The 57,671-nt window shown below is 32.9% G+C and carries 52 protein-coding genes, 8 pseudogenes and 1 riboswitch (1 of these 61 running past the window's edge); of the genes and pseudogenes, 28 read left to right on the forward strand and 32 right to left on the reverse strand.

Annotated elements, in window-relative coordinates; genetic code table 11:
• Positions 1 to 254: 254 nt before the first annotated feature.
• Positions 255 to 685 (reverse strand): annotated as a pseudogene (locus AC1M36_RS21955) (cell wall hydrolase).
• A gap of 141 nt (positions 686 to 826) precedes the next feature.
• On the opposite strand from AC1M36_RS21955, the pseudogene AC1M36_RS21960 reads away from it, so the two are divergent.
• Together AC1M36_RS21960 and AC1M36_RS21965 are read left to right on the forward strand one after the other, a co-directional pair.
• Positions 827 to 1,318, forward strand: a pseudogene (locus AC1M36_RS21960) (MFS transporter); the annotation flags it as partial.
• 466 nt (positions 1,319 to 1,784) lie between these two features.
• A complete protein-coding gene (locus AC1M36_RS21965) occupies positions 1,785 to 2,522 on the forward strand; it encodes a YrrS family protein (protein ID WP_479846196.1) in 738 nt (245 codons plus the stop codon).
• 80 nt (positions 2,523 to 2,602) lie between these two features.
• Here AC1M36_RS21965 and AC1M36_RS21970 read toward each other — a convergent pair whose 3' ends face one another.
• The gene (locus AC1M36_RS21970; RefSeq protein ID WP_336451113.1) at positions 2,603 to 3,136 is read right to left on the reverse strand and encodes a GNAT family N-acetyltransferase; all 534 of its coding nucleotides are present in this window, start codon (positions 3,134 to 3,136) and stop codon (positions 2,603 to 2,605) included.
• Positions 3,137 to 3,354: 218 nt separating this feature from the next.
• Between AC1M36_RS21970 and AC1M36_RS21975 the strand changes: the two genes are divergently transcribed.
• The gene (locus tag AC1M36_RS21975) at positions 3,355 to 3,861 is read left to right on the forward strand and encodes a DUF3189 family protein (RefSeq protein WP_479846197.1); all 507 of its coding nucleotides are present in this window, start codon (positions 3,355 to 3,357) and stop codon (positions 3,859 to 3,861) included.
• Between the two features lie 34 nt (positions 3,862 to 3,895).
• On the opposite strand, the gene AC1M36_RS21980 is transcribed toward AC1M36_RS21975, so the two are convergent.
• On the reverse strand, positions 3,896 to 4,606 hold the full coding sequence (locus AC1M36_RS21980; RefSeq protein WP_479846198.1) for a hypothetical protein: 711 nt from the start codon (positions 4,604 to 4,606) through the stop codon (positions 3,896 to 3,898).
• A 572-nt stretch (positions 4,607 to 5,178) separates the two neighbouring features.
• Between AC1M36_RS21980 and AC1M36_RS21985 the strand changes: the two genes are divergently transcribed.
• The 4 genes from AC1M36_RS21985 to AC1M36_RS22000 all read left to right on the forward strand — a co-directional run bounded on the left by AC1M36_RS21985 (position 5,179) and on the right by AC1M36_RS22000 (position 9,262).
• Positions 5,179 to 6,387 (forward strand): MFS transporter, encoded by a 1,209-nt coding sequence (locus tag AC1M36_RS21985; protein ID WP_479846199.1) that lies wholly within the window; start codon positions 5,179 to 5,181, stop codon positions 6,385 to 6,387.
• Positions 6,388 to 6,559: 172 nt separating this feature from the next.
• Positions 6,560 to 7,450, forward strand: coding sequence for a glycerophosphodiester phosphodiesterase (locus AC1M36_RS21990; protein WP_336451109.1), 891 nt, complete (start codon positions 6,560 to 6,562; stop codon positions 7,448 to 7,450).
• 159 nt (positions 7,451 to 7,609) lie between these two features.
• Positions 7,610 to 8,641 carry a serine hydrolase domain-containing protein gene (locus AC1M36_RS21995; RefSeq protein ID WP_479846200.1) on the forward strand — a complete coding sequence of 344 codons (1,032 nt, stop codon included), beginning with the start codon at positions 7,610 to 7,612 and terminating at the stop codon, positions 8,639 to 8,641.
• 96 nt (positions 8,642 to 8,737) lie between these two features.
• Complete coding sequence (locus AC1M36_RS22000; protein ID WP_479846201.1) at positions 8,738 to 9,262, forward strand: GrpB family protein; 525 nt, start codon at positions 8,738 to 8,740, stop codon at positions 9,260 to 9,262.
• A gap of 257 nt (positions 9,263 to 9,519) precedes the next feature.
• Here the strand turns inward: AC1M36_RS22000 and AC1M36_RS22005 are convergent, their stop codons facing one another.
• Positions 9,520 to 10,971, reverse strand: coding sequence for an aminotransferase-like domain-containing protein (locus AC1M36_RS22005; protein ID WP_336451106.1), 1,452 nt, complete (start codon positions 10,969 to 10,971; stop codon positions 9,520 to 9,522).
• A 155-nt stretch (positions 10,972 to 11,126) separates the two neighbouring features.
• On the opposite strand from AC1M36_RS22005, the pseudogene AC1M36_RS22010 reads away from it, so the two are divergent.
• From AC1M36_RS22010 to AC1M36_RS22065, 12 genes and pseudogenes are all read left to right on the forward strand, one after another.
• Positions 11,127 to 11,994: pseudogene (locus AC1M36_RS22010) on the forward strand (DMT family transporter).
• Between the two features lie 155 nt (positions 11,995 to 12,149).
• Positions 12,150 to 12,611 carry a GNAT family N-acetyltransferase gene (locus AC1M36_RS22015; protein ID WP_479846202.1) on the forward strand — a complete coding sequence of 154 codons (462 nt, stop codon included), beginning with the start codon at positions 12,150 to 12,152 and terminating at the stop codon, positions 12,609 to 12,611.
• Positions 12,612 to 12,660: 49 nt separating this feature from the next.
• Positions 12,661 to 12,792, forward strand: a pseudogene (locus AC1M36_RS22020) (cytochrome C biogenesis protein); the annotation flags it as partial.
• Between the two features lie 80 nt (positions 12,793 to 12,872).
• Positions 12,873 to 13,322: an NUDIX domain-containing protein gene (locus tag AC1M36_RS22025; protein WP_479846203.1), complete on the forward strand. Its 450-nt coding sequence runs from the start codon at positions 12,873 to 12,875 to the stop codon at positions 13,320 to 13,322.
• Positions 13,323 to 13,760: 438 nt separating this feature from the next.
• Positions 13,761 to 14,009 (forward strand): heterocycloanthracin/sonorensin family bacteriocin, encoded by a 249-nt coding sequence (locus tag AC1M36_RS22030; protein ID WP_336451103.1) that lies wholly within the window; start codon positions 13,761 to 13,763, stop codon positions 14,007 to 14,009.
• A gap of 160 nt (positions 14,010 to 14,169) precedes the next feature.
• Positions 14,170 to 15,198 (forward strand): serine hydrolase domain-containing protein, encoded by a 1,029-nt coding sequence (locus AC1M36_RS22035; RefSeq protein WP_336451102.1) that lies wholly within the window; start codon positions 14,170 to 14,172, stop codon positions 15,196 to 15,198.
• Positions 15,199 to 15,227: 29 nt separating this feature from the next.
• On the forward strand, positions 15,228 to 15,371 hold the full coding sequence (locus AC1M36_RS22040; RefSeq protein WP_336451101.1) for a hypothetical protein: 144 nt from the start codon (positions 15,228 to 15,230) through the stop codon (positions 15,369 to 15,371).
• 293 nt (positions 15,372 to 15,664) lie between these two features.
• Positions 15,665 to 16,873, forward strand: a complete 1,209-nt coding sequence (locus AC1M36_RS22045) for an L-lactate MFS transporter (RefSeq protein ID WP_336451100.1) — start codon at positions 15,665 to 15,667, stop codon at positions 16,871 to 16,873.
• 224 nt (positions 16,874 to 17,097) lie between these two features.
• Positions 17,098 to 17,537 (forward strand): annotated as a pseudogene (locus tag AC1M36_RS22050) (NUDIX hydrolase).
• Positions 17,538 to 17,711: 174 nt separating this feature from the next.
• Positions 17,712 to 18,170 (forward strand): hypothetical protein, encoded by a 459-nt coding sequence (locus tag AC1M36_RS22055; RefSeq protein ID WP_336451099.1) that lies wholly within the window; start codon positions 17,712 to 17,714, stop codon positions 18,168 to 18,170.
• A gap of 102 nt (positions 18,171 to 18,272) precedes the next feature.
• Complete coding sequence (locus AC1M36_RS22060) at positions 18,273 to 18,977, forward strand: hypothetical protein (RefSeq protein WP_336451098.1); 705 nt, start codon at positions 18,273 to 18,275, stop codon at positions 18,975 to 18,977.
• A gap of 263 nt (positions 18,978 to 19,240) precedes the next feature.
• Positions 19,241 to 19,750 (forward strand): NUDIX hydrolase, encoded by a 510-nt coding sequence (locus AC1M36_RS22065; RefSeq protein WP_479846204.1) that lies wholly within the window; start codon positions 19,241 to 19,243, stop codon positions 19,748 to 19,750.
• A 412-nt stretch (positions 19,751 to 20,162) separates the two neighbouring features.
• On the opposite strand, the gene AC1M36_RS22070 is transcribed toward AC1M36_RS22065, so the two are convergent.
• Positions 20,163 to 21,536, reverse strand: coding sequence for an erythromycin esterase family protein (locus AC1M36_RS22070; RefSeq protein ID WP_336451096.1), 1,374 nt, complete (start codon positions 21,534 to 21,536; stop codon positions 20,163 to 20,165).
• A 398-nt stretch (positions 21,537 to 21,934) separates the two neighbouring features.
• On the opposite strand from AC1M36_RS22070, the gene AC1M36_RS22075 reads away from it, so the two are divergent.
• Together AC1M36_RS22075 and AC1M36_RS22080 are read left to right on the forward strand one after the other, a co-directional pair.
• A complete protein-coding gene (locus AC1M36_RS22075; RefSeq protein ID WP_479846205.1) occupies positions 21,935 to 22,912 on the forward strand; it encodes an LAGLIDADG family homing endonuclease in 978 nt (325 codons plus the stop codon).
• A 271-nt stretch (positions 22,913 to 23,183) separates the two neighbouring features.
• Entirely contained in the window at positions 23,184 to 23,723 is a 540-nt protein-coding gene (locus AC1M36_RS22080; protein WP_336451094.1) for a hypothetical protein, read from the forward strand.
• Between the two features lie 1,036 nt (positions 23,724 to 24,759).
• On the opposite strand, the gene AC1M36_RS22085 is transcribed toward AC1M36_RS22080, so the two are convergent.
• Positions 24,760 to 25,953 (reverse strand): alpha/beta hydrolase, encoded by a 1,194-nt coding sequence (locus tag AC1M36_RS22085; RefSeq protein WP_431612975.1) that lies wholly within the window; start codon positions 25,951 to 25,953, stop codon positions 24,760 to 24,762.
• A 138-nt stretch (positions 25,954 to 26,091) separates the two neighbouring features.
• On the reverse strand, positions 26,092 to 26,943 hold the full coding sequence (locus AC1M36_RS22090) for a patatin-like phospholipase family protein (RefSeq protein ID WP_336451093.1): 852 nt from the start codon (positions 26,941 to 26,943) through the stop codon (positions 26,092 to 26,094).
• Between the two features lie 194 nt (positions 26,944 to 27,137).
• On the opposite strand from AC1M36_RS22090, the gene AC1M36_RS22095 reads away from it, so the two are divergent.
• Positions 27,138 to 27,515 carry a PH domain-containing protein gene (locus AC1M36_RS22095; protein WP_336451092.1) on the forward strand — a complete coding sequence of 126 codons (378 nt, stop codon included), beginning with the start codon at positions 27,138 to 27,140 and terminating at the stop codon, positions 27,513 to 27,515.
• 162 nt (positions 27,516 to 27,677) lie between these two features.
• Here AC1M36_RS22095 and AC1M36_RS22100 read toward each other — a convergent pair whose 3' ends face one another.
• From AC1M36_RS22100 to AC1M36_RS22150, 11 genes are all read right to left on the reverse strand, one after another.
• On the reverse strand, positions 27,678 to 28,151 hold the full coding sequence (locus AC1M36_RS22100) for a GNAT family N-acetyltransferase (RefSeq protein WP_336451091.1): 474 nt from the start codon (positions 28,149 to 28,151) through the stop codon (positions 27,678 to 27,680).
• Between the two features lie 5 nt (positions 28,152 to 28,156).
• A complete protein-coding gene (locus tag AC1M36_RS22105) occupies positions 28,157 to 28,678 on the reverse strand; it encodes a YfiT family bacillithiol transferase (protein ID WP_479846206.1) in 522 nt (173 codons plus the stop codon).
• 20 nt (positions 28,679 to 28,698) lie between these two features.
• Complete coding sequence (locus tag AC1M36_RS22110; RefSeq protein ID WP_479846207.1) at positions 28,699 to 29,232, reverse strand: GNAT family N-acetyltransferase; 534 nt, start codon at positions 29,230 to 29,232, stop codon at positions 28,699 to 28,701.
• A gap of 92 nt (positions 29,233 to 29,324) precedes the next feature.
• Positions 29,325 to 30,647: an NAD(P)/FAD-dependent oxidoreductase gene (locus AC1M36_RS22115; protein WP_336451088.1), complete on the reverse strand. Its 1,323-nt coding sequence runs from the start codon at positions 30,645 to 30,647 to the stop codon at positions 29,325 to 29,327.
• A 248-nt stretch (positions 30,648 to 30,895) separates the two neighbouring features.
• Positions 30,896 to 31,675: an undecaprenyl-diphosphate phosphatase gene (locus AC1M36_RS22120; RefSeq protein ID WP_336451087.1), complete on the reverse strand. Its 780-nt coding sequence runs from the start codon at positions 31,673 to 31,675 to the stop codon at positions 30,896 to 30,898.
• 139 nt (positions 31,676 to 31,814) lie between these two features.
• Positions 31,815 to 32,444 (reverse strand): hypothetical protein, encoded by a 630-nt coding sequence (locus AC1M36_RS22125; RefSeq protein ID WP_336451086.1) that lies wholly within the window; start codon positions 32,442 to 32,444, stop codon positions 31,815 to 31,817.
• Between the two features lie 173 nt (positions 32,445 to 32,617).
• Positions 32,618 to 32,992: a nucleotide excision repair endonuclease gene (locus AC1M36_RS22130; RefSeq protein WP_336451085.1), complete on the reverse strand. Its 375-nt coding sequence runs from the start codon at positions 32,990 to 32,992 to the stop codon at positions 32,618 to 32,620.
• Between the two features lie 91 nt (positions 32,993 to 33,083).
• Positions 33,084 to 33,647, reverse strand: coding sequence for a GNAT family N-acetyltransferase (locus AC1M36_RS22135; RefSeq protein ID WP_336451084.1), 564 nt, complete (start codon positions 33,645 to 33,647; stop codon positions 33,084 to 33,086).
• 160 nt (positions 33,648 to 33,807) lie between these two features.
• Positions 33,808 to 34,923 (reverse strand): NAD(P)/FAD-dependent oxidoreductase, encoded by a 1,116-nt coding sequence (locus AC1M36_RS22140; protein ID WP_336451083.1) that lies wholly within the window; start codon positions 34,921 to 34,923, stop codon positions 33,808 to 33,810.
• Between the two features lie 318 nt (positions 34,924 to 35,241).
• Positions 35,242 to 35,892, reverse strand: coding sequence for a YdeI/OmpD-associated family protein (locus AC1M36_RS22145; protein ID WP_336451082.1), 651 nt, complete (start codon positions 35,890 to 35,892; stop codon positions 35,242 to 35,244).
• A gap of 156 nt (positions 35,893 to 36,048) precedes the next feature.
• Positions 36,049 to 36,840, reverse strand: coding sequence for an arylamine N-acetyltransferase family protein (locus tag AC1M36_RS22150; RefSeq protein ID WP_336451081.1), 792 nt, complete (start codon positions 36,838 to 36,840; stop codon positions 36,049 to 36,051).
• 394 nt (positions 36,841 to 37,234) lie between these two features.
• Positions 37,235 to 37,338, forward strand: a riboswitch (purine riboswitch).
• A gap of 178 nt (positions 37,339 to 37,516) precedes the next feature.
• On the opposite strand from AC1M36_RS22150, the gene AC1M36_RS22155 reads away from it, so the two are divergent.
• Positions 37,517 to 38,398 carry a 5'-methylthioadenosine/S-adenosylhomocysteine nucleosidase gene (locus tag AC1M36_RS22155; RefSeq protein WP_336451080.1) on the forward strand — a complete coding sequence of 294 codons (882 nt, stop codon included), beginning with the start codon at positions 37,517 to 37,519 and terminating at the stop codon, positions 38,396 to 38,398.
• A gap of 218 nt (positions 38,399 to 38,616) precedes the next feature.
• On the opposite strand, the gene AC1M36_RS22160 is transcribed toward AC1M36_RS22155, so the two are convergent.
• Entirely contained in the window at positions 38,617 to 39,615 is a 999-nt protein-coding gene (locus AC1M36_RS22160; protein ID WP_336451079.1) for a phosphotransferase enzyme family protein, read from the reverse strand.
• 511 nt (positions 39,616 to 40,126) lie between these two features.
• On the opposite strand from AC1M36_RS22160, the gene secY reads away from it, so the two are divergent.
• Both secY and AC1M36_RS22170 read left to right on the forward strand, forming a co-directional pair.
• A complete protein-coding gene (gene secY / locus AC1M36_RS22165) occupies positions 40,127 to 41,431 on the forward strand; it encodes a preprotein translocase subunit SecY (protein ID WP_336451078.1) in 1,305 nt (434 codons plus the stop codon).
• 140 nt (positions 41,432 to 41,571) lie between these two features.
• Positions 41,572 to 41,859 carry a hypothetical protein gene (locus AC1M36_RS22170; protein ID WP_336451077.1) on the forward strand — a complete coding sequence of 96 codons (288 nt, stop codon included), beginning with the start codon at positions 41,572 to 41,574 and terminating at the stop codon, positions 41,857 to 41,859.
• Positions 41,860 to 42,060: 201 nt separating this feature from the next.
• Here AC1M36_RS22170 and ycaC read toward each other — a convergent pair whose 3' ends face one another.
• The 5 genes and pseudogenes from ycaC to AC1M36_RS22195 all read right to left on the reverse strand — a co-directional run bounded on the left by ycaC (position 42,061) and on the right by AC1M36_RS22195 (position 44,769).
• Positions 42,061 to 42,696 (reverse strand): isochorismate family cysteine hydrolase YcaC, encoded by a 636-nt coding sequence (gene ycaC, locus AC1M36_RS22175; RefSeq protein ID WP_336451076.1) that lies wholly within the window; start codon positions 42,694 to 42,696, stop codon positions 42,061 to 42,063.
• A gap of 59 nt (positions 42,697 to 42,755) precedes the next feature.
• A pseudogene (locus tag AC1M36_RS22180) lies at positions 42,756 to 42,941 on the reverse strand (hypothetical protein); the annotation flags it as partial.
• Between the two features lie 176 nt (positions 42,942 to 43,117).
• A complete protein-coding gene (locus AC1M36_RS22185) occupies positions 43,118 to 43,750 on the reverse strand; it encodes an FMN-binding negative transcriptional regulator (RefSeq protein WP_336451075.1) in 633 nt (210 codons plus the stop codon).
• A gap of 22 nt (positions 43,751 to 43,772) precedes the next feature.
• Positions 43,773 to 44,291 (reverse strand): spermidine/spermine N(1)-acetyltransferase, encoded by a 519-nt coding sequence (gene paiA / locus AC1M36_RS22190; protein ID WP_336451074.1) that lies wholly within the window; start codon positions 44,289 to 44,291, stop codon positions 43,773 to 43,775.
• Positions 44,292 to 44,316: 25 nt separating this feature from the next.
• The gene (locus tag AC1M36_RS22195) at positions 44,317 to 44,769 is read right to left on the reverse strand and encodes a MarR family winged helix-turn-helix transcriptional regulator (RefSeq protein ID WP_336451073.1); all 453 of its coding nucleotides are present in this window, start codon (positions 44,767 to 44,769) and stop codon (positions 44,317 to 44,319) included.
• 114 nt (positions 44,770 to 44,883) lie between these two features.
• On the opposite strand from AC1M36_RS22195, the gene AC1M36_RS22200 reads away from it, so the two are divergent.
• Together AC1M36_RS22200 and AC1M36_RS22205 are read left to right on the forward strand one after the other, a co-directional pair.
• Positions 44,884 to 45,528 (forward strand): YczE/YyaS/YitT family protein, encoded by a 645-nt coding sequence (locus AC1M36_RS22200; protein ID WP_479846208.1) that lies wholly within the window; start codon positions 44,884 to 44,886, stop codon positions 45,526 to 45,528.
• A 544-nt stretch (positions 45,529 to 46,072) separates the two neighbouring features.
• Positions 46,073 to 47,052 (forward strand): annotated as a pseudogene (locus AC1M36_RS22205) (aldo/keto reductase family protein).
• 57 nt (positions 47,053 to 47,109) lie between these two features.
• Here AC1M36_RS22205 and AC1M36_RS22210 read toward each other — a convergent pair.
• Genes AC1M36_RS22210 through AC1M36_RS22220 form a run of 3 tightly spaced genes read right to left on the reverse strand, consistent with a single transcriptional unit; the run spans position 47,110 to position 50,842 of the window.
• Positions 47,110 to 48,201 (reverse strand): GerAB/ArcD/ProY family transporter, encoded by a 1,092-nt coding sequence (locus AC1M36_RS22210; RefSeq protein ID WP_336451071.1) that lies wholly within the window; start codon positions 48,199 to 48,201, stop codon positions 47,110 to 47,112.
• A gap of 18 nt (positions 48,202 to 48,219) precedes the next feature.
• Positions 48,220 to 49,296 (reverse strand): Ger(x)C family spore germination protein, encoded by a 1,077-nt coding sequence (locus tag AC1M36_RS22215; RefSeq protein WP_479846209.1) that lies wholly within the window; start codon positions 49,294 to 49,296, stop codon positions 48,220 to 48,222.
• 34 nt (positions 49,297 to 49,330) lie between these two features.
• Positions 49,331 to 50,842 carry a spore germination protein gene (locus AC1M36_RS22220; RefSeq protein ID WP_336451069.1) on the reverse strand — a complete coding sequence of 504 codons (1,512 nt, stop codon included), beginning with the start codon at positions 50,840 to 50,842 and terminating at the stop codon, positions 49,331 to 49,333.
• 435 nt (positions 50,843 to 51,277) lie between these two features.
• On the opposite strand from AC1M36_RS22220, the gene AC1M36_RS22225 reads away from it, so the two are divergent.
• Positions 51,278 to 52,225, forward strand: coding sequence for a nucleoside hydrolase (locus AC1M36_RS22225; protein ID WP_336451068.1), 948 nt, complete (start codon positions 51,278 to 51,280; stop codon positions 52,223 to 52,225).
• 184 nt (positions 52,226 to 52,409) lie between these two features.
• Here the strand turns inward: AC1M36_RS22225 and AC1M36_RS22230 are convergent.
• The 5 genes and pseudogenes from AC1M36_RS22230 to fsa all read right to left on the reverse strand — a co-directional run.
• Positions 52,410 to 52,613 (reverse strand): annotated as a pseudogene (locus AC1M36_RS22230) (beta-propeller fold lactonase family protein); the annotation flags it as partial.
• A 136-nt stretch (positions 52,614 to 52,749) separates the two neighbouring features.
• Positions 52,750 to 54,273: a gluconokinase gene (gene gntK / locus AC1M36_RS22235; RefSeq protein ID WP_336451400.1), complete on the reverse strand. Its 1,524-nt coding sequence runs from the start codon at positions 54,271 to 54,273 to the stop codon at positions 52,750 to 52,752.
• Between the two features lie 166 nt (positions 54,274 to 54,439).
• Positions 54,440 to 55,765 (reverse strand): gluconate permease GntP, encoded by a 1,326-nt coding sequence (gene gntP, locus AC1M36_RS22240; protein ID WP_336451067.1) that lies wholly within the window; start codon positions 55,763 to 55,765, stop codon positions 54,440 to 54,442.
• Between the two features lie 266 nt (positions 55,766 to 56,031).
• On the reverse strand, positions 56,032 to 57,369 hold the full coding sequence (locus tag AC1M36_RS22245) for a glucose-6-phosphate isomerase (protein ID WP_336451066.1): 1,338 nt from the start codon (positions 57,367 to 57,369) through the stop codon (positions 56,032 to 56,034).
• 219 nt (positions 57,370 to 57,588) lie between these two features.
• Positions 57,589 to 57,671, reverse strand: partial view of a fructose-6-phosphate aldolase gene (gene fsa, locus AC1M36_RS22250; RefSeq protein ID WP_479846210.1) — the final stretch only. It continues 586 nt past the right edge of the window; 83 of the gene's 669 nt are visible here — the last part of the coding sequence; its start codon lies beyond the right edge, outside the window; the stop codon is at positions 57,589 to 57,591.

Consider the following 57,671-nt stretch of genomic DNA (forward strand, 5'->3'; position numbering starts at 1 on the left):
TCCATCTGAATACGTATTGAATGTTGTACCTTTTTTAACCACGAAAAATCCCCTCCAAGTAATAGTGTAACATCCATGTATGTACATGGTCTTTTTACACTGTCTACTTAAAGGGGATAATACCACTAGCAAGGCTTTTTCTTTTGGCTAACTTTTGAAAGAGAAGAGGAAGTTAAAAATGTTTTAAAGTTATATTCATTTCTATAAGCCTCATTATTTGTAGTAAATCTTTGAAACACTAATAAAATAAACACTTATTTTCCAGCATATACTTTTGGACAATCTGCTTGCGTTGGTTGATAGAAACAATGCTCCTTGTATTGTCCTGCTAATGTCTGATTCCACCAAACGGGCGGACAATTTCCTGCGGGATTAAAAAACCAAAGGGAATTGGTTGCGGGATGCCCTCTCCAATATTCCAGACATTTTCTTGCTAGCTCTTTGTCAATTTCTCTTGCACGTTGATAAAAATATCCTTTTGTCACGGCTTCGAATGAATAACTTCCACCTTGTTGTTGATACACCATTTGCTCAATATTTGTAATTCCTTTAAAGTCTAAGCAATTGCACATTACTCTGTTCACACCGACATTTCCAACATCCCTTGTTGTCCTTCGCCTTCTGCTTCTGCTCTCATTAGACGAGCTAACAAGTTCACATCAGTTTCTGTGTACGCAATTCTCATTCATATCCCTCCATTCTCTTCATAAATATATGTAAAGAGAATAAAAAACACGAATTAAAGTTTGTGCAAAACAGGCAATTTCACGCACCGTATTTATATAAAAAATAAAATAATCCAAATTAACAAACCTATATAAACAGTTTTTTATTTCATGGAATGACGGTATTAACTGCAGCGATGGATTTACTTGAATTATCTTTTTCTAAAGAAATTCTTTCATTATCAGATAGTCACTATGGATTTCTAGTAAGTATTGCTGGTATTGGCTTTGTCGCCGGAGCTCTAGTAAACACCGTTTTTACAAAGAAATTAGCTATTTCATTTTTAATTGGTATCGGATCATTATGCATCTCGATTGGATATATCGTGTATGCTTTCTCAAATCATTTCTTAATAGCAGCTATCGGTTTCTTTATCCTTTCCTTTTCTATGGCCTTTGCTAATACGGGATTTTATACATTTTATCAAAACAATATACCTGTAGATATGATGGGGAGGGGCGGAAGTATGTATGAATTACTTATTGCGATTCTAACCATTCTTACAACTATAGTTTTTGGAGTTGCTACTCACTTCATTTCCATACAAGTAGTGGTTATTGTAGGAGCATTTGTAATGTTATTAATAACCATCGAAGACGAAATTATATTCAGGACGGTCATTGGATGCTAAAGAAATTTAATTTAATTTAATTTTCATATTGAAGTTAGTAAGAGTGTAAAAATATAAAAAGATGTGCGTACTAAAATGCACGTCTTTTTATATTCAATTGTTAAATGTTTTTATAAAAATAGATGAATTGTTGAAAAGATTGATACTTGTATTAAAAATAGTAAAAACATTCTAGCTTAACATTAATTTATTATTGAAATTCTGAATATTAAAATGTAATATAGAAAAGCATGTTTAATAATGTACTAATTAAAAAACGTATTTACAATAGAGGTTTATGTAAGTGATAAGGGGGAAAGAGGAACGACTATACATATGGAATTTTAAAGTTTATCGGCATCAAAAATATGAAAATAAACTTACTAGAGTCTAAAGTAAAGAAAACAACATACAGTTTCACTGTAACAGTTATATGGAGGTTTCAGGAATGGGAAATGAAAGTAGGTTTCGAGAAAAACAACAAAATCGTCGACAGCGAGGCGTTGTGAATATTGGATTAAGTTTAGTATTATTGGCGGTTAGCATGGTATCTTATCAGTTATTTTTTACTGATCAAACAAAAGGAAAAGAGCGTCCAGAAGAAAAGAAAGTAGCCCAACAAGCATCTGAAGAGGCGAAAAACAAAAAAATAGAGGAACAAAAAACAAAACAATCCGAAAAAGATGCATCAAAAGAACAAATAAACAAAGAAGTTGAAAAACAAAAATTAACAGAGCAACAAAATCAAGAAACAGAAAGCTTAAAAATAAAGGAAACAGAAAAACAGAACAATGAAAATCAAGTAAAAAAACAAGAAGAACAAAAGAATTATAGAATGGAAGAACAGAAGGCCAATAAAGAAGTAACAAATAAAAATCAACTGGACAAAAATACAGATCAAACAGAACAAAATAAGCAATGGGAACCAATTGGTACAGAACAAGGGACAAAGCCTGCCATGCAATTTAAAGAGGGAACGACAGATTGGAATGAGATGAAAAAGGCAATTTCTTACGCTGTCGATGTTCCTGAATCACAACTCATTTATGATTTTATTGGAAATAATGGAACGAATAAAGCATATGGAAATGTGCGAGATAAGCAAAACAATAAAAAATATAAAGTATATATTGATTGGGTGGAAAACAAGGGGTGGAAACCAGTATCAGTTCAGGCTATAAAATGATCATACCGATAGGTAGTCTACATAAGATTAGCAAATAAGAAAAAGACTCTCCCGAATGGAGGGTCTTTTTACATGAGTTACTATTTATTTATGTGGCTTTCTTGTCGTTTATCAAATACAAACAAATTAAGTTCTTCAGTATCATTAGGCAATCGAATCAATCGTTCAAACTGCAATCCTACTTTTTTAAGAAGCTTAGCTGAAGCATGATTATCTGGAGTAGTAATCCCTACAATACGATTTAGCCCCAGCTTATCTTTTCCATATGTCATCACCTCAGAAGCTGCTTCATAGGCATACCCTTTATCCCAATACTTTGGAAGAAAGGCAAACCCAATATCCACATCCTCTAAGGAATCTCTTTTTACTAGACCACAGATTCCAATTGGAACATGATCTTCCTTTCGTTCCACTAAAAAAAGACAAAAACCAAATTGTTCATACATACGAATCGGTCCATTCAAAATATAAGCCTTTGCGTCTTCCAGCGTTTTCACACCACGATCGCCTATAAACTGCAACCAAGAGGGATCATTCAAAAGTTCAAGGATAAACGCCGCATCATCAGTTGTTTGTAGACGAAGGGTAAGACGCTCTGTTTCAAGAATATTCAAAGGAAATACACCATCCTTTCAGTAATATATAATTATATCCTATCTAGATTGAGTGGGGAATAAGAATATCATCATCGTTATTCTTATCGTAGTTTTAGCACAAGGGAAAATTACGAATTAAAACAAGTAAGTTATAAAATCAAAGTGCCTATTGATTAGTAAATGATGAAATGGTGATACTAATAATTATTGAACGTAAATGACAAAGGAATGAGATTATGATTTTTATTTACACTGATTTTGGCGGGACACATACAACTTCACTTGCTGCAGCATACCATTTAAATAAACTTCCAACCGATCGAAAATTGACAAAAGAGGAAATTTTAAATGTGGATTATTTCAATAAACTCAAGACTTCAGACATGGGAAAAATCATTTTTCGCGGGCGAGACGAGGGGGGAAACCCAGTCTATACAATAGGGCATGGAACAGAAAAGTTGGTCGTTCCAGCGATGAAGAACTTAGGAGAGATCCTTCAACAACAATATCAAAACAATGAAAAAATTATCTTTTCAAACACATCGCCAACAGTTCCACTTCCGATGACATTTGGAGGCTTGTTTTCAAGAAGGTTACATATTGATTTTATCGGTGTACCATTACTCGTATGGGGAGCAAAATTGTGTTGCGATAATATACAACGACTTGTTAGTTATACAAAAGAAGCTGGTAGAATGACTAACGATTCCGTTGTTATTTTAGAAAACGAGACTTTCAAATAAAAAATGCAGGATTGTAATGGATCCTGCATTTCTTCTATATCAATTCAACTTTTTTTCGAATAACAATCTTATCAATATCGTCTTCTTCATCGCCAATGTATAAGCCACGTTCTTTTAAATATGTTTCAAAATATAAATCTGCTTCTGCACGTTCATCATAAGGTTTTACAGATAAAACAAACCCTAATTTATTTTGGTCCTCTAAATGTGAGGTAGAGATATAAGCAGGAGTATTATGGCGTAAAAAGAGTTCTTTAACAGGAATGATCATATCTTTCATTAATTTTGATAGCATGCTCATTTCAAACTCAAAGTTAAATCGATCAATGCTTGATAGATCAGCAAATACAACACCGATAAAGCCTGTATTAAATACCTCTTGAAATTCAGCATCTTCATTATCATAAAAATTCTTTTCAATTAAGTAATTTTTAAAATAAGCAACACCATCAGCTTGTTCAAAAGGTTTTGTTGAAAGCACGAAACCAATTTTCTTTTGTTTATGTAAATACACACAAGACATATAGGCGGAAATATTATGTTCTTTAAATAGAGAGCTTGTTGCTCCTGCAAGACCATCTAATACATGATGTACGATTTGTAATTTTTTACGAGCAAAATAATAGGATTTCTTTTGTAGTTCCAATGTATCAATAAACACAGAACCGATAAAGCCTGTATTTGAGATAGTAGGTGTATGCTTTTTTCTTCCTCTGCGCTTGTTTTGAGCCATTGTAAAAATCATCCCTTCAAGTACGATTGAAATAAAAAAGAACGTTTGTTCGTATATTTATATTTTACTATTTAATCGCTATAAAGTAAAGAGATTTTCATCAGAAAACAATAAAAAAGACACCTTTTAAAAGGTGTCTTGAACGTGATAGGGAAGATGTTTCAACCCACTTTATTCGTAATTTATATTATGAAACAGAGACAAGTTCTTCTGCATCGTCTACATCTAAATGACAATCCATTGTACGTACATCTTGATCTTCATGACTTCCGAAATAAATAGTAATTTTCATATGTATCGCTCCTTTATTCTAGGAATACCTAAAATAATTACTAGTAATGTTACTGCTTATTATATACCACTTTTTCCATTTCGACAATCCTATCCAGTTTATAAAATATCTTTGTGAATATTAAGAATTTTTGTTACGATACACTTAATTAAACGTAAGGGGGAATTAGCATGTTAAAAACTTTAAAAACATTCTCAAATGAAGGAAGAGGAGTGAATAGCATTTAAGCTAACTTAACACTCCTACTTCCGATTAAAAAGCAAATAACTAAATACGGAAAGTAGGAGAACGTTTGAAGAAATATACGCTAGCAAAACATAATATTTATATTTTATTTTGGGTTCATTTTTTTGGAACAATTAGCTTTTTACAAGCAGTTATGACATTATTTTATGTAGAAAGAGGATTAACTCCTTCCAATATTTTTATTGTATTAATGTGCTGGAGTGGAGCTGTTCTAATTGGAGAAGTACCCGCAGGGGTGTTTGCAGATCGATTTGGTTTAAAACTCTCTTTTATAACGGGGGCTTTTATAAAAATTGCAAGCATTTCAATTTTAATCTTTGCTGATAACATATGGTTATTTTGTTTATATAGCTTATTAAATGGTTTATCAGTCACTTTCTTCTCAGGTGCTGATGAAGCCTTAATCTATGAATCTTTAAAAGAAACAAATGAACAACATCTTATGGATAAAGCAATGGGTAAGATTCAATCAGCGAGCTTTATTTCAATGTTGATCGCTGTTGTTTTCGGATCTTATTTTGCGAGAGATTTGAAGGAAGAGCAATTTCTAATTTTAATTATACTTGGGCTACTGTTCCATTTCGTAGAATTGATTTTACTTTTATTTATAAAAAATCCAAAGGCAGGATTTAAATATAGTGGGTCATCGTATTCACAAGTACTCGAAGGAATACAAGTGATTCGAAAAGCACCTCAATTACTCATCATGTTCTTAAATATATCACTTGTATTTATTCCAGCGAGTGCAGTGTTTGACAACTATGATCAACTACTATTGAAAAATGCAGGAGTTCCTGTATTTGCAATTGGTATATTATATGCAATTGCTGCAATAGGCGGATATTTTGCATCCATTTCTATAGGATGGTTAACCCGAAAATTCTCTCGTATATTTTTATTGAATTTTTCAAGTGCATTAGCTGTCGGAGGTTTACTATTAGCAGCATGTTTTGGAAATACATTATGGATTGTTTTAGGAGCGTTTATTATCTTACGATTTGTAAGAGCAATAAGATATCCAATTTATTCACAGATAAGTAATGATATAATCCCATCACATGTACGTGCAACAACAATTTCATTGTTATCAGTACTTGATTCTATACTGGATCTAATTATTTTTGGTACGTTATCTTTACTTGCTGTATACGGATTACCTATTATGTTTATTGGATGTGCTATAATCGCACTAATAGGTGCTTGCTTACCGATTAAAAAAGGTATAAAGGACGTACCTACAAATATTGAATCGTAAATCATAGTAAAGTGACCATGCTTTCAGGTATATTCAATCCTTAGGGCATGGTTATTTATTATGTAGACCAGATGCTTTTATTACAAAGCTTTAATAACATGTTTATACGTGCTTAAAATTTATCGTGTAATATATATAAATAGAGTCCAAGGTTAGGAGTTAAAATATCACAATGAAAAAAGCACTTATTACCACAACTATTTGCATCTTGATAGGAATAAGCATTGCTGTTTTACAGCAAACAAACGAGAACAAGTATATAAAAGCTAAAAACCAACCAGATAAAGTAATAACAATTGCTCATAGAGGAGCATCCGCATATGCTCCAGAACATACAATACCATCCTACAAATTAGGTCAACAATTAAAAGGTGATTATATAGAAATAGATCTTCAAATGACAAAGGACGGGCACTTAATTGCTATGCATGATGAAACATTAAATCGAACAACAAATGGATCAGGATTCGTTAAAGATCATACATTAGAAGAAATAAAAAGACTTGATGCGGGTAGCTCTTTTAATACAGAACATCCCAATCTAGCAAAAGAAGAATTTAACGGTATAAAAGTACCAACGCTTGAAGAGATTATTGAAACGTTTGGCCATGACGCTCGTTATTATATCGAAACAAAATCACCAGAGGACTATCCCAGAATGGAAGAAAGGCTGTTAGAAACACTTAGCCAATCCCAACTAATTGATCCGACTGTTGTAAAGGAAAAGGTAATCATCCAATCATTTAGTAAAGAAAGTTTAAAAAAGATTCATAGTCTAAATCCTAGCATTCCTCTAGTGCAATTATTAACACACAAAACAGCAACGAGATTAACCAATGAAGACTTGAAGAAGTACAAAACTTATTGTGTGGGCTTGGGGATGAATTTTACATCTATGGATGCTACCGTTGTTCAAAAAATACAAGCACAAGGCTTAAAAGTTCACCCATTTACAGTGGATAAGAAGGAAGATATGAAAAAATTACTTGAATGGGGTGTAGATGGCATGTTTACCAATTATCCGGATCGTTTGCAGAATCTAATTTCAAAAAATTCATTTTGACGATTAAAATAGGTTACGTTAAATCATGCTTAGTTTGGAACCGAAGATTTACGAAAGAAGTAATATTAATTCATTTCTGCGAATAAAACTTGTTAATGATGGAAACTAGTAACAAAAAGATAAAATCAACGGCAAAAATACAATGACGGAAGGGTGCGTATGGAAAGAAAAATCGAAAAAGTTTTCAGGAGAACGAAAAGTTCAAAACAAATACATGAGTGTGTTCTACTTGTCGAAAACACAAGTGGAGATTTTTTATATAGTACCGGGTATGGAGGGAAAAATATAGATACACCATTTCTTATGGCAAGCATCACAAAATTATTTACAACCACTTGTATATTTATTTTAAGAGAGAAAGGCAAGCTGTCACTTGATGACGAAGTAACGAAATATTTTAAAAAGGAGACTTTGAATAATCTCCATATTTATAAAGGTCACGAATATTCTTCAAATCTTACACTCTTTAATTTATTATTTCAAACAAGCGGATTACCGGATGCATTTGAAGAAAGCAGTAATAGTGTTAAAAAAAGTGTCATCCATAAAGATATGTACATTGATTTTGATAAAATGATAACATTGACTAAGAAGTTGAAACCACACTTTGCACCTGGCACGATAAAAAGAGCTTATTATGCAGATATAAACTTCGACATGCTTGGAAAAGTAATTGAAACAATTACGAATTCAACATTAGAAGATGTATATAACAAGTTGATTTTTGTCCCCTTAGAGCTCAAAAATACTCATCTATTAGAAAATGAACACGATTTCGTTCCTAATTTTTTTTATAAAGATACTGCTCTTTCCCGTCCGAAATTCATTAAAAGCAGTCGCGCTAGCGGTGGTGGTATTTCTACAACTCGTGAATTAATGATATTTATCAAAGCTTTCTTTGGAGGAAAGCTTTTTAATAAAAGTATTTTTCATGAACTAAAAATATATAACAAATTACAAAGTTCAATGTTTCCAATTCAATATAGTAGTGGATATATGCGAATCCCATTAAATGGTCTTACAACACTTTTTATGGGAAAAGGTGAGTTGATAGGACACTCCGGCACAACAGGATCATTTGCGTTTTATTATCCTTTGAAGGATTTATTTTTTGTTGGAGACCTAAATCAAATGTCAAACCCTTCACTTCCTATACGCCTGGTGATGCGGCTTGCTATGTCGCTAAAATGATAATGCTAGAATCCATTTTGAGCGGTCTTTTATCCCGATGGATTCTTTTTACTGTATTAGGGAAAGAAATGAAAGGATGATAAGGAGGAAACGGTAGTGACTGAAAAAACGAGAACGATAGAAATCATGCCGTATAATACTAAATGGAAAACGGAATTCAAGAAAATTAAAATGATGATTGAAAGTTATATAGGTGATTTAATTTTACGAATTGAGCATGTAGGAAGTACCTCTGTTGAAGGCTTAGCAGCAAAGCCAATTATTGATATTGACGTAGTTATAGATAGTTATGATATTTTGCCTAATATTATACAAAGGTTAGAGAAGATAGGCTTTCAACATCAAGGTAATTTAGGAATTGAAGGACGTGAAGCTTTCCAAAGAACCTATAAAGATGATTTCATGAGGTATCATCTCTATGTTTGTCCAAAGGATAGTAAAGGCTATTTAGAGCATATCGCTCTACGGGATTATTTATCAACTAATGAGAACGCGCGGAAAAAATATGAAGAATTGAAATATAGATTAGCTGAAAACTATCGATATGATATTGATCGTTATTGTGAGGGGAAAACAGATTTTATAAAAGGGGGTTTGGATAAAATAATTTATAGCAAATAAGATAGTGTAACTTAAAAATCTTTCAAAGAAAATACGTTAATAATTGACTCTTTAACTGAAACAGTTCAAGCTGGAAAACATGTTAAAGGAAAAGGTGCATTCGTTGTAACTGGAAATGCTCCATATGAAATTTATTATACTGATTTCGCATCTGGCACAAAGGCCAAATGAATTCTTGAAGTTCAATAATAGATTACTGATATGAAAAACGATATTTATGCATCCGAAATCCTCTTCCTATAAGGAAGAGGATTTTCCTATGATTCCATTAATTCTCGAATAATTTCACTTAATTGATAGATTCCTTTTGTAAGATCTTCCACAGATGCATAGCCATACGAAAGTCGAATGTGCTGATCAGACTCTTCTCCATAAATACGTCCTGGGTTAAGGAGTATTCCTTTAGATAACGCCTTTGTGTATAGTTTTTTCATTGAGATTTTCGGTTTTATTTTTAACCATATAAAAAATCCACCACTAGGAACATTCCATTCTGCAATATTCTTACAGTATATATTCAATGCTTGAAGCATCACGTGTCTGCGCTCCTGTAGCTGTTTTCTCACAGATTCTACATGTCTCTCATATAAGCCGCTAGATAACCATTCAGCAGCAACTCTTTGTGATAAAGAACTAGAGCCATAATCCGTTTGCATTTTTATATCTGATAATCGTTCAATTACAGGTTCTGGACCGATAATCCATCCAATCCTTAAACCTGGACTTAGTGTCTTAGATAAACTACCGATGTATAATACATGTCCGTGTTTATCCATTGCTTTTAACGGGAAAGGAGGTGGTTCATCAATCCATAATTCTCGGTAAATATCATCTTCAATAACAGGAAGTCGTTCTTTCTCACACACTTTCAAAAGTTCTTTTCGCCGCATTTCTGACATTAAAGTTCCTGTTGGATTATGAAAACTAGGAATAGAATATAAAATTGTTTTTTCACTAGTAAATTTATTCCTTCTAAATAATTCACTTGGTATAGCTTTTGGGCAATCCAAGGACACTCCTGATAACCGCATTCCTGCTGATTGGAATACATGAAGCGAATAGAGGTAAGAAGGCTGTTCGAGTATAACTGTGGATCCCTTATATAGAAGACCAACAGATATTAACTGTAATGCTTGTAAGGCTCCAGAGACGATTAATATTGAAGGTGGCGAAACATGAATGCCAAATGAACTTACATAATTACTGATGGCTTCACGTAGAGGTAGAAAACCCTTTGGTTCTTCATATCCAAAAACAGTGAGATTTTTAGATACTTCTTGCATGACTGATTGCATTGTTTCTAATGGGAAAATATCAGAAGCAAGTTCACCTTTACTAAGATGAATGAATTTTTCATTTGATTCCGCTTTATTAATTTCTTGAACCATTCCTTTACTTGGTTTATGTAAACCTGCTTTTACATACTCATCCCAATTAGGCGGTGGGTCAGTAGCTAATAGGGTCCATGTATTATTGACCACAATTGTACCCATACCCATCTTTCCTTTGATTAAACCATCTGCCGTTAATTCTTCTAATGCAGTAATTACCGTACTTCGATTTACATCAAATATCTGTGCCAATTTTCGTTGGCTTGGGATTTTGCTACCTATGGGCCATTCGCCATTTGTAATCTTTTCTTTCATATAATCCATAATCTGTTGGTACTTAGGAGGTTGTTTTTTCAACTTTTGATCATACGTACTCATAAAAAGCTCCCTTTTTTCCACTAATGAACTGTAAAGTGGTTGGTTTTTTATTAAAGAAGTGGTTGAAGACATTTTATCAACGATTGAATATTATGAAAAGAAATAATTGGAAAGAGAAAAGTGGTTGGCTTTTCTATATGAAAGGAATGAATGATATGAAAAATAGTAAATGGAATTTCCGTATTTTATTCGCGCACTGCATTACGATTGTTCTTTGGGGTTCTGCATTTCCTGGAATTCGTGTTGGTCTTGAAGCGTATACACCGGAACACCTTACACTACTACGTTTACTAATCGCTTCATTCGCTTTATTTATTTTGGCAATCATAAGTAAAATGCGTCTACCAGAATTAAAAGACATACCAGTAATATTCATACTAGGCGGCTTAGGTTTTACTGTTTATCATATCGCCTTAAATTATGGAGAGCAAAGTGTGAGCGCTGGCCCCGCAAGTTTGATTGTATCAGTTACTACCCCTATCTTTACTGCAATTCTTGCTTGTATATTTTTTCGTGAAAAATTCAAATTATAGGGATGGATAGACTGGCATACTACTTATACTGCTTGCTGCATTTTCAGAAAGTCTATTCTTTGTCTTTCAAAAACCATTCCTCAAAAAGTATGGAAGCTTACCGTTTACTGTATATACGATATGGGCAGGGACTTTATTCATGCTAATCTTTTTACCAGGGCTCGGCTCTGAAATAGTAAAAGCTCCTATAGAAGTTACTTTTAGTGCTGTGTATTTAGGTCTTTTTCCAACGGTACTTCCTTATATCGCTTTAGCTTATATAACTTCTCATGCTGGGGCCTCTGAAGCAACGAGCTCACTTTATTTAACGCCAGCGTTTGCATGCTTTCTTAGTTGGATATGGTTAGGGGAAGTTCCAACTGTGTTATCTATACTTGGTGGTGGCATAACATTATTTGGCGTTATACTCGCACATATAAAAAGTGAAAAAGATCAAAACATATGTATTAAAAGAACAAACAATGTAAATAAATCACATTCGATGTTTTAAAATCTATATGAGAAAAAGGAGATTAATGGAATGAAACGAATATAAAAAAAGAATAAAAATGAATGAGGTTTTTTCGTACCAATTATTTTTGTAAATTCAATTCACATAAGTACTTTTCAACGATTTCATAATCTGTTATTCCAAAGGAGCTACATATGGCAAACATACAATTAAAAATCGTAACAAGAGAAAACTGGGAAGAAGCACTAAATTTGCAAGTATCCAACAAGCAAAAACAGTTTGTGCCACCTGTGGCTGTATCGCTTGCGAAAATATATGTAAAACCAGATGGCGATAACGTAGAATATATACCATTTGCTATATATGATAATGAAATTATGGTTGGGTTTATTGTGCATGCCTTTGATAGAAATACAGAAGATATGTATTGGATTAATGGTTTTTTGATTGATGAAAAATATCAAGGAAAAGGATACGGAAAATCTACTTTAATAGAAATGATTAAATGGATTACCCATCATTTCTCTCAGTGTAAAGAAGTTCGTCTAACTGTTCACAAAGAAAACACCCGAGCAAAAAAATTATATGAAAGCTATGGTTTTGTAGATCTTGGTCATGTTTATGATGGAGAAGAAGTTTATCGTTTACTTATTTAATTTTAATGAAGAAAAGGTGTGGAAACAAAGTATGCAATTTAGATAAATATGTAAAGTGGAAATAAGGTGTAAACGAGAAATAGTAAAAGAGGCACTGGCAGTTATTAAACGCATTCATCCCTACGAAACACCGATGATTTACATTATTCCACTACTAAATGGGTATTTCGGACAAATGTAATCAAAATCTATTCACGATCGTTATAGAAGAACAAAAAATAAATACTATAAAGCAGTTACTACATAAAGAGGAGGAACCTAATGAAAACAAAATTCCATTATATTGTAAGAGGGATTATTATAAAAAATAACAAACTTTTAATAGCAAATTACAAAGGGCATCATTCTTTTCTACCAGGTGGCCATGTAGAATTAGGAGAACCTGCAGAATACGCATTAATTCGCGAACTGAAAGAAGAAATAGGTATAGATTGTGAAGTTAAGCGCTTTCTAGGAGTGATTGAAAACGAGTGGCAAGATAGTGAGAATCTTCATTATGAAATTAACCATGTTTTCGAAGTTTATAGTAAAGACTTGTACAGTGATATAACACCGATTTCTAAAGAACCTCATTATTTGGAATTTCATTGGATTATCCCTAATAATGAAAATCTAATTACATATAAAATAATGCCCGAACCCTCTGTTCAAAGATTAATAGAAAAGGTACAAAAAGGAGATTTATCAAATTGTTGGATTAGCAATTTATAAAGCATTGATGAAGGGTACTGGGTACTTAAGTGTTAATAATACTGCATAGTACCCAACTTATTCTTAATAACCATTAAAGAGAGTCGTCATCCTCAAATAAAATAATTGATTCACCTTGATTGGACAAAAGAAGTACACTTCTGATCATGCTCCTACAAAGAATATAAGATCCTCATCTTAATTTCATATTTGTAAAATTTCTTTCATCATTTCATTTATAAAGACGAACCCAATATATAAGCTATCTAAAAATAGGCAACCGAACAAGGTACATCACCCAGTAAAAGCTCATATTTTGTTGTTGTACGTATTGCAATTAGTCTATATTTCTATATTTAGCGCTGTTTATTACGTAGCTTAAACAAGCAAAAGAATATTGAAAAACATCGATGAATTATGCTGGATAGAAGCTTTAACTTATAAACGGAGGTCATACAAATGAATGAATTTCAACAAGAACTGCAATCCTTGAACTTAAATGATTATCAAGCTGGAAATGTTGTGTATTGGGATCAACAAAATCAATATCCATATTATTATGTTCAAGAAGATGCTCGTCAACAATTCGGCGGTTGTGGACGCTGCGGTGGTTGCGGGCGTTGTGGCGGATGCGGACGTTGCGGTGGATGTTTCAGATGTTTCGGCTGCTTTGGTTGCTTTGGTTGCTGGAGCTGGTGGTTCATTTAAGTTTGAAACATGGGTGAATTTTGGATGAAAGAAAAGTGCATATACATGATTGGACTACAAAAGCACTTTTCTTTCGTTTTATAGAATAGAAAAATTAAAGGGTAATTTCTGTTTCCAATTTAATATTCGATATAGAGTTCATATCGAGGTGAATCATACATTGGATACATATCAGAAATTAGTTTCATGGGTAGAAGATATAAAAGAACGGAATGATAGTTCTGCAGCAGCACTTTGTATTATGAAAGATAATAGAATAGTACTAGAATACTATAGCGGCAACCATTCGAACTCTCCGAATAGCCAAAAGGTAACTGCCTCTTCACAATTTAATGTTGCTTCAGCTAGAAAGAGTTATTTAGGTTTAGCAGTTGCTTATGCACTATATGAAGGGAAAATAAAGCACTTGGATGATTATGCAGCAGATTATTTTAAAAACTATGATAAAAATTTGCTTGGTAAGACAACCTTAAGACATCTAGTAACTCATTCACATGGTTTAAATGAAAAAGAAGACGGGACCATTTATCGAGAATTCGAGCCTGGAAAAGGGTGGGCATATAGAGATATTAACGTACGTATGATGACACACCTTATTTATCAGCTATACAATAAAAGCTTTCCTGCATTATTAAAAGAACGTATCTTTATACCTGCAGGCTTTAAAGAAACCGGATGGAGAAAAAAGCATGATGAGAATTTGGTAAAAGTAATAGTAAATCCCTACGAAGAAGCAATTTGTAGTACTGGGATGTTAGATGATGGAACAGAAAAAAATCTTTTTGTTTCTGCCAGAGAATTCGTCTATTGGGGGAGTTTGCATTTAAATGAAGGGTATATAAACGGAAAACAAATTGTACCGAAAGAGGTCATTAAAATTGCAACAAGCCTTCAAAGTCCAAAATACGAAAACACAGACTTACCACAAAACGGGTGCTTTTGGTTTGTACAAAACATACCAGCTTTACAAAGCGAACTTGGCGAAAGAGTTCCTAAAGGTTCGTATCAAATATTAGGGAATACAGGACCCACGATTTTAGTTATTCCCGAGTATAATATTGTCGTTGCCAAAATGTATAACAAAAAATATAACTATGGAGGAGACAATTATCTGTATTATTTACGAGAATTTAGCAATTTAGTCGCTGATACATTTTGTGTCAGTAAAAATGACTCAATTAGGGCATAACTACTTTTATAAAAAAGGAGTGAGCCTGAATGAAAAAGCAGCCGAACAAAAATAATAAACAAAATGTAAAAGATATGAGTACCGAACAAAATGCTATATATAGTGATCCAAAAGATGCGGCAAATATGCAAACTGTTCCCCAGCCAAAAGATTATGAGGAAATCGAATATTAATTATACGACTTTCTTATGAAAGAAAAATACATCTCAAGCCCCATAAAAATAAAGATAGCATTTGGTACCATATGTATATAAGCATCTGAAAATGTCTTATCTTAACACAGCTTTTTTACAATAAACCCGTATATACTCTAGTCGACAAAAAGGCGTTTCTTAATGAAGCGTCTTTTTGTTTATTTTATACAAGATACAAATTTAATTTCCATTTTTAAATTCGTATCTTGTATTTCACCATGGACATACTAAATTGTGATAAATCATGTCATGATAAGAGAGGGACAGTTCGCATGAAACAAGCATCTGTAAATCCATGGCTTATTGTCCTAGGCACAATCATTGTGCAAATTGGTCTTGGAACGATTTATACATGGAGTTTGTTTAATCAACCTTTAGTAAGTAAATTTGGCTGGGAACTTCATGCTGTGGCGATAACTTTCTCAATTACGAGCTTTTCTTTATCATTTTCAACTTTATTTGCAGGTAAATTACAACAAAAAATGGGACTTCGTAAACTTATCGCAACGTCAGGAATTATTCTTGGGATTGGATTAATACTTAGCTCACAAGTTTCCTCATTACCACTACTTTATTTACTAGCTGGTGTCGTGGTAGGGTATGCAGATGGTACAGCATATATCACATCATTATCAAATTTAATTAAGTGGTTTCCAAATCGGAAAGGCTTAATTTCTGGTATATCAGTCTCAGCATATGGAATGGGCAGCTTAATTTTTAAATACGTGAATGGAAGGTTCATTGATACAGTTGGTGTTTCGGAAGCTTTTTTATATTGGGGCATCATTGTATTAATTTTAGTCCTTGCGGGATCTTACTTCTTGCGCGAAGCTGTGACAAATGAAACAGTATCTGAAACATTAAGTAATAACTACTCACCGAAAGAAATGTTGCGCACAAAACAAGTTTATTTATTGTTTTTTATGCTATTTACATCATGCATGAGTGGTCTATATTTAATCGGTATGGTGAAAGATATCGGAGTTCAACTCGTAGGGCTTAGTGCAGCAACTGCAGCTAATGCCGTTGCAATGATTGCAATTTTTAATACTGCAGGCCGAATTGTTCTCGGAACATTATCAGATAAAATAGGTCGATTAAAGATTGTCTCAGCAACCTTTATTATAATTGGCTTATCTGTTTTCACACTCAGCTTTATGAGTTTAAACTATGCTATTTATTTTACTTGTGTTGCAAGTGTTGCATTTTGTTTCGGAGGCAACATTACCATATTTCCAGCAATCGTGGGTGATTTCTTTGGTTTAAAGAATCATAGTACAAATTACGGGATCGTATATCAGGGATTTGGCTTCGGGGCACTTGCTGGTTCGTTCATTGGAGCGCTATTAGGTGGATTTCAGCCAACTTTCATTACAATCGGTATACTATGTATTGTATCCTTTATTATCGCTATTTTCATTCGACCACCGAGCAAAGAGAAAAAGAAAGCAACACAAAAGCTATATCGAAAAGTAGCTTAATCCATCTAAAAAGAGCCCCAAACATGAAGGCTCTTTTTAGATGGATTTAAATTTTTCATTCCCGGTTATTTTATGAGTTATAATTTACACGTAGAATACGTCTCACTAAATACTAATAAAGATATATTCGTTATTATTCTTGATAATAGTATTTTAAATTTAATAACAAGGGATACCTCATTTTATAGAGAACTGTATATTAGAAATCAACAAAAGAGGTTCCTATGAAAAAAGTAGCTGTAACATACGTATTATTTTATGATGAGTTTCGAGAAAAAGTATTGATGGTTAAAAATATAGGAGAAAATGGTTCTTATTTTACTTTACCGGGTGGTGCAGTCGAGGCTGGAGAAACACTCTAGAAGAAGCAGCAATTCACGAAGTAAAAGAAGAAACAGGGTTAGATATAGAGGTAAAGGGGATTTTCGCAATAAGTGAAGCGTTTTTTGAAGAAAAAGGGCACCACGCTATATTTATCAACTTTGTAGGGAAAATTGTTGGTGGAGAAATACATATATCAAGACCCGAAGAAATCGAGGAAGTTAAATGGATGGAATTACAAACTGCAGAAACATATTTACGACTGCCGGAACATGTAAAAGGTCTATTGCAAAGAAAAGAAACTGTACCATATATTTTTAATGGAACAATTATTCACAAGTAATAAGGCTATAATTTCAAGATGAAATCAGTATAAGATGAAAGATACTTGATAACCAAGAATACCTCACTGAAAATAAATTAGAGCAATCGACTCAACATAGTGATGAAATAAAAAAGCAAATCGTAACCTTTTAATTATTTTGTACAGGAAAATAGGGGATTAGAGAGGAGAACTATGCAAGTATATAGCGAAATATTTACAGACGAAAGACTAGAGGAACTTATCCTGAATGAAAGTGGAGAAATACTAGAAAATTTGAATAACAAAGAAATGTTTATTAGTAGTTTCATTGACTATTTTAAAAAAGAATACGGGAAATCGGCATGTAATTACGTTGAATTATCCGATATTGATAGTCCAGACTATACTAAAATTGAATTAATAGAGAATAAAGTGATTGTTACTGCTTCTTTGTTCGCAGGATTGTCTATTTGGTTGGATAAAAAAGCGTTAGGAAAGGTAACAGCTACTCTAGAGGGTGTTTATTCGTTTATATTGATCGATAAAGACGACAACATTATTACATTAGATGAAAAGTTACATCTAGAAGAGAGTTCTTTTGCTATTATAAATTTTAAAGTAGAAAAGCTACAAAGTATCGATCAATATTTTGATGACTATACGATTATATAAGTAATGATTGCTTTGCATTAATATTAAAAACGTCTTATATATTTTCTTGTCGTTATTACAAACAAATAGTACATAAAAACAAATGGAAAAAGGGGTAAAACCATGGATTATAACACATTTCTTAAACAAGTCATTAATGGAGATTGGGAGTCAACTCAAAAAGGTTTTATTGTTTATACTCCTGAAAAAACTATTGAATATTTTGAAGATATCTCAAATGAAAAAGATATATTTTTAGCTGATTTTAAGTATGTTGAAGATTTATTTTTTGAGACATGTTCTAATGTCATAGAAAAATTTTCTCATTCCGAAAATAATAAAGATGTATTTGTACTCGCATTGTATGTCGATACTGAGGGAGGCTATTTTGGTATATCAATAAATACCGAACAGGCATACCGAAAGATAGTTGACAAATGGTATTCTGATGAATCAGAAAAAGAGCTTAATAGCTTATATGGAATTCGGTACCATGATTCATCATTTCCGTTTACCTTTTTCAATGAATTAACCACCCCACAATTAGAAGAAATCTCAAATGCATACTATTGTATAAATACGGAGCATCCAATACTTAATGTTGAAAGAAAGATAGCATTTCATAAATCGTTTTTTGAAGAGCAGCTGGTTTTAATAGGAATCAATGTAATGAATAGACTTAAAAACACATTTTCGTTGTTGGATACAACAGAAGATTTCTTTGCCTATGTAACTCTACATGATGTTGGTGCTGAAGTTTACGAATTGTTAATTAAAAAAACGGTTCCTCATTCATTGTTCAATAAGCTATTTCCAGAAAACAAATGAAACTAACATAAAAATAAAAAGTATTTCTATTTGAGATACTCTTTATTTTTATGTTATAGACAATAAAAGAAGTGGTTTGGATAAATTCGAAAAAGAAGTAAGAAGCTAGCAAATTAAAACGCGGGGAAGAATCGACGGAAACGTTAGGATAATTACTAAAAATATAGAAATGTAGATGTTAAAATTTATCTTTAAATGAAAATAAAAAAATATAGTTTTATTTGTTAGAATTAAATTTAGATTTATAAAGGAGAGGGGAAAACTTGTACAAACACACTTTATGTTTTATTAGAAGAAATGAAGAGATACTCATGTTAAACAGAGAATACGATCCTGTTAAGGGATTATGGAATGGTGTGGGTGGTAAAATAGAGAGCGGAGAAACGCCATTAGAAAGCGCAATTCGCGAAATAAAAGAAGAAACGGATATTGACGTTAAAAACAATCAAATTCATTTCAAAGGTATCATTACATGGGAAGTAGATCATACATATTCAGGTGGCATGTATGCGTATGTAGTAGATGTGTCTAATAATTTTTACTATGAGACTCCTAAAAAGACAACCGAAGGAATTTTAGACTGGAAAGACGTATCATGGATACTTAGTGAATACAATTATGGGGTAGGGAAGATGATACCTCACTTTCTACCTAAAATGCTCAATGAACCTCATGTATTAGAACATAAATGTGTCATTATAAATAATACATTAGTAGAATATGACTGCAAAGAATTTAACAGGTTAGACAACTCACGTATAAACAATATATAGTACACGCCACTTTAATTCGAAAGAGAATTAAAAAGCAGCAGAATGAAACGAAACATTACAAATTTGTAATGTTCATGTCACCTTCTCCAATAGCACTTAAAAACATCCTGCTTATATACTTAAGATAGATTTACAAAAAGAGGGGTGTGGGAAAATGCACGAAGTAATTGGGGAAGTAGTTGTTGGTCTATGTGAATTCGTTTTTGAGGTATTTGCTTACGGAAATACAAATGAGGAGAAAAAGGAATAATCCCATCTGATTTGTATAATACATAAGATTCTTAAACACCTATATAAAGGGTCTTTCCTTAGACATTAAAGGAGAGAAGAGCTTTATAGAAAATCACTATATCTTTTATAAAGAGGTATACATAAAAAGCGCACCAATGAAATATATGGTGCGCTTTTCGTTTTATTTAATCTGAGAAGGCGTGATATGCTCTAACCAGAGAATCCCATCATATTGTTGATTAGGTATCATAATTTCATCTGTTGCTCCCCAATACTGTCCTATAATCGGCGTATACATCCAAGAAGTTTCAGGGCGATTTTCCTCACCTTTTAAATTTACAAATACTTGCGGATGGTGCGCAGCTTTTAAAATTTGCTCAATGCTATTGGCTTCATGTTTTTCCTTTACATAGATAATAGTTTTATTATCTGTAGAGTCTAGGCTACTTCCGCTATATGCAAACAAACCTATAGTATACATTTGGTCTTTTATACGCTTTGGCAGATAATCCATCATGTTTGGTCCTACGAATCCATATTTGTAGGTTTCAGTCCAATCTTGAATCATTTTAGAATTTTGATTTCGAATATGATAATTATGCCCCCAAACTATTGTTTTTTCACCTTTAAATTGCAGCTCACTAAGCCACGCTAAATTTTGCGCCATTTTTTGATCACGTGAGTATAACGAATAATTATTATAGTTAGCGTAATCAAATGGGATTCCAAATCTCGGTTTTACTTCATTTGGAATATGCGTTTTCAGCGTATCAATTCGAATACTGACTGATTTTTCTAGAAGTTTTACATCATAGGATGCTTTAGGCGCTACTTGTTTTAAATCATTTGAATGCTGTTGAATGAATTCTTTTACTTTTTCGTATTTAAGCAAAAGAGAAGACTGCATCGTTTGGAATTCTTCATAAGAAGAAACGGAACGGTATTTTACTATTTCATCTTCCGCTTCTACGAGAAGTTTCCCTATTTCAGGATTCAATTTACTAATCCATTCATTTGCAGTTGTTGTAAATGTAGCAGTAGAGGCATTCCACGGTATTTGTATATCGAATCCCGTTAAAATAAGGGGCGTTCCTTTTTCTTTTTGTTCTTTTATGTATTGAAATAATTCTTCCACATCTTCTGTATGCCATACTCCAGAAATAGCTTTCTTCATAGCTTGTTCAGCTGTTAAATCATCTATATTTTGATACACAGCATTTGCTTCTGCAAAGCCTGATTCAAATGCAATCACATCATAACCCATTTCTTCATGCAAATACTTAATCATCCGAACCTTAGATTGATTCATTTCGGTTGAACCATGAGTAGATTCACCTAATAAGACAATACGTTTGTCTTGTAAGTTTTTCTTTAAAAAAGATAAATCCTCATTAGAACTAGCAGTAGTTGGTTCCTGTAATTTAGCTGCATGTTCACTAACCCATTTCTGCCATTTTTGTTGATCAGCAGGTAATTCTTCAGCAGATGCCATTGTCGAAAACGTTGTTAATGCGAATAAAGTAGTTACGAAACCTTTTTTCCATTTCGAAAACACACATACCCCTCCTAAATTTTTATAACCTTTATTATATAAATCTAATCATCTAGGATTCATGTAAACAAAATAGATACAATTAGATTTATACATCTATACTAAAGGATATATTTTATACAAATCAAGAAGAAAAAGGGGATATTTCTGTTTAATTTAAAAATTCTATAAATTAAATGATCTAAAAATAATTCTCAGAAGAGAACTCGAGGAAATACGCTATATAGTTACTACAAAAATAGAGCAGATAGCAGCAGAAAAGAGGGAGGGTATGAAGATCTACAGTGAATAAAAATGTTACTCCAATTCCACTAGTTAAAATAGACAGAACATCAGTTCTTTTATATGATATAGAAGAAGGTGCACACCTAATTTAAATCTATTGAAAAGAGAGAATCAAAATGGTTGACAGGAGCAAAAAGAAGTCTAAATGTACACTGGAAAAAGATGAAATGATTAAGCTTTATTTAAAAGGGGAGAGCACGTCAAATATCGCAAAATTAGCTAATGTCTCACCTAGATATGTTCGGATGGTTTTAACAGATAACAATGTTGAAAAGCGAGCAAGAGGGAGCTGGAAACGCAAATATAATGTAAAGGAAGATTACTTTAAGTATTGGTCTAACAACATGGCGTACATTTTAGGTTTCTTCATTGCAGATGGTGTCATTTTAAAGGATAACCAAACTGTAAGTATTTCTCAAAAAGAATCCAGTATCTTAGAAGATATAAAAATAGAACTCAATTCAGACCAGCCACTGTATCAAAACAAAAAAACTGGTGTTTACATGTTAAATTTAAATAGCAAAATAATGAAAAGCGATTTAATGAACTTACATGGAATCACGCCTTGTAAATCAAACAACGTACAATTCCCATTTGTCCCACAAGAGTATCTACATCATTTCGTTAGAGGATATTTTGATGGAGATGGCTATGTAAATTACCCAACGTATACAGTAAGTTTTGTCGGGGGATCATATAGCTTTATGCATTCCTTAATCCAAATCTTACAAGAGCGAAACTTCAAACCAAACTTCATAAATAAAAAAACTCATTATCGTGTAATTCTCAGCGGGCGAAAAACAATTAAACTTTTCTCTGATTGGATCTATAAAGATAAAGAATTATTTTTGCAAAGAAAATATGATATATTTCAAATGGAAACCTCAGATTCGGAACAATTACATGATAGAAAATTAAAGAGAACAAAATCGGCTGTCGCTCAAAGAAAAAATGATTTTCTTATACAATATCAGAAGTACAAATCTATAAATAAGTCTTGCGAATACCTCAGCATTAGCAAATCGACATTTAAAAGTTGGTTAAAAAACGATTTAGAATTCAAAAATCAATTTGAACAAATTCATTCAAATTAAAATCCTTTCAAAGATTAGTGTGTTGCGTTCTGACACTAATCTTTTTTATTAGGTAACGATCAAAAGATGTTTGGCGACACAAAACTACCAATCAATGAATCATTGATATTGCAACAATCGTAGCAATTTAGTTGGGACTTATATGAAAAAGACGGTTCATGTTGAGAAAAAACAATCGATTTGCATCATTAAGCAACAGTGGAATTTATTCTAGAATATTATGTAATCATTTATTTCAATCATTGTATAATATTCAATAGGGAGTGATTGAATGATAGTACAAATGAAAAGACAGGAGTTCGATTCCTTAGCTGATGAAGCCTTGCTTAATGCTTGTTTTAAACCGTTGATTCTGGAGTATAAAAAAAGAATGGCTAAACAACCAGAAAATAGTTACATTTCAAAAGAACTTTTTTATAAAGAGCTAACCGCTGGACAGAAAGCGTTGTTTGTATTTCATGTATATTATGATCATGCAATTGAATCAAAGTGTGAGTTCTATTGGTGGAGTGCCTATTTTAGGGCCCAACCTAAAATTTGGTCAGCAATCAAAACTGGATTACAGTATTTTGGGGAAGAGCCCATGTATCTGCTCCTAGAAGAAACTGAATTAGTTCTTAAAAAATATAATTGTCCCAATACTTTAGAAAAGTTTGCTGTTACACGTGAGAATCTTGACAGTACTAGGGAACTCTCTGAATCAATTAATCCTTTGCATATCAAGTTTAATGAAACAGCTCGTCTTACTATTAAGAGAATAAGTGATTTTATACGATACAACCATGAGAATTTTCTAAAAATCGAAGACTAAAATGATCAATCTTTTTTATAGAAATTAATCGTGTGTAAAAAGTTAACCCACTCATTTTGATCAACCTTTTTTCAAAATGAGTGGGTTTCTACTATTGTAAAATCAACGTTTGTAGCTCACTTTTGATCAATCTTTCTTTCAAAGCTACATCAGGTGGTTTATTTGTTTTTCTCGCTGAATTATCTGATACATATTTATATAATAATCCTAAAAAAAACAGAAGAAGGTATTCTAGACTGGAAAAAGATTTCTTGGACTATAGATAATAAGAACTTAGGGGTTGGTGAAATGATACCGGCATACTTACCAATAACAAATTATAGGACAGCACAAACTTGGGTACTAATTTAGTTGAAGTATCATATACATAAAAGTCCCCAAGTTTGTGTCGCCAGACAAAAAGAGGGGTAAATACAATAAAGATAAGTTACTTTCATTTTTACAGTTAACATAATATATATTATAGGTAGTTATAGAAAAATAGTATTTCTCTGTCTCTAAATGCAAGTAAACTATACAAATTGAGATGAAACGGAGATTTTTAATGAAATTCGCTTTAAATATTTTTCTTTTAAAATTCCTCAGTTTTCATTGCTAATTTACGATGAAATTTCTCACAGCAATTTTCAAGTTAAAAATCAGTTGAATTATAAATGTTCCAGATGGCCATAAAATTACGACACGATCAATTAAATAATTTTCATTTTGTTATTAAAACTATTTAAAATTCGTACATGTAAGTTTTTCTCCAGTATTTCTACAGTTTTTCATATTTATATCCCGTTTATTAAATATGGTTAAATTTAGGGTTTTCTATACAATCTTATTTGTTTGCTTTGATTCTTAATCTTAGTAATCTATGATTACTTATAATTATTTTTTGTATTTTTACATGTACATTGCATTGATAAATATAGCGCCTCTTCTCTATTTTCCACCTATATTAAGACTATATATTCATTTAATACATTCAAAAGCGATTTTTAGACATTAGCAACAATCCCAATTCATTCATATTTTCCCTCTCCCTTTCTTTTTAAGATAACGTCCTTGAATGTTTTAACGATACTATCCCCTCAGCAAGTTGCTCTCGCCACCAGATTTCGTCGTGACCGCCTTGAAACTCACTATAGATAATTTGGTATTCTTTTTCTCTAAGTGTCTTAGATAGGCTTCTATTAGCTTTTAAAAGCGGTTCGTTCTCAAGTGTTCCAGCCGCCATATACATACGTAATCTCAGCGTATTACTAATTGATAAAAATTGTTTCTCCATCCAAGGGATTTCTTCTTCGTGACCATCCTTTTTCCAATATACAGAACCTGACAATGATAGTACATTCCCGAAAATATGAGGATTCTTAAGTGCTGCATAAAATGCCGCTAGGCCACCGAGGCTTAATCCTGCAATTGTTATGTGCGAAGGATCCTTATACACATAATATTTCGCTTGAATCCAAGGAAGTAGCTCTTCTATTAAAAACGTGTTCATTTTATCGTTATAAGTAAGTTCCTGCAATCGATCTACGTGCTCAATTCCAACAATAATACACGAAGGTATTTCTTGATTATGAATGAAATGATCAAGTGTTGCTGGCGCTGAAAGATTTTGCATAAATGAGTTTCCATCAAATGTGATGATAAGATCTTGAAGGCTTGATGTAAGAGAATAACGATGAGGTGTGTAAATATGGATTTTTTGTGTATTGCCTAAAATAAAACTGTAAAAAGAATATGTTTCAACTTTTCCCTGAGGATAATAATTTTTAGGGAATCTTTTATCGTACTGCGTTTCCATTCCTATTTCTAAAATAGCTGCTTTATCTGTTCCTCCTCCGAATATATGACTGTTAAATGGATCTAATTGATACTGTTTACTACGCGCTACCCAATTGTTTTCAAAATAATCATTAACTGAAAAGTGATAGGTAGAAATAAACTTTTTATTCGTTCTAAATGTTTTGTACCAAACATTCGTATCTAAAAGCTGTTCGAGTTGATTGGCATCAAGGTCCCAACCAGGATAACTACCAAATACATAAACATTTTCTGTGTCTTGATCGCCTAGCCATATGTAAGTAATAAGATGATACTGACTATTCATTGGACAAGTTTCTATAAATGGCGTCCTATTTGTTTTGAGTTCATTTAAAAATGTGTGATAAGCTCGTATATCTCCGTTAATCAATTGATCTGTAAGTTCTGCTATCTTAGAACTTAGTATTGACTTCATTCCTCTTCCCTCCAATATCGCATTATATAATTAATACTTCTTTCTTTATAAATAAATCCCTATATAGACATGGTACTAATGTTGTATAATTTATGAACAAAAAAACACACAAACAATATAGTCTGTGTGTTTTTTTGTTCATTTCTCTATCCATTCTAATAACCGCTCATACTGATCCTTTGCATCCTGATATCCAAGATTATATAAATTAACAAGCTTATCCTTATTTCTTTCAATCCCACTAACAGGAAGTTGTACACTTGGTTGAATGACAAAGAAATTCTCGTTTTGTGGATCTGAAGACATATAGGAAATGGTTTCATTATAGAACCGATAATGTTCTACTAACAGTTCAGAGACTTTCGGGTATCGTCTATATAAATATTTCGCCATAGATGAAAACTTATTACGCTTTTTCACATACCCTTCCGGTTTCGTCATAATAACAACATTCTTTTGATATCCGTCTATTTGCGCCTTTCGAACAGGAATAGGATCAATAATTCCCCCATCCAAAAGCTTTTTACCATCATAGTCTACAGCTGGAGCAATAAATGGTACAGAACTTGATGCACGAATAATTTTTAATATATCATTCCCGTGCTCTTGCTTATTATAATAGACAGCTCCTCCTGTCTCACAATCCGTTGTTCCGATAACAAATTGCTCATTTGTATGTAAAAAAGTTTGAAAATCAAACGGTACAATTTTAGTAGGCACTTCATCAAAAAGAAAATCCATCCCAAACAATTCTCGTTTTCGTATGAAATTTCGATAAGATATGTAACGATGATCAGAAACTAACTCTGTATTTACTTTTTTATTTCTTCCCTTTTGGCGAGATACATAAGTTGCCCCCATGCATGCTCCTGCTGATACTCCAACTACATATGGGAAAAATAAATCATTTTCCATAAAGTACTCGAGTACACCAGCTGTATATAATCCTTTCATGCCTCCGCCTTCTAATACTAAACCGATATTTTTCATGTATACTCCCTCTGCGTTTGTTTCTTAATTTTATAAACACTTATATTTTAGCACAAGATATTATGATGAAATACCAATAAATTCGTTGTATTCACTTAAAAAAACTATTGCTGCATTGTAAGAATCTCTTAGTCTATAACGTGCTACAATAAAAGAAACTCATTCCAAAGATCATAAAGAAGGAGGAATTTCAAATGGGTTTATTTAGCGGTATTTTAGGAAATGCATCTGATACGAGTACAGAAAATGTAGAGCGTGACTTACAAAAGATTATGCTTGATGATGAACAAGTTGAGTATGCGTATAAATTGATTCGAGATTTAATTGTGTTTACAAATCGACGAATGATTTTAGTAGATAAACAAGGAGTAACTGGTAAGAAAACAGAATATCATTCTATTCCATATAAAAGTATCACACAGTTTAGTATCGAAACAGCAGGTCATTTTGATTTAGATGCAGAACTTAAAATTTGGCTATCTAGTATGCATGAACCAATCACAAAAGAATTTAAAAGTGATGACAGTATTTTAAGCGTTCAAAAAGCATTAGTAAAATACACAACGAAATAAACTTTTGTATTTTTATGCATAAATAAAAGTATTAACCCCGTATATTTTGGAACAACATGCACTGATTCCTTTTAAAAATACAAAAACGTTTATATAAGGCCAAAATAAAAGGATAGATAAAACAGATATACTCTGCTTTATCTATCCTTTTAAAATCTATTTTTATAATATCTTTTTATAGTAAACAAGTGTTGTATGATCATTCAATTTCTTTCTTAACCCTGTCTGAATGTAACCTACTTTTTCATATAGATAACAATTACGTTCTTCTTCTAAGATTGTAGCTAATTCCCAACTCGTTGCTTGTGGAAACATCTTCTCTATTAAAGTGAGTGTTTTCTGAGCGATCCCTTTCCCTTGATAATTAGGCAGAATAAACATAGGGCTAATCCAAAACTGTGTCGTCTTCTCTTTCCAAAATACACAAATAGCTCCGACAAGAGTATGATTAGCTAATATTTTATAAAATCTACCATTAGGATGATTTATTCTTGTAATTACTTTATCAATCGTTTCATTAGCAGGATTCGTTTTATAGTCCTTATATTTTTCTAATAACGGTTTAAATGCTTGTACTTGAATATTAAAAATAGATTCTGCATCAAACTCGATTGCTCTTTCTAATATGACTTCCATGGTACTTACCACCCTGATTTTTCCCGTAAAGAAGTAATATGTGCAGTGTGATGATGCCCGTGCCAAGCATATAATCCAATTGCAACCTCTAGTTTTGTTTCACCTGATTCTGGATGATTAAAAGTTTTTTCAAGATCTTCCTGTTCTAAAGAATTTAATAAATTTACCCATCTTTTATGTAAGGAATCTAATAATACAAGAGAAACATCTACAGGTAATTTTGAATCAGGGAGTTCTGCCCATTTCTCTTCCATATATGGCTTAATTGTTGGGTTATTTTCTGTAAGAGCTAACTTAAAACGAATATAGCTATTCATATGACTATCAACCACATGATGAACAACTTGCCGTACTGTCCACCCACCCTTTCGATACGGTGTATCTAGCTGATCTTTATCTAAATCTTTAATTGCTTTTGTCAGTTCTTTAGGGAGATTTTCAATTTCTTGAATCCACTTTTCTATCATTTCCTCCGTAATATTTCCTTCATAAGTAAACTTCCCAATTGGATAACGTAAGTCCTTCATTGCATTGATCCCCTTTTGTTTTAAAATTTCTTTTGTAATATTTTAGTATGTTTCCAAACGTAATGAATGAAATTAACCTTTTGATCATTTAATTCTATAACTTTTTTATCAATTGCGGTTTGTGAAAAGCCGCTTTTTTTCAATACTATTTGTGAAGCAATGTTATTATTTGTTGTCTTTGCATGAATTTCAGTAATTTGATTTTTTGCTGCTTGAATTAGGAGTAATTGGACGGCCTTAGTTGCGATTCCTTTTCCAACAAAATTTTTTCCTACACGATAACCAAGATATCCTAACCGTCTATCTTTCTCTATATCTACTAAATTTATTCGACCTACAATTGTTTTTTCCATATTCCTGATGAGATAAAAGTAGGAAATGCCCTCTTTCTGTTCTTTTAACAATTCATCATGTTTGTGCTGAAATGTTTCATAAACATAGTAGTCCTCTCCACGATTTGGTACCATCTTTTCAAAAAAGGCTCTATTATAACACTCAAAAGCAAACAATTCTTCTGCATCTTGTTCCTTTAATTTTTCTATGTATATTTCCATTCATAATTCATTCCTTTTTTATTCAATTAACTATTATAAATTCGCCATTTAGTAGTTAATTCCCTACTATAAAGTAATAGCATTAACCTTCTTTATTTTTGTCGAGTTGTAAGAATAGCAAACCATACCTTAGGGTGAAAAAGATGTAGAGGACTACGCATAAGATTCATTACCTTGACTAAACGAATATAAATGTCTGGATTATTCGCAGAAAGCTGGTATATTTTCTTCGTATACCATTGTTGAAGTGGTTGTATAAAAGACTTCTCTCCTTTTATCTTAGGATGACGAAATGCTTCTGTAGTAACCATTTCCCACGGCGTTGCAATAATTTTCGAAATCCGTTTATAAAAGTTACGAGTAAACCCTTTTTCTAACCTTTTTCGATTCTTTAAACACATGTGTAATTCTTCAGCCTCCATAGCAGCAACAGAAATCCCTTGTCCAAAAACCGGATCAAAACGACAATGAGCATCTCCCATTACTAAGAACCCTTCTGGCATATTTTTCACTAAATCGAATCGGCGACGTACTTGATATGGAATTTTATGTATTTTTATATCTGTAATCGGTTCTGCTTGTTCAAAGAAATGAATGACATCTGGTGCAGGTAACTTATGAGCAAATGCAAGGAACTCTTCATCTGTTTTTGGTGCATTCTCATTGGCGTATCCGCTAAAAGTTACGAAATATCGATTGTCTTCAATTGTTTGAATAAAGGCACCATAAGGATTTTCAGGAAAGCTAGGAGAAATAAGTAAATTACACCAATCAGGACGTTCATTCTGTTTTAGACGGAATACCCTAGTTGCGTAAAACAATTGAATCCATACTTTTTCTTCTTTTACTTCTATGCCATGTGTTTTTAACCACTCTATATTTTTTGAACCAAATCCGCTCGTATCAACAACTAGGTCTGCGTGAAGATCTTTTTTCATTCCTGTTTTTAAACACTTTGTTTTCACACCAGAGATTTTGTTACGGTGCGTATCAATTAACAATTGTTCCACCATTGTTTCATATTTCGTTGTAATATTATTTACTTGACGCATTCTTTTTTGTATATGCCACTCAAGCATAGGACGACTCTGTTGAATCGCATTCAATTCTCCAATAAATGGTTGTTTCCATAAACCAAAATGATGCCATCTCAAATCTCCAGTAAAATTATTTACGATACCCCCATCTTCTTTTAATTGGGTCATAATTGCAGGGAATAATTTCTCAATTGCTACTTCACCACCTTTTAATAACACATGAGGATGATAACTTTGTGGCACTTTTTTTCGAGGACTTTTTTCATTCCACTCTTCGCCTGCTTCTAAAATAACTACTTCTTGAAAAAAATCTGATAGAGCTTTTGCTGCTAGTTTCCCAGCTATACTTCCGCCAATAACGATTGCTTTTCCTAACATTTTTTACCTCCCAAAAGATATTTCCGCTACTTTCATGACACTAAAATATAATTTTTCATTTTCTTTTGTATTCCCCTGGCATATTAATAGAATCATAAAATAAAAAATCCTGCTATAACATTGCGCAACAGGATTTTTTTATCAACATGTATTCATCTTCTCCTTTCATTATAAGTACTTCGTGAACAAATAATTCGCATGCAATTTCGATAAAAATGCTAATAATGTTCCATCAAACAAGACCTAACTTAAAATACGTCAGTGAACTGTAAAGTTAAAATTAAAACACCTAAAGCCCATACATAATACGCGAACACTTTAAGAGAATGCTGTTTTAAGTATTGAATCATCCAAGATACTGCAATATATCCGAAAAATGCTGCGGATAAAGTACCAACGATTAACGACGTGCTTGAAATCGTTTCAGCTTTCCCTTGAAACACGTCCACAGATTGTAAAACGATAGCGCCTACGATAGCAGGTGTAGATAACAAAAATGAAAAATATGCTGCTGTTTCACGATCTAATTTTCTCCAAAGCGCAGCGACAATTGTCATACCAGAACGAGAGATTGCTGGAAAAATAGCAAATGCTTGAAACGAACCAATAATGAAAGCATCTTGATATGTAATGTCATCCATTTTCTTACGTCCATTTTTTTGCTTCTCTGCCATATATAAAAACAAACCTGTCACTAAAAACTCCCATCCGATTGTGACACCTGTCTTTGAAATCTCTTCAAAGAAATCTTTAAATAATAGACCGATTATAACAGCGGGGATTGTTCCAACAATGAGTAAAAACGTAAGCTTTGAAAATGGATTTTTAATTAAATAAATAAACTCTTTTTTATAATAAATAAACACTGCTAGCAGGGTACCGATATGAAGCATCGTGTCCAAGAAAAGACCTGCTTCATCTAAGTTAAATAAATGTCTTCCTAAATACAAATGACCCGTGCTGCTTATAGGTAAAAATTCGGTTAGCCCTTGGATAATTCCTAATATAAAAGCTTCTAACCAGTTCATGGTGATCTCCTTTCTTGTTTGCTTGTACCAGTATATGTTTGTTTTTAGTTGTTATGAAGGAAAGAGCTAGGAATTCAAAGGTTAAAAGATTTTTTAGACACAAAAAAAAGAGGAGACATCTCCTCTTAACATATAAACACTATTTAATTTGTTCTTTATACTCATGATTCACAAGTACATACCATTTTCCTGTATCAAATTTTTCTTTATTAATCACATAAACTTTATTTTCTCTCTTGACATCCCCAGGTTTTAATTCCTTAGTAATAGTAGAGGTCTCACCTTTTTCAACCTCATAACTACTAGTTGCCCAAACATCACTTTGGTAAGCATTATCATTTTCATCCACTAAATCAACTGATGGTAAAACGGCTAATTTCATCGGTTCGTTTGTAATGTTTTTTCCTTCCGCTTCTAAAACAATAAAGACATGTCCATTTTCAGGTTCTTGGATCCCTATACTTTCTTTACCAACCTTATCTCTTTCTACAACTCTTTTTACAGTTACATCAAATTTAGGTGTTTGAAAATTCTTGTTTAAAGTATACTCTTTTTCTTTTATTTTTGATTTCTCTTTTGTTTGCTCTGTATTTTTCGGCTTTGTATTCTCTTTCGTTTTCGTCTCTTCAGTTGTTTGCACTTTCTTTTCTTCTTGTTTAGAAGTAGTTTCTTTAGATTCTGAAGAAGTTTTGTCAGATGTACTTCCGCAACCAGATAAATTGAATACTAAAGCGCCACCTAAAATACATGTAGTAAATTTTTTCAACATCCTTTTCATCCCCCAATAACACAATATATAAATTTTTTACTTATCATAGCAAAAAACAATCTTTTGTATTGTTATATTTTGTCGAATAGTCTAAGGGGATCCGATATTTTTTATTAAATAAAAAAACATGACCTTAATATAGTACTAAGATCATGTTTTAAATTGCTCTTATTTTATTTATAAAATACCTTATCCACATTGTACTTCGCTTGAAACTCGTTAATAATATATGTTTCGTAAATTTCTCTTTCCATTGCATCTTCTACAATACATACATCAATGCGGTATACTTCATCACGATGTGCTTTAATTGGTGAAACGTTGTCTTCAAAATGCTTTTTAATACGCTGTCTTATTTTACGTGCTTTCCCAACAAAAAGAAGTTCGTCATTAATGTTATAAAACATAAAAATGCCGCTTTTATCTCTTGGGAACAGGTGGAAATCAATGAATCCATGAATTGGAGTGATTCTTGGCTCATCGCCTTTTATTACTTGTTTTCTTTCTGTGATTGAAACATCAACTGTAGGTAAATCAATTTTAATCAAGTTGCTTCACGTCCTCTTTTATTGTAAAGGTAAATAATAGCACATGTATGTAAGAAAAGCTATTCGTGCTGAGTGAAAATACCGTTTTTTGCTATCTACTAAATATTATAGGTATATCATTGATACGTTTTTTCCAAATCATATGATCACACGCCTCGCCCCAATAATCCTGTAGCAAAAAGTTAGGCTCTCCAAATTTGTTCTTCCATATCTTCTGTGCGTTCGTATACCCACTATCCAAACAGAATTCTGTAATCCCTCTCCCTAATAAGGTAAGGAGTACCACATTTAAAAGCAAATTTCCTATGCCGCGTCTTTGATAATTCGGCAGTACAAATACAGTCCCCACCTCATACAAGTCTTTTAATACGCCATCTGTACACTCATGAATCAGTTTGCTAGATGGCCCAAACTCAATTGTACCGATAATTTTATTACAACGTTTATCTACAGCGATTAAAAAATATCGATTTTCCCCATCGCTATCAAAGTCACATTTTAAGTACTGCTTTTTAGCTTCAATTTCATTTTCTATGTCATCAGCCCAATCTGATAAACCTTCTCTAGCAAACGTATCGATAATAACTGTATGAAAAAGTTGTTTTAACTCTTCATAATCACTGAGAATGGGTCTTCTTATTTCAATATTATCCACCTAAGGCAACTCCTTAATCTCCTAAATTTCAAACTTACAATTCATATAGCTTTTCTCTAAAATACTCAAAATTCCCTCTGCACACATAAAATTTACTTCGGGTAATGAAAAAAGAAACAAAAAAGATTAGGTAATTGCTCCTAATCTTTTTTTGTAATAACTATTCAATTGCACCGGCTACATCATAATGACTTAAATCTAATTCTATTGGCTGTCCTAAAGCAAGTTTCGCAAGTTCAGAACCTAAGTATGGACCTGCTGTTAATCCAGAAGCACCTAAACCATTCGCAACGAGTATACCTTTAAAATTAGGTAGTGGACCGATAACTGGAAGGAAACCTGGTGTGAATGGTCTAAAACCAACTCTTGTTTCTAACATCGTACTATTTTCTAACCCTGGTGCCACAAACAATGCTTTATCAAAGACTTCATGTAAACCACCGGCTGTAACACGATAATCAAGACCAGTATCATTTTCATGCGTTGCTCCTACAACTATACGGCCATCTTCAAAAGTTAAAATGTACTGATCATTTGGCGGCATTACAACTGGCCAATTTTCAGTATCCGTGTTTGGCATATGTAAATGAACAATCTGTGCTTTTTGGAAAGTCACAAGAAAGTTAACACCAAGTGGTTTTAACAATTCATTTGCCCACGCTCCTGCAGTGACAATTACTTGATCTGCCGTTAATATTTCACCATTCACATGAACACCTTTAACATAATTGTTTTCATGAATTAAAACAGCATCTCCTTTTATATAAGTAGCACCATGTTTTTTTGCAGCATTTACAAGAGATTGACGCAGTGCTCTTCCATTTACACGAGCGGCACCACTTATATGTACAGCTCCATATTTCTCCGATAACGGCGGGAATAATTCTTTTGTTTCCTCTGGCGATAGACGAGTAATTTCACCAATTTCTGGTGCATCCTCGCGCCTTTTATATGCTCGCTGCTCCATTTGATCTAACTTTTTATCATCTGTATGTAAGCTAATAGCACCTACTCGGTTATAACCTGTATCTGTTTCGCCATCTTCTTCTAATTGCTTAATTAAAGAAGCGTAATAGCGGGCTCCACCTTTTGCGATTTTATACCAAGCTTGATTACGTCGTTGCGAAAGCCATGGACATACAATGCCTGCTGCTGCATCCGTTGCTTGCCCTAAATCCTGGCGATCAACTATAGTAACATTAGCTCCCTCTTTAGCGAGATGATAAGCAGTAGACGCTCCTAAAATTCCAGCTCCAACTACAATATACGATTTCATTTCAAACACCTTTTCTTATTCATTCTTTTAAATTCTATTTACTGCACAAGAGCTCTACACATTTTATGTGCTATAAAAAGCAACTCTTATAAATCTTGAACCATATTCAGTATACTGGAAGGAGATGTTTTTTCAACTTTTTCATTCTATTAATTGTGTCATCATTATGTACTTTGATATAAAAAACTGAAGTTCACAAAAAAACACATTCTTGATTCCCTATTTATAGCATGAAATCAAGAATGTGTTTTTTATATCTTAGTATTTAACATTCAGTCCCTAATTTTAAACTGTCCACGTTCTACTATTAAGTTTTCTTTATTTCTTCTTTCTACGGAATAAATCAATTGATTTATAACCTTGTGAAAGGATTTCAATCATTTGCTGTACACGCTTGTCACGTGTCTGTTGCTGTTTTGCTGAGAATATGTGGCGTGCCCAATCTTTTTGATATCCTGGTGTTAAACTTTGATAAAACTGAAGTTCATTTGGATGATTGGTTAATAATGCTTCTACATCTTTAATATTCTCTACATAATCAGCAACACATTGACTAGCCGCAGATGTTTTCTTAACTTTCTTTTTTTCACGTTTCAAACCAACGACAGTAAAGATATCATCCATACTTACCATCCGTGCAAATTTGATATCACTATTACCCACATATCCATCTTCTCCAACGTTCATTGCTGGAAATATTTCATCTCTGTGAACAAAAGTTTCATAACGAGTATTTCCTTTTTTCGGATAAGCAAAAAATAAATAGCCTTTTTCAAGTAATAGTTGTTTAGTAAGAATAAGTTGTGTGTGCTTAATCATCTCATCAATTGTTTCTACAAAAATGAAAATAGCATCATGATCTTTAGAAAGCGTAGTTGCTTGTTCAGTAAAAACGTCGTAATCTTCTGGTTGGTTGACTACCACCATATTTGTATACTTATTAAGGTTTAATTTAGCGATAATTGTCATTGATAGCTCCTTCTTTTTTAATTCATTGTTGTTTTTATAGTACAATATTACTATAAGCGATATCGGCGGTAAATCGAAAAACTACGCTTTAATAGCGTCATACCATCAACTTAAGCATTTCTTTGTTCTCAAAATGAAATATAAATTACATTGTTTTTACATTTTAATATTAAATTTATCCTCTAATATCTCTGTATATTGTTGTTCTGTAAGTAACTTTTTATCTTTTTGACCATTTATTGTTTGAGTTAGGCTTTCTTTCGTTAAAGAAACGTACCCAGAATCCATAAGTTTCACAACAATTGGTCCTTTATTAAAGCGGGAATTTTCATCTTCTATCACTTTCTTTTGCACTCGATTTAAGATTATTTCATCAATAACATCTGTATGAAAAGCATGACATAATTTCCATTCTATCTGCTCTTTTGATTTAGGTAATAGATTAACATCTCGCCTCTCTAAAACGTAAGACCCTTTATCTGAATTTTCTCTTCTAATACGATATTCACCATTTATCGACTTAACAACCTCACCAGTAAATGGAACAAGCATCAAAGGCACCACTGAAGCAAGCCCTACCTCAATTAGATATACTGCATGATTATAATTTAAAATGATTGTAACGTGTCCTTCCTCAAGGGCCCAAACTTCTGTTTCTCTATCATAAACAGTACCTAATACTAATTGAACATCGAAACCACAATCTTTTAAAAAATAATACATAATTGAATTCAACTCATAACAAAGTCCACCACGTGAACTCATTAATATTTTTTCTTGTAGATTTCCTTTAGAAATTTCTTTTGTAGTCCCAGTCACAATATCCAAATTTTCAAAAGGTATTTCATAAGCCATCGTTCTAATTATTTTATTTAAGTCTTCAAATGCGATAGTGTTTTGTTTTTCAAGGTTCAATCTTGAAAAGAACATTTTTTGAAATTCTGTCATATAAAACACTTCCTCTACTATTTTCTTGTAATATAAATATATCTTTTTAAAACTTGATAATTATCTAGAAACAGCGAGAGTATCCTTTAAAAGGTGCATTGATTAAAATAGAATTATTACTAATAGCCTTCTTCACTATATGCTCATTCTAAAGGTCAAGTGGCTTACAAACAATGTGAATTAAATCAAACTGTACCGGTACAAAATTCCCAGATATATACTTTAATGGTACTGTATTAAAAATTTGATACCGCTATTTTAGTTTTGAATCCCTAAAAATCAGGCCTATCTTTCATTCTCACCTCGATAAAACCGAACATTAAAACAAATTATAAAAAACAAAGTTCACTTTTCTGTTGGATATCCATTATAAGTTTGCTATATTATCAATATAATCATCTTAAATACCATCACTCGTATATACTCGGTAATATGGTCCGAGCGTTTCTACCTAGTTCCCAATAAAAGAACTGGACTACGGGTTAAAGTGCTCGGTTGTTCGGCGTATTTAGCCGCTTCCGTTTGATAATTTAGCATTAGTCTATTTTTGCTGAATTAACTATACTTTGACTTCCGTAGTTCTAGAAAGTAGAAATCATTCTACATTTTCTAGAACTTTTTTCTTTGATTAAAACGCCGAGTATACAACACAACAAGAAAAAGGGAGAGATTATTTATGAAGAACAAAATCGTTAAAAAATGTGCTGTCTTAATGACTACTAGTGTACTAGCCTTATCTGCACTTGCAGGATGTAGTTCATCTTCACAAAACGAAGCGAAATCGAAAACAATTCAAAAGCCTATTTTAATCCAAGGGCCAATGCCAATAGAGGCTGAAAAATTTGCAAAAAGGTTAAAAGATGTGAAAGAAGAAAAATCAGGAACTTTTGTATTTTATAAAGGAACAGTAGATAACTATCCTGTAATCGTTGCGAAAACAGGTAAAGGAATGGAAAATACAGCAGCAGCTACAGCAATTGCAATCGAAAAATATAAACCTATCGCAATCATCAATCAAGGGACATCAGGTGGACATGATCCGAATTTAAACGTATTTGATATTGTATTAGGAAAAAGAGTTACAAACATAGGTTCATTAAAAACAGCAAATATGGATGAAAATCAAGGAATGGATCCAACAAAATGGATATCTATGGACTTAATGGCTTCTGAAGGAAGTGCAGGAGAAGACCCGAATGCCGAAAAGGCCCGCTACTACGAAGGCGATAAAGATTTGCTTGAAGCTGCTAATGCAGTAAAAGATAAGTACACGAAGGGTAAAGTAGTTGAAGGTACTATAGGCTCAGCAGATCTTTGGAATAATGAAGTTGATCGCATTAAATGGTTCCATACTAAGTACGGTACATCTGTAGAAGAAATGGAAGGTGCTGCCGCAGCACAAATCGCAAAAGCTTATGACGTACCATTCTTAGGCATTCGAGTACTATCTAATAATAAAACAAATAATGGTAAATACAATCCAAATACAGCATCGGCAAATCAAGAATATGTTTATGAAGTAGTTAAAAAATATATATCTGCAATGCCAAACAAATAATATAGGAAAACTACATTTACATCAGTTTTATTTTTAGTCACAAAAACGAAGGGATACTAGTATTTTTTGATACTAATCTCCCTTCGTTTTTTGATTTTTATTTCGCCTCCATAACCATAAAGGATTGATTGTCCATATCTTCCCTATAATAAAAAACACTTATAAATCAATACAAAGCAAAAGCATACTAACAGATGCAGTATGCTTTTTACTACAGTTTAGGAATGTAGTTTTTCCAACCTTTCACGAGTGTCTTCAATGAACTGCTTCATAAGTTTTTTTCGTAAATTCTGTAACCATTCTGGATGATTCTTTGATTCTGGAATATCAACCGTTCGTAGCATTTTCGCAAATATAATTAATTGATGCATCCTCATAAACAATGGTAAATCCCTTAAAATATCTTTATCAACTGTTGTTTCAAGTGTATACCCTTTGAGAAATACTTGATAGAATGGATGATCCATATCTACTCCCTCATGAAATATGTCTCGTAAAGCATATGCAATATCCGCAACGTACCAATAGTTAGCACAATCATCAAAATCAATAATTCCAACTTCGTCTTTATTTATACAGAGATTATCTAATTCAAAATCATAATGTACGATTCCAAAGTTATCACTGGTAATAGATAAATTACTCGCCCAAGTAGAAATTTTCTCTAATTCTTTATAGGCAGCCCACTCACTTTCAGGCAATGTTTTTGTTACAAAATTAAGATGATCTTTCCAGGTTGCACGATTTTGATGAAAATCTTTGGGCATTTTTTTCAAAACTTGATGAAGCTTACCTAAAGTTCTTCCCCATAATAAAAATTGCTCTTCTCTTAATTGCTCAACCTCGTATTGCTTACCGTCAAGTCCTTTAAAAACAACTGCATAAAAAATTCCTAATTCAGTCTCAACCGCTTCAATATAACGTTTATTTTTTGATTGAACTGGTTCTGCAACACGTATGGAATGGCGAGATAAATAAAACAAAATATCTATTTCATCTTTAAGTGCATCTATATTTCTTTCCTGTTTTTCTATAAATCTAAGAAAATGCCATTCTCCATCCTTTTTGAATACAAATATGAAATTTGCACTTGAACGAAAATAATATAATGACTTCTTGTCATATTCCCAACTTTCGAGAATTTGCTCTGCTAACGAACTTCTCCATTTATCATCAACAGTTTCTACTATCTTCAGCATAGAACTCAATTTCATCATACGATCCACCTCATTTTATTTTTTACATAAACGATGTGGAAATATATGAATCTCAGGATTATATTTTAGAAAACAAACTATTACAGCATCCATATGAGTGAGAACGATTCAGATGTATTTCCACACATTTACTTATTACATATATCATGGAATCTACTCACCTCCTTTTCATTATTAAAAAAATTATAGCAATTAAAATTTCGTATAAGCAATATTTATGAAAAACAGGCAAATCCTAATCCTTCTCATGTGTTTTTTCATTCTTTTCAGTCTTATCTATGTACATTCTTTTATTTATTAGGTATATTATGGTTATTGAATGATTGCGATTATCCATCTATCGCTCATATACATACTTGTATTTCTTATATCCGTGACAAAACTACAAAATGTATGAAAATCCATTTGTCAAATGAATTCTACACGGAAGGAGGTTTGTGGTTTATTCATCAGGATATAATATTCAGTTTTTCCTTTTAGGTAGCTGATAAAAAATACAGGAGGCGACATGATGTTTCGTACGATTTCAAATTTTATGAGAGCAGCTGAGATAAGAAGGAAAATCCTTTTTACACTTGCGATGTTAATTGTTTTTCGAATTGGTACGTTTATACCAGTTCCTCATACTAATGCAGAGGTATTAAAAGTACAAGATCAAGCCAATGTTTTAGGTATGCTTAATGTATTTGGCGGAGGAGCATTGCAAAACTTCTCAATCTTTGCTGTAGGTATTACACCATACATTACGGCTTCCATCATTGTACAGTTGTTACAGATGGATGTTGTACCAAAATTTACAGAGTGGGCAAAGCAAGGAGAAATGGGCCGCAAAAAGTCAGCTCAATTTACCCGATACTTTACAATCATTCTCGCATTCATTCAAGCCATAGGGATGTCTATCGGCTTTAACAATATAGCAGGCGGGCAATTAATTTCTAATCCAGGATGGACTACTTATTTATTTATCGCTACAGTACTAACTGCTGGTACTGCATTTTTACTTTGGTTAGGTGAACAAATTACTGCAAATGGCGTAGGGAATGGAATTTCAATGCTTATCTTTGCAGGGCTTGTTGCGGCAATTCCGAATGTCGTAAATCAAATTTATTTACAACAATTCCAAAATGCTGGAGATCAACTCTTTATGCATATCGTAAAAATCATCTTGATTGGATTAGTTATTTTAGCAATCGTTATCGGTGTTATTTATATCCAACAAGCGGTTCGAAAAATACCGATTCAATATGCAAAAGCTGCAACAGGAAACAATCAATACCAAGGAGCAAAAAATACTCATTTACCACTTAAAGTAAATAGTGCGGGTGTAATTCCGGTAATCTTTGCTTCCGCATTTCTTATGACGCCGCGGACAATTGCACAGCTTTTCCCGAACTCAAGTGTTTCTAAATGGTTAAGTACAAATCTAGATTTTGCACATCCAGTCGGTATGACACTTTATGTAGGTCTTATTATTGCTTTCACATATTTCTATTCATTTATCCAAGTAAATCCTGAACAAATGGCAGAAAACTTAAAAAAGCAAAACGGATATGTTCCAGGTATCCGACCAGGGAAATTAACGGAACAATATGTAACAAAAATTTTGTATCGCTTAACATTTATCGGTGCCATCTTCTTAGGTGCTATCTCAATTTTACCACTTGTATTCACGAAGGTTGCTACTTTACCGCCTTCCGCTCAAATTGGTGGCACAAGCTTACTCATCATTGTAGGGGTAGCATTAGAAACAATGAAAACGTTAGAAAGTCAGCTTGTAAAACGTCATTACAAAGGATTTATAAAAAAAGTAAATTAATATTCACACATACAAAGTGGACACTATGAAAAACCCTCTCGTATATAAAACGAGGGGGTTTTTCATAGTACTTAAAAAATAGTTAAATTTTCAATTATATATTTGAGCCAGAACTTCTTGCTCCTCATGTGATTGATCCTTTGGTAGGTGCCGATCCTAGTGGTGCTCTTCAGATAGTTTCGAAAGAAGATTATCTAGCAGGGTCTGAAAAAAGTCAAGAATACTTGCATTCCCTGGGTTTTCAATTCGTCAAAACGCTCCCAGTTGAAGAAATTCCCCTCAATCCTTACTATACGATGGTGAAAACAAAAGGTGCGATGCGCATTGAAAAAATCCCGGGTCAGCCAATAGATCTCACTCATGATCCTATTTACATTTTGTACATGAAAGATGAGAAACCTAAAATGGTAGAAAGATATACTTCATAAATAATTGACAATCATTTATGTAAAATATTAATTCCTATACAGTAATCACATAAAACAAATAAGACATCACCAAACGTTTGTTGTGATGTCTTATATTATAGAACTTTATCTCAAAGCCACAGTTAGACGGAATCACATAAAAAAATAAGTATAGAAATACAAAAGAAAAAATGAAACAGTACTACTATTAATTAAGTAATTTTACTTGCTAAGCTCTCTTTGAGCTCTCATATAGCTTTCCATGATATTTTGATAACTAGGAAGATGTTTAGCAAGTAAAGATCCAAAGCCTTCAACATCATTTCGCCAGTCACGCTGTAATTCTGCTGCAACGCTAAACCAGTTCATTAGTTGGACCCCTCCATGAGCCATACGCATAAGAGCAGCATCTGCAACTTGTTTACTAAAAGTCCCTGATGCATCAGTTACAACAAATACCTCATATCCTGCGTTTACAGCAGATAGTGCTGGGAACGTAACACAAACATCAGTAACAACCCCTGCAATTATTAGTTGCTTTTTACCTGTTTCTTCAATGGCTTTAACAAATTCTTCATTGTCCCATGCATTAATTTGTCCAGGACGAGCTATTTTGGGCGCACCAGGAAAGAGCTCAACCAATTCATGCATTAGTGGGCCGTTCGGTCCGTTTTCAAAGCTTGTTGTTAAAATAACTGGTAAATCAAAAAAATTAGCGGTATTAGCCAGAGCCATAACATTGTTCTTGAATTCATCAATACCATAGTCACGCACTAGGCTGGAAATAAGACCTGTTTGGTGGTCCACTAAAAGAACAGCGGCATCATTTTTGGAAAGACGAGAATACAAATCAGACATTTTATAATCCCCCTTTAATGAATGTAATAGAAGAAAGCTCATATATCAGCAAGCTCACCTTAAACTTCTTCGTTTCTTACGATTATTTTCCTTTTATTATTAGGATGTTTAGCGTTTTCGTATGCGGCATCAATCACATCTTGATGATCTGTAAAGTAATCTGAATAAGGAGCATTTCCAACGGCATTGTTAACCACAGTAGGATCTCCATTGTACATACCGTGTGCATTTCCAATCGCAACTGCTTTTTCACTACATAATCGCTGGGTACAATTATTCCCTCTTCTTGCATGACATCTTTAAAGGCGCTTAAACGAAGCTGATTACTTTTGGCATCTTCTGTAATAATAGCGACTTTTCATAAAAAATTTGTGAAGAAATGTACTTAAGTTAACGAGTGCTTTAGTTGAAGAACATAGGCTTATATGTGATTCTTAAATCTCCTTCTCATCAGTTCTGCCATTTGATTAGAATTTGGATTTCCTTCGTTTTGTAATTTATTAATGATGTTAATATAATCCGTTTCATTGCGGTTCTGACTCAATTTATATGCAGCCTGAATTTCTCCCACCTTAATCTTAAATCCAACTATACCTTTCAATTCTCTTTCTAAAAGATTAGGAGAAAGTTTATCCCATAAAACTGGATTTTTTCGATTTCTTTCATATTTTTCCAGTACTATTGTTAATTCTTCTATTAATTCATCTTTCTCTAAAATGCTTCCTTTACCATATATATGGACGGCTTGATAATTCCATGTTGGAACTTCTTCATGCCCATACCAAGAAGAAGAAATGTAAGCGTGCGGCCCCTGAAACATAACAAGCATATCTTCACAGGTTTCACAGTTTTCAAATGTTCTCCACTGGGGGTTTCCGTAAGCCATATGTCCAGTAATATAATAATCATCACCTTTTTTATTTAACCCCAAAGGCAAATGAGTGGCAATTGGTTTCCCTTGTTCTGTTGTAATAATCGTGCCAAAAGAGTTTTTTTGAACAAAATCCCAAATTTCTTCAACGTTTGTGATCTTAAAATATTTTGGAATATACATAATAACCCACCTTTCAAAAAAGTTATATGAGTGTTTTAGTCATGATAAAGTCCATTTGTTCTTCATCACCCATATAAAAAGAGTGAGCTCCAGTTTGGATAAACCCCATTTTCTTATAAAAAGCAATAGCATTTTTATTTTTTTCCCATACGCCTAACCAGATTTTCTTTTTATTACGTTCCATCGCAATTTCCACAGCTTTATTTAGCAGATATTTGCCAAGCCCATGTTTTTGGAATTTGTTCTTTATATAAATCCTCTCGACTTCAAGTGATTCATCACCCATTTCTTCAGACTGAGCATTATTGGTATTGACCTTTAAATATCCAGCGACTTCATTATTAAAACAAATAAAAAAGAATTGTGATGAAATATTAGATAATTCTTTTTCTAATTGTTTTAGGTTGAACGCCCTTTCCAAATATGCTTTCATATTTTCGAGTGAATTCTGATGTTTAAATGTCTCATTGAATGTTTCATAACTAATTTCTTGAAGTTTGCGTAAATCTTCAAGAGTACACTTTTTTATATTTATAGTCATTTAAATATGTCGCTCCTTTATATAATCAATAATTTCTCTTGTTTCCCTTTTTTACAAATTCCCAGTCTTTTTCTATATTTTTCCTTACTCTTTGAAGAAGGTTGAAAATGGCTTCTACCTCTCTTTCAGAAAATCCCTCTAATGCAACGATATTAGAATAATCATTTTCTCTTTTTATAAAAGGATAAACATTTTTCCCTTTCTCTGTTGGAAAGAGCTTTTTAATTTTTTTGTTATATTCATCTTCTCTCTTTTCAATAAATCCATTAATTTCAAGTTTTTTTATAGCACGAGCTGCCGTTGTTCGATCTACTTTTATCAGCTCTGATAACTTTTCTTGAATGATTCCCGGTTTTTCACATATTCGCACAAGGTACAAATACTGTCCTTTTGTAAGGTCATATTCTTTAAATTCTATATTACTTATAGAATCTAATGCCCTTGCTATCATTCCAATTTCACGAAGAATTTCCTTCATAATTAACTCCTTAGTATATATTTTTATTGCAAATGCAACAAAGTTGAGTTAAGTTCAATATATATTATTTTTGTTGCAAATGCAATAAAAACAGTGGTAAAGGGGGTGAGTAAAGTGAAATATGTTTTTTATGTATTAGGAATTTTAATATTAACCCTTGGTATTTCTTTCACTATACAATCAGATCTTGGAACTTCACCTTTTGATGCACTTTTGGTAGGACTGTCCATAAATGTGGGGCTTACTGTAGGAAGTTGGGAAATAATAATAGCTTTAATATTGATATGTTGTAATTCATTTTTAAAAAGACAAAGACCAGAATTTTTAGGGTTGTTAACAGCATTTATAACGGGTATTGGTATTGATATTTGGCTTTTTTTATTGCATGATTTGATAGCACCTGAACTATGGTACAGCAAAGTTGTTTGTTTTGGAATTGGATTAGTTGTTATAGGATTAGGAACTGCAACATATTTATACACAAATTTTGCACCGATTCCAGTTGACCGATTAACGTTAATCGTACAAGAATTAACTAGAACAAATATATTTTTTTCGAGAACATTCATTTACCTCGTATTCTTGATAATGGCAATGATTATAAATGGACCAATTGGTGTTGGAACTTTACTAATCATTTGTTTAGGGGGGCTAATTCTTAATTACTTTATGCCATTTACTGAAAAAGTATTAGGCAGCATATTAACACACTCTAGTACATCACCAAATGATGATAAAGATAAAAAGCATTTATTATAGAATGATTTTTATTTTTCTTGTTCAACTAGCCTGTCGACCTTATATTAAAGAAAAAAACTGTAAAAACAGGATTGTTAATCAAACTTTATTATAAGTTGTCAATTTTTTTATAAAATTACATTTCATATATTTTCTTTTAAAAATTGATCTATTCTCATTCATATTGTTTTATTATTGGCTAAGTAGTTTAGAGTTTCTTGTCTCACTGTCAAAAAGTTTAGACTTTCATATCCTTTTGCTGAGACATGAAAGTACCTACTAAAATTTTGACACTGACTATTTATCAACGTTAGTTCATAATTTTTTAGTTTAGAGATTCCTGTCTTTCTACAATTATAGAAAGACAAGAAAGCGGAAACTTCATGAATTACTTTTGTAAGGTAACAGGAATGATTCTTATTGGTATGGGGTTAAAGTTGCTTCAAACGAAAGCCCCTCAATAAACTTAAATAACATAACAATGCTCCCCTTTTAAGAAAAGTTATTTTGAAGGAGCTTTTTGCTTATTATGATCAAGCCTAATACTTCATTTTAATCAATTGTCATGTATCTTCATACCCTCTATTGGCAAGTCTGCAAGATTGCATACGGAAACTGGATAAATCATGGGAGTAAAGTAGATGAGGATACTGCAAAAGAGTGTGTTAAAGCAGCACTAGATGTCGGTATAACAACATTCGATACTGCTGATGTTTATTCAGACACTAAGGCTGAATAAGTACTCGGCCGGTCTTTACAAGGTATACGAAGGGAGAGCATTGAACTATGTACAAAGGTGTGCCATCCGACTGGGAATGGGCAAAACGATAAAGGTTTATCACGAAAGCATATTCTAGAAAGTTGTAATGCATCTTTGCATCGTTTACAGACCGACTATATTGATGTCTATTATACACACAGATTTGACCCAACTACTCCTCTTGAAGAAACGATGTTAGCTTTCGCAGATCTTGTAAGACAAGGTAAAGTGCTTTATATCGGTGTAAGTGAGTGGACAGCAGAACAAATCACCCGTGGTGCAGTACTTTCACGGGAATTGAATATTCCACTCATCGCTAGCCAACCCCAGTATTCAATGTTGTGGAGAGTTATCGAAACCGATGTGATACCAACCTGTCAACGTGAGGGACTTGGGCAAGTAGTATGGTCGCCTCTCGCACAAGGTGTTGTCACTGGAAAATATCCACCCCAAAAACCAGTACCAACTCAATCACGTGCTAATTTTCCTGCTGGTAAACCATTTTTTATAATCTTGCACAACGTTGGATGAACGACAATGTGCTCACTGCTATCCAGAAACTCAAACCCATCGCTCAAGAGATTAATCTTACCCTCGCTCAACTCGCAGTAGCTTGGGTACTACAAAACCAGAATGTTTCCTCAGCAATTATCGGTGCCTCGAGCCCGGAACAGGTAAGAGAGAATGCGTTCGCTTCTGGTGTCAAACTGGAACCTGAAATAATGAATCAGATTGACAAAGTACTAGAAGGTTTTGTTGAGTACGATCCTAGTAAAACAGGTTAAGTTTTTGCACGTGACTTAACCAGAAATTCAGACTTACCTATATAAAACATAGATATATTATTTTTGAAAAGCTTGCTTAATTTTCATCATTATATACATCAAAGGAATATAAGCATATAAAATATAAAATCCAATATTAGACGTAATATCACTTAGTTTTTCTATCTTAATTCGCTTATCAATAAATATTGCAAATACAAATATTACTATACAAATACAAACCAATGATATTTTTGGTTTAACATTAAACATTCTTTTAATTCCTCTCGTACTCCCCCAGATTGCACAACAAATTGGAGGCAAAATGATAAAAAACCAAATAAAGATAATAATGTACTCAATTCTCTCAACAAATGGAAGTTCAAACACCTTTGTAAGTATTAATGTAGCCCAGACTGTATGCTTAATTTCTCCTTGAGTGAAATATCCAAAAGAAATAATTGTTAACATCAGATAGATAGTAGTTGTAGTTAAAGTAGCTAAATGTGCCCATCTTACTGATTTATCCCTATTTTTAATAAATGGGTAATATAAAAATAATGTCTCGAATCCCAAATACATAAAAGTTGAAGCCTTCGCCGATTGCAAAACTTCAAATATGTCATGATTAAAAACAGGTAAAAAATTATTCCATACCATATACTTAATTAGAAAGAACACTGTGATTATTAAAAAAGATGGAATTATTACACTCCAAAAACTTATCCCAGTTACTGCCCTGAATCCACCTGCTACAATATAATAAATTACTATCAATATAAGTAATGTAAACTCCCATGTATGAACCGTAGGAAAAATCCAAACCTGCAAAATCTCTATGTATGCTCTGATAACAATAATCGCTGAAACAATCATATATCCTATAAATAAACTTGATAGAATATATCCTATATTCTTACCAAAAAGTTTATTATTGATTGAAATTAAATCTCCGTCTTCTGCATATTTTAAAACTGAATACATCATTTTTATCACAATATGTATACTTATACCTGTAATCAAGATTGACTGCCATGCATCATGTCCTGCTCCTTGTATGAGTTCCCTTTGATATCCTAAAACTCCTACTCCAGTTTGTGAGGAATGGACTAAAAAAAATACAAAAAATGGTGTTACCATAGAACTTTCTTTCACTCTTACTTTATTCATGTATCTCACCATTTCAATTTATTCACCAACACCCGATTGTAATAACTTCAACTGTGTTTCCACTTTAAATGTAACTAAGGGATAGATTTTATAAAATTCTTTCTCATTCCAATTACGTTGTCTACCTCTAATAAAATCTCCAATCCCAATTGGGTCTACTTCATACTTTTGTAGCTTTTTTATAAGTCTATATACTTCTTTTGTCTGTTTTATTTCTATCTTTTTGGTTAAGAACTTTATATTATGAGTATTTTTTAAATCTAACCAACTTGGAGAATCCTTAATTAATCCGCTCATTGTAATGTTAACTGTTACTTTAGGCTTAACATCTAAACCACTCGCTTTCATTTTCACCGTACCGTATAAATTATTATAGACAATATACCCTGCTTTATTTTCCTTTTTTATTGGCATTTCAATATTCCCATTCATCCCATGTCCAGAGAGTAACTTAAATGTGAACATCTCATTCTCATTCAAATGTAACTTTAATTTTTCTCCCTTCATAATACCTATCCCATCTATCGCTATAGAATGGTCCTTATTCACTTTTAAATAAGGTAAATAGGCATCCCTACCTTCTCCATAATAATTAAATAAAAACATTTGCACGTTAGTAAGCGGGGAACTTTCTTTTTGTATATTTTGTTTTATTAATTCAAATAGATATAATGCCCCTTCTTTTTTGGCTTCTTTTAATAACTTTTCAGCTGATTTTTCAGCAACAACAATTTGTAAATTACTTCCAATTAATGGGTCGCGGCATATAGCTCGTACAAGGTCAGAAATTCCTTTTTTCGCTATACTTTCTCCAAACATCAAAACTTTTAATTTTCCAATTTCAACTGGAGATGCTGCCTTCCGATTCATTCTACTTAAAATAAGATTCACAGTAGAAGCCTCTGCCCTTAGAAATCCCGCTTTATTTTCCTGACGATTTTGATTGTATTCAGGGTAAAGTGCTGTTCCTGTCAGCTTATCTCCATTTTTATCAAAACCTAATACTTGAATAATATCTAACTTATCGACTTCCTTCATACGAACACATCCACATAAAACGATAACAACAATGGCTAAAATAACAACTTTGTTCATAATAACCTCTCCAAATCTGGATAATTATGATGTATTATTCGTTATTTATATCATCATGATCATTCTCTGAATTATATCTTTTTAATACCTTTGGCTTTAGATATCTTAACCTGTTCGTCGTATTTTTATAGGAGGAACGAATAAAATTATCGGCATAATCAGATTTCCTAAAAGGGTACATAGGAACCATATAGGGTGTTCCAAGAGATTTTAATCGCATTAAATGAGTTAATAAAAAAACAATACTAAGTATAATTCCAAATCCACCCCAGAGAGATGCAGCAAATATAAATGGAAATCTTAATAAACGAATTGTATTAGACATCTTAAAAATCGGTGTTGTAAATGATGCTAAAGCTGACAGAGAAACTGTGATAAGAAGGATCGTACTTGTTAGTGCTGCTTCAACAGAAGCTTGTCCGATAACAATTCCTCCTACGATACCTAAAGTCTGGCCAATTTTCGTTGGCAATCTCGCTCCTGCTTCTCGTAATAATTCAATTGTTATTTCTAAAAATATTACTTCTAATACTGGTGGAAAAGGAACGTTTGCCCTAGAACTTACAATAGGACCTAGTAAATCCATTGGAATAATTTCATAGTGATACGTTAAAACAGCAACATAAATGGGTGTTGAAAATATAGAAAAAATGACACCAAATATTCTTATAATCCGAAAAAAAGAACCGATGATCCAAGGTAAATAATAATCTTCGGGAGAAATAAAAAAATCCATAATAGTAGCTGGCCCTGTAATAGCATATGGTGAGCCATTACTCATTATTGCAACTTGCCCGTTAATGAGAGCATATATAACACGATCAATTCTTTCAGTTGAAAGAAATAACGGAAAAGGAGTATTAGAATTATCCGTTATTATTTGATCAATTTGAGAACTATCAAAAACTACATCAAAATCAATATTTCCTAATCTTTCTCTAACGGTATTAATATGTTCTGGATTCGTCACACCATTTAAATAGAAAATCAAGACTTTAGTTTTCGACATAGAACCTACTGTTATTTCCTCAAAAATTAAATTTGATGTTACTATTTGTTTTCTCAACAAATGAATATTTACATCAATGTTTTCAACAAGCCCTATTTTAGGTCCTACCACACTAAATTCATTCTCAGTTTCGTTATTTTCTCTTAATCCCAAGCTTGCATTCTCAACATTAATTAATGCACAAAGAACATCCGTTTCTCTAAGTTGAATAACGACAAATCCTTGATTTAACTTTAATTCGATTTCTTCAACATCATCAGTAATTATAATATCTTCTAAAGGTATACAACTTCTTAATTGCTCTAAAGTATTTATATTATGTATATTACGTTGAATAGATGCTAATAAAACCCTCTGAAATTTTTCTCCCTCTATTAGTGTGCTATAGTAACTAATAAACAAAAAATCTGAATGCTCCGAGGGAGAGAATTGTTTAAAATCCATTGACTTCTTAGCTGTTTCAAAAATCTGATAAACATTTTTCTTCTGTTCTTTTTTTGCTTTGCTTTTTAAAACAGTAGCAATCCACTCTTTCACTCCTCCTTCCCCTCCCTACATACTTGAAACTACATTAAAAGTATTATTCTCTTCAACATAAAATATATGCACTACAAAGAAATGCTATCTAACTTATGTTTATAAAGTTAAGAAATTCCTTATGCTTAAGAAAATCTAGGAAAGATATGGCTTTAAAATAAATATTGATTGAAAGTTCCTCCTTTAATCAATATGAATCCTTTTCCCTTTATTTTTATATGAACATTCTATACTTATAAAAAAGCTTGGTTAGACTCACTTAAAGCTCTGTAATTAAACGGAAAAAAGTATCATGCATTTCAAACATATATTGTAAAAGCATTACATGTTATTAGTGTCATTAATATTTACTGGTTCCAAGGAATAAATTAATCAAACCGAAATATATATTGCTTAGAAAAGTATCAAACAATATATAATGAAAGAGGCAAAATGATGAAACAAAAAATTTTACTTTTTGGTGATTTTGGAATTGATGATGCAATAGCACTCATATATTCTTTTTTTACTAAAGAAATTGAAATAGTCGGGATAGTAGCAGATTATGGAAATGTACCAAGAGAAAAAGTTCTTAAAAATATAAATTACTTAAAGTACTTATCAGGGAAGAAAGGTATACCTGTCTATGAAGGAGCATCCTGTACCCTAACAGGTATTACAGCAGAATATTATTCAGATGTACATGGTCCCGAAGGTTTAGGGCCAATTATTACCCCATCAATAAATTATCCAATTTACCCCCTACATATGGTACTAGATTTGGTAGAGAAAAACATAAACGATTTAACAATTGTTAATGTTGGAAGGCTTACCTCCCTAGCAACAACATTTGTTTTAGGATTACAACTTATGCAAGAAGCAAAAGAATATTTATTAATGGGTGGAGCCTTTTTTTACCCAGGGAATGTCACAGCATCTGCAGAAGCTAATTTTCATAGTGATCCGTATGCAGCCAATATTATCATTACTTATGCCAAAAATTTAACAGTTATCCCTTTGAATGTCACACAAAGAGCTCTTATTACACCTCAACAAGTCGAACAGATTGATTATTTTCATCAGAAGACAAAAGATCCAATAGGTTTAATTATTAAACCATTATTAAATTTTTATTATCAATTTTATTCACAAAGCGTACCTGGAATTCTAGGGAGCCCCTTACATGATGTATTTCCAATTTGGTATTTATTAAATAGAAACAAGGTAACTATAAGAGACCTGCCCATTAAAATTGTAGTTGATCGAGGAGATGCTTTCGGACAAAGTTTAGGTGATTTTAGGAGTAAGCCTACCCTAGACTTTGTTAAGCATAAAGTGGCTCTTAACTTTAATGAATTTGAATTTACAAGTGATATTTTAAGGACATTCCTAAAAATTAGATAAGTTATTTCAAACAATTTATATTAGTTTAAATCCATATTCTAGACAAAAAAAGTATATTTAATCCTTCTCAACGAAGTTATTTTTTGTCTTTCGTCGAATGAAAATATCGTACTTCGCATGACAAAGATATTTAAATCATTTTTAATAATTAGGGTATTCATAACACAAATGTTTAGTTTTTCTCACCGGCTTCCCCTTCCTTTATAACAGAATAGAGATATTGATTACTTTGGTTAATGGTTAAATATGTAGGGTTATCCAGATTTGCTACTGGTCTTACATTACTAATTTTTTTCATTTCTGTTTCTAAAGTAAAAGTATATATCCCTTTGCTGTCTCCTCTAGTATAAGTTCCAATATATCCAATAAGTTCTTTGTTATTCATCATTATTATAAACCGCTCCCCCTATAGTTTTATTCATCATACTTCTTAATAAATAGTCTTAAAATAATTTATAAAGAGGTATCCCAAAAGACTCTGAGTACCTCTTTATAAATTATCATATTTTTCTACTGAATAGCCTCTAAACCCATTTTTTCTGAAAAGCTGCTATACTTTCATATTCTTCTTCCAAGTGACGGGACAGGCGAATATAGATAGGTGCTAAATCTTTATATTTTTCCACACTTTCCATGTTTGGCTCGTGATAATAATTTGCACCTACCATTTCAGAAACTACATGTAATGTATCTATTTCACCTAGACTATATAAACCAAGTATAGCAGCTCCCAAGCAAGAGCTTTCGAAACTTTCAGGAACATATACGTCTTGATGAAAAATATCCGCCATCATCTGTCTCCAAAGTTCTGACCTTGCAAAGCCTCCAGTCGCTTGAATTTTTCTCGGTTCGCCAATTAGCTCTTTTAAAGCAAGAAGAACAGTATATAAGTTATAAATTATCCCCTCTAAAACAGCACGAATAAGATGTTCTTTCTTATGATGTAATCCTAGTCCAAAGAAAGATCCTCGCGCATTTGCATTCCATAAAGGAGCTCTTTCCCCTGCTAGATACGGATGAAATAATAAACCATCAGATCCAGGATTAACTTTTGCTGCTATTTCAGTAAGCACTTCATATGGGTCTTTCCCTAAACGCTTCGCAAGTTCAATTTCTGAAGTACCTAATTGGTCACGAGCCCACCTGAAAATCATACCACCGTTATTAACTGGCCCACCAATTACCCAATGCTCCTCAGTTAGCGCATAACAAAAAATCCTTCCCTTAGGATCTGATACAGGACGATTCGTTACAGCGCGTATCGCACCACTTGTACCAATTGTAACGGCCACAACTCCAGGCTCTATCGCATTTACCCCTAAATTAGATAGTACTCCATCACTAGCTCCTACTACAAAGGGAGTAGAAACAGGTAAATTCATCTCTCTTGCAAGATTTTCATCTAATCCTCTCAAGCTGAACGTTGTTGGAACCAGTTTAGAAAGCTGGCCTTCTGAAATCCCTGCAACATGAAGAGCTTCTTCATCCCATTTTAACGATTTTAAATTGAGCATCCCTGTAGCCGATGCTATCGAATGATCAATTACGTATTCCTTAAATAACTTATAGAAAATATACTCTTTGATAGAAATGAATTTATAGCTTTTTGCAAATAATTCTGCATGCTCGTTCTGAAGCCAAACTAATTTCGAAAGCGGTGACATAGGATGGATTGGTGTCCCTGTACGAAGGTAAATTTCATGGCCATTCATCTCATTCTTTATTCTCTGAGCCCATTCTGAGCTTCTGTTATCTGCCCAAGTGATACATTTTGTTAATGGAGTTCCCTCTTTATCTACAGCAATGATGCTATGCATTGCCGAACTAAAAGAAACACAAAGAATATCAATCGGCTGTATATTACTTGATTGTATAGTTACTTTAATCGTATTTATCACCGCTTGAAAAATCTCTTCCGGATCTTGTTCTGCTGTTTCTGGTGTTGGAGAATATAAAGGATATTCAATTCCATGACTCGCAATAACAGATCCATCAATCGAAAATAGAACTGATTTTGTACTAGTTGTCCCTATATCTACACCAATCATATATTTTGAGCTCACTACTTCTTCCTCCTAACAAAAAATCGCAACATTATATCAATAATGTAAGAAGTCTAAACATATATCCAAACTTCTTACATTGGTTTTCTCTATTAATAAAATAGTTTGTGCTAAAATTCCCTTTGAAAATTCGTATAAAAATATGCCTATTTTAAACAAACATATCAAGTAGTAAAACTCCTACAAAAGCAATAAATGAAAGTAATGTTTCTAATACCGTCCATGTTTTAAATGTTTCTTTCACTGTTAATCCTAGGTATTCTTTTACCATCCAAAACCCAGCATCATTTACGTGTGAAAACATTAGTGCTCCTGCACCCGTTGCAATGACAAGTAGCTCTAAGTTCACACCTGACAAATGTTCAACAACTGGCGAAACGATACCTGCTGCTGTTGTTAAGGCGACTGTCGCTGACCCTGTCGCAATTCGAATTAATCCAGCTACCATAAACGCTAATACAATTGGAGATAGTGCTAAATGCTCGGACATTTGAGCAATAGAATTACCCACGCCACTATCGATAAGAATTTGCTTAAATCCGCCACCAGCACCAATAATCGCAACAATAGAACCAATTGGTAACAAGCTGTCTTCTGTTATCTTCTTAATAGCCTTTTTATCGATACCTTGACGAAATCCAAGAAAATAGAATGCTGCAAAACATGCAATCAAAAGTGCAATTACAGGACTACCAATTAATGTGACAATCTTCATCAAAGTATTAGAAATGGGAACATAGGGAGCACCTGCTGCTAAAACCATTAATATAACAGGTAACAAAATAATAAAAAACGAAACTCCCGTTCCTGGTAATTTTGTTGATTTTGTATTTACACGGATTAATTCCGGCTCATTTTCGGGAATTACACGTTTATGAATCCACTTTGCAAATATAGGACCTGCAATAATAGCTGCAACAAACGTAATAATGAGTGAATAAAGAAGGACCTTCCCAAGATTCGCTTTATAAATACCTATTGCAACTATTGCCCCTGGATGCGGAGGGACAAGGCCATGTACTACGGATAACCCAGCAATCGCTGGTAACGCTATCAATAGAATATTTTGTTTCGTTGTTTTGTGAATTGAAATCACCAAAGGCAATAATATTAAAATACCCACTTCAAAAAATACTGGAATCCCAATAATAAAACCTGCGATTAACATTGCCCATGGTAAATTTTTTATGCCAAAGGATTTAACAAAGAAATCTGCCACTTGCATTCCAGCACCTGACTCTGCCATCATTTTCCCTAAAATTGTACCTAATACTAGAATTCCCACTAAATGTCCTAGAACACTCCCAACTCCCGTTTCATAAGCACTAACTATCTTATCCATTGACATCCCAGACATAACTGCTAAAAACAAACTTGCAATTGTTAAACTAATAAACGCATGCCATTTCCACAACGACACCCCTAAAATAACAATTACAATTGATAATAATGTAATAATTAAAAGATACATATCCATACTCAATTCCACCTTATGCGCCCTCTGTAAACCCTTTCAAAAATACCTGTGAGGATAAATCTTCCCATAGCTAAAGAGAACCCACAAAATTCTTTCTTGAGTAAGGGCTATATTTGAATTATTAATATTATTTACACATACACCTATACATAATTGAAGGCATCTTCACAAAATAATGATTTATAGGAAAAAGGAATCTCCCTTATCAGATTTACATTTTGGCGGGCTTCACTGACAAGGGGATTTTCCCTTTGATAACTATAATGTTATTTTGATAAACGTTTCATGAGTTCAGATTTTTCTGCTTCAAAACCCGGCTTACCCAGTAAGGCAAACATATTCTTTTTATATGCTTCAACTCCTGGCTGGTTAAACGGATTTACCCCCAGTAACAATCCACTAATTCCACAAGCTTTCTCAAAGAAATAAACCATTTCACCAAACGTAAATGCGTTTATTTCATCCAATTCAACAACCATATTCGGCACTCCACCATCTACATGAGCTAATACTGTCCCTTGGAATGCTTTTTTATTAATTTCATCCATTGTTTTTCCAGATAAAAAATTTAAACCATCAAGGTTTGCTGAATCTTTTTGAACAGTTAACTCAATACGTGGTTTCTTAACCTGCAATACCGTTTCAATCAGATCCCGTCTTCCTTCCTGAACATATTGTCCCATGGAATGCAAATCGGTTGTAAAATCAACTGAAGCAGGGAAAAGCCCTTTTTGATCTTTCCCTTCACTTTCTCCAAAAAGTTGCTTCCACCACTCTGATACATAATGAAGAGAGGGTTCATAGTTCACCAAAAGCTCAATAGATTTCCCTTTACGGTAAAGAGCATTTCGCACGGCAGCATATTGGTAACTTTCATTTGTGGAGAGATCAGAATTATTATATTTACGAGCGGCAGCAGCTGCCCCTTCCATCATTTGATCAATATTAAGTCCTGCTACAGCGATTGGTAAGAGACCTACTGCAGTCAGCACAGAATATCGCCCACCGACATCATCAGGAATAACAAATGTTTCATAGCCTTCCTCATCTGCCAATTTTTTTAGTGCTCCTTGCGCTCGATCAGTAGTAGCATAGATGCGTTTTCTTGCTTCTTCTTTCCCATATTTTTTCTCCATATAGTCCCGGAAAATGCGGAAAGCAATAGCAGGTTCTGTTGTTGTACCTGATTTAGAAATAACGTTAATAGAGATATCTTTACCTTCTAATAAATCTAATAAATGTGAAACATAGGTAGAACTAATATTCTGTCCCGCAAAATATACTTGAGTTGTACCATTCATTTGATTATGAAAAGTATGAGACAATGCTTCGATTGCAGCTCGTGCACCTAGATAAGATCCCCCAATACCAATTACAACTAGAACATCAGAATTGCTACGAATTCTTTCAGCGGCTTTTTTAATTCTCGAGAACTCTTCTTTATCATATTGATGTGGTAAATCTACCCACCCAAGAAAATCAGCTCCTGGTCCTTTTTTTTCATGAAGCATATTATGAGCTACTTTCACGAATCTACTTAAATAATCTACTTCGTTTTGTTTCATAAATGATAATACGTTTGAGTAATCAAAAGAAATAGTCATACAGCCTTTCTCCTTTGTATCGATTTATATTTGTTATAGTAAGACTTGCACTTTTTCTTTAACTTATTTAATAAACTTTTTAACATAAAAGGCATTAGGGAGACTTTATAAAAAACACCGTATTTATATGGGAATAGCCCCCCTCCTCCTTTTGGAGGTTGTTCTTAAAGAAACCAACGCTCCAAAAGGAATAATCGCCTCTTCTTATAGTAGATGATTTTAGTTTTTAGGTGCTTTTTCCCAATCCGCAGCAAACTTTTCAATACCTTGGTCTGTTAGTGGATGCATAGCAAGTTGTTCAA

The sequence above is a fragment of the Bacillus sp. Medicinal_06 genome (assembly GCF_056711665.1).

Coding starts and splice junctions, on each gene's coding strand:
- AC1M36_RS21965 (WP_479846196.1), top strand. CDS start 1,785: ATGGGAAATGAAAGTAGGTTTCGAGAAAAACAACAAAATCGTCGACAG.
- AC1M36_RS21975 (WP_479846197.1), top strand. CDS start 3,355: ATGATTTTTATTTACACTGATTTTGGCGGGACACATACAACTTCACTT.
- AC1M36_RS21980 (WP_479846198.1), bottom strand. CDS start 4,606: ATGATTTTTACAATGGCTCAAAACAAGCGCAGAGGAAGAAAAAAGCAT.
- AC1M36_RS21990 (WP_336451109.1), top strand. CDS start 6,560: ATGAAAAAAGCACTTATTACCACAACTATTTGCATCTTGATAGGAATA.
- AC1M36_RS21995 (WP_479846200.1), top strand. CDS start 7,610: ATGGAAAGAAAAATCGAAAAAGTTTTCAGGAGAACGAAAAGTTCAAAA.
- AC1M36_RS22005 (WP_336451106.1), bottom strand. CDS start 10,971: ATGAGTACGTATGATCAAAAGTTGAAAAAACAACCTCCTAAGTACCAA.
- AC1M36_RS22015 (WP_479846202.1), top strand. CDS start 12,150: ATGGCAAACATACAATTAAAAATCGTAACAAGAGAAAACTGGGAAGAA.
- AC1M36_RS22025 (WP_479846203.1), top strand. CDS start 12,873: ATGAAAACAAAATTCCATTATATTGTAAGAGGGATTATTATAAAAAAT.
- AC1M36_RS22030 (WP_336451103.1), top strand. CDS start 13,761: ATGAATGAATTTCAACAAGAACTGCAATCCTTGAACTTAAATGATTAT.
- AC1M36_RS22040 (WP_336451101.1), top strand. CDS start 15,228: ATGAAAAAGCAGCCGAACAAAAATAATAAACAAAATGTAAAAGATATG.
- AC1M36_RS22045 (WP_336451100.1), top strand. CDS start 15,665: ATGAAACAAGCATCTGTAAATCCATGGCTTATTGTCCTAGGCACAATC.
- AC1M36_RS22055 (WP_336451099.1), top strand. CDS start 17,712: ATGCAAGTATATAGCGAAATATTTACAGACGAAAGACTAGAGGAACTT.
- AC1M36_RS22060 (WP_336451098.1), top strand. CDS start 18,273: ATGGATTATAACACATTTCTTAAACAAGTCATTAATGGAGATTGGGAG.
- AC1M36_RS22075 (WP_479846205.1), top strand. CDS start 21,935: ATGGTTGACAGGAGCAAAAAGAAGTCTAAATGTACACTGGAAAAAGAT.
- AC1M36_RS22080 (WP_336451094.1), top strand. CDS start 23,184: ATGATAGTACAAATGAAAAGACAGGAGTTCGATTCCTTAGCTGATGAA.
- AC1M36_RS22085 (WP_431612975.1), bottom strand. CDS start 25,953: ATGAAGTCAATACTAAGTTCTAAGATAGCAGAACTTACAGATCAATTG.
- AC1M36_RS22090 (WP_336451093.1), bottom strand. CDS start 26,943: ATGAAAAATATCGGTTTAGTATTAGAAGGCGGAGGCATGAAAGGATTA.
- AC1M36_RS22095 (WP_336451092.1), top strand. CDS start 27,138: ATGGGTTTATTTAGCGGTATTTTAGGAAATGCATCTGATACGAGTACA.
- AC1M36_RS22100 (WP_336451091.1), bottom strand. CDS start 28,151: ATGGAAGTCATATTAGAAAGAGCAATCGAGTTTGATGCAGAATCTATT.
- AC1M36_RS22105 (WP_479846206.1), bottom strand. CDS start 28,678: ATGAAGGACTTACGTTATCCAATTGGGAAGTTTACTTATGAAGGAAAT.
- AC1M36_RS22110 (WP_479846207.1), bottom strand. CDS start 29,232: ATGGAAATATACATAGAAAAATTAAAGGAACAAGATGCAGAAGAATTG.
- AC1M36_RS22115 (WP_336451088.1), bottom strand. CDS start 30,647: ATGTTAGGAAAAGCAATCGTTATTGGCGGAAGTATAGCTGGGAAACTA.
- AC1M36_RS22120 (WP_336451087.1), bottom strand. CDS start 31,675: ATGAACTGGTTAGAAGCTTTTATATTAGGAATTATCCAAGGGCTAACC.
- AC1M36_RS22125 (WP_336451086.1), bottom strand. CDS start 32,444: ATGTTGAAAAAATTTACTACATGTATTTTAGGTGGCGCTTTAGTATTC.
- AC1M36_RS22140 (WP_336451083.1), bottom strand. CDS start 34,923: ATGAAATCGTATATTGTAGTTGGAGCTGGAATTTTAGGAGCGTCTACT.
- AC1M36_RS22145 (WP_336451082.1), bottom strand. CDS start 35,892: ATGACAATTATCGCTAAATTAAACCTTAATAAGTATACAAATATGGTG.
- AC1M36_RS22150 (WP_336451081.1), bottom strand. CDS start 36,840: ATGACAGAATTTCAAAAAATGTTCTTTTCAAGATTGAACCTTGAAAAA.
- AC1M36_RS22155 (WP_336451080.1), top strand. CDS start 37,517: ATGAAGAACAAAATCGTTAAAAAATGTGCTGTCTTAATGACTACTAGT.
- AC1M36_RS22160 (WP_336451079.1), bottom strand. CDS start 39,615: ATGATGAAATTGAGTTCTATGCTGAAGATAGTAGAAACTGTTGATGAT.
- secY (WP_336451078.1), top strand. CDS start 40,127: ATGTTTCGTACGATTTCAAATTTTATGAGAGCAGCTGAGATAAGAAGG.
- ycaC (WP_336451076.1), bottom strand. CDS start 42,696: ATGTCTGATTTGTATTCTCGTCTTTCCAAAAATGATGCCGCTGTTCTT.
- AC1M36_RS22185 (WP_336451075.1), bottom strand. CDS start 43,750: ATGTATATTCCAAAATATTTTAAGATCACAAACGTTGAAGAAATTTGG.
- paiA (WP_336451074.1), bottom strand. CDS start 44,291: ATGACTATAAATATAAAAAAGTGTACTCTTGAAGATTTACGCAAACTT.
- AC1M36_RS22195 (WP_336451073.1), bottom strand. CDS start 44,769: ATGAAGGAAATTCTTCGTGAAATTGGAATGATAGCAAGGGCATTAGAT.
- AC1M36_RS22210 (WP_336451071.1), bottom strand. CDS start 48,201: ATGAATAAAGTAAGAGTGAAAGAAAGTTCTATGGTAACACCATTTTTT.
- AC1M36_RS22215 (WP_479846209.1), bottom strand. CDS start 49,296: ATGAACAAAGTTGTTATTTTAGCCATTGTTGTTATCGTTTTATGTGGA.
- AC1M36_RS22225 (WP_336451068.1), top strand. CDS start 51,278: ATGAAACAAAAAATTTTACTTTTTGGTGATTTTGGAATTGATGATGCA.
- gntK (WP_336451400.1), bottom strand. CDS start 54,273: ATGATTGGTGTAGATATAGGGACAACTAGTACAAAATCAGTTCTATTT.
- gntP (WP_336451067.1), bottom strand. CDS start 55,765: ATGGATATGTATCTTTTAATTATTACATTATTATCAATTGTAATTGTT.
- AC1M36_RS22245 (WP_336451066.1), bottom strand. CDS start 57,369: ATGACTATTTCTTTTGATTACTCAAACGTATTATCATTTATGAAACAA.